A 57,671-nucleotide genomic window follows, 5' to 3' on the forward strand; every position below is an offset into this window, starting at 1 on the left:
CCCACCGCCGTACCGACTACTCCGTGCGCAGCCCGTCCGGTCGCATCAGCCGCAGCAGCGGCGGCAGGCTGAGCAGCGTCACCGCGAGGACGACGCCCGCGCCGGTGCCCGTCATCGACAGCACGCTCATCCAGTCCACGACGACCGGAGTGTCCGTCATCTTCAGCAGGACCACGCCCAGCGTCATCCCCACCACCGACGCCAGCAGCAGGCCCAGCGCGATCGGGATCGCCGTCTGCCACAGCACCGACAGGCTCAGCGTGCGGCGCCGGGTGCCGAAGGCGACCAGCGACGACAGCAGCTTCTTGCGGTCGCGCAGCTGCTCCAGTTGGGAGACCAGCAGGCTCGCGCCGATCAGTGCCATGACGGCGACGGCGCCGACGAACAGGCCGGTGCGGAGGGTGTCGTAGCGATCGGACGTCCGCGTGGAGGACCAGGCCATCGGCTGGGACAGCGGGTCCGCGGCCGCCGATGTGTTCCGCACCCGGTCGTACACGTCCGGCACGGAGGCGTCGAGCTTCAGGTACACCTGCCCCCGCAGTGCCGTCTGGGCGGCCGTGGGCAGCGCCTTCGGGGTGAGGAGGAAGCCGCCGCGCTCACGGCCCATCGGATCCATTCGCATCCCGGCCTGCTTCAGCCCCTGCGGCACGGTCCAAGCTGCTTCCTCCCGGCGCGGGCCGCCCTCGTACGACGGGTCGAGGAACACCGTACGGCCCGCGTCCTTCGCCAGCTTGCGGGTGTCCTCGTCGTACTCGGCGTTCGTGACGTAGAACGCGTCGCCGTCCCGGCACGAGGAGAGCTTGGCCACCTCACGCAGCGACGCGCAGTCGCCCACGGTCACCTCGGCACCCATGTTCGGCTCCTTGGGCCGCTCGCCCAGGTAGCCCTCGGCGTAGGCGTAGACCTGCCGGACGCCCTCGGTGTCCCGGAACTTCCCGGCCGCCGGGTCGAGTCGGGCGCCGCGGGACAGGGACACCTGAATCTGCGCCCGCTCCGTGTCGTACCCGGTGTTCTTCGTGTAGTCGTTCTCCACCCCGGCGAACAGCATCTGCAGCGCGATCGCCCCGGCGACCGCCACCGCCACGCCGTTGACCATGCGGGCCGCCGTGCCGCTGCTCAACTGGAGCCTGCGGACGGCCAGTTGCCAGGCCACGCCGCCCGAGCCGAGCCGGGCGACGACCGCCTCGACGACCCAGGGCAGCAGCGTGGTCACGCCGATGAGCAGCAGCAGTACACCGCCGATGACCAGGTACTCGTTGAAGGTGCCGCCGTCCCGGCCCTGCCCGATCATCGGCCAGAGCATCGCGAGACCGCCCAGCGGCAGCAGCAGCCGCCACCACAGCCGGCGGCGCGTGGGCTTCGCCGTACGCACCACACCGAGCGGCTCGATCACCACCCCGCGCATCGCGAACATCGTGACCAGTACGGCCGCCGCGGGGACCGCGATGCCGACCAGCAGGGCCAGCGCGGGGGAGGGGTTGAGGTAGCTCGGGAAGACGCTGACGTCGAACACCTCGACCGAGCCCGCGACCTCCCGACCGAGCAGGAAGAAGCCGGTGCCGAAGACCAGTCCGAGCACCGAGCCCGCCAGCGCCTCACCGGCCGCGATCCGCCGGGTCATCCGGCTGTCGGAGCCGACCAGGCGCAGCGCCGCCAGCCGCCGGTCGCGCCGCTCGCCGCCGAAGCGCACGGCCGCGGCGATGAAGACGGCGACCGGCATCAGCAGGACCACGAAGACGACGATGACCATGAGGATCAGCACGGGGTCGGTCCGTGTCTCGGTCGGTGTGGTGTCCCCGAACCGGTCGATACGGGCGACCCGGGCGCCGTCGATGTACGGCGCGAGGCCTCCGCCGCCCCGGAAGAAGGCGAGTTCGTGCGAGCCGATCAGCCCGGTCTCCTGGATGGTGCCGACGATCCGCTCCGGCAGCCGCTCACGCAGCAGCTTGGCGTCGTCCGACTCCAGCAGCCTCTTCAGCGCGGGGGAGACGACCATCTCGCCCACCGCCGGGAACTTCTCCAGCCCCGGCGGCAGCGGTGCCTTCGCCCCCTCGGGCTCCAGCTCCCGGCCGCGGATGTTCTTGTTCCGGAAGTCCGTGTCGACGTCCGCGACGACCAGGGTGCGGTCCGACTTCTTCTTCTCGGCGAAGCTGTAGTCGATGTCGGAGCGGGCGCTGTCCCGCTCGTGCCGCACCGACAGCATGTTCGGCACCGCCGTGGTCAGCAGCAGCAACGCCACCCCGAGCCCGACCCCGACGGCCGTCAGCAGGGCCCTGGTCCACCCCTCGCGTCCGCCGGCGACGGCGAACCGGACCCCCATGCCCAGATCCCGGGCCCACTGACCCATGCTCATACGACGCGCTCCATGTCCCGGGACTTGCCGTCCCGTACGACGATCTCGCGGTCGGAGTAGGCGGCCACGCGTGCCTCGTGCGTGACGAGGACGACGGCGGCGTTGGTGGAGCGCGCGGCGTCCGTCAGCAGATCCATCACGCGCTCGCCGTTGAGGGAGTCGAGCGCGCCGGTCGGCTCGTCGGCGAACAGCACGCGCGGGTTCGTCACCAGCGCGCGGGCGACGGCGACCCGCTGCCCCTGACCGCCGGAGACCTCGCCGGGCCGCTTCTTGCGCAGGTCGTCGACCTCAAGGCGTTCCATCCAGGTCAGGGCGGCCTTCTCGGCCTCCTTGCGGGAGGTGCCGTTCAGACGCAGCGGCAGCGCCACGTTCTCGACGCACGTCAACTCCGGCACGAGCTGCCCGAACTGGAACACGAACCCGAACTCGGAGCGGCGCAGCGCGCTGCGCTCGGCGTCGGGCATGGTGGCCAGCTCGCGCCCGTTGTAGGTGATGGAGCCCGAGTCCGGCGGCACGATGCCGGCGAGACAGTGCAGCAGCGTCGACTTGCCCGAACCGGAGGGGCCCATGACGGCGACGACCTCGCCGGGGTGGATAGAGAACTCGGCGCCGTCGAGGGCGACGGTCGGGCCGTAGGCCTTGCGCAGATCCTCGGCAGCGAGCAGGGAACCGGGTGGCGGAGTCACTTGGCGACCACCTCGGCCAGCTTGTCCAGACGCGCGGCGGTCAGCTCCAGCCAGCGCAGATCGGCCTCCAGGTGGAACAGGGCGTGGTCGCAGATGAGCTGGTCGGCCAGATCGCCCTTGCGCTTGCGGTCGGTGAGGATCCGCATCATGCGCAGATGCTCGGCACGCTGGGTGTCGAGGATGTCGGCGGCGTCGCGCCGGGTGAGCAGGGCGAGGACGACCTTGGTGTAGAGGGTCGACTGGAGGTACGGCTCCGGCTTCTCGGGCGTCGCGAGCCACCGCTGTACGTCGGTGATGCCGGCGTCGGTGATGGCGTACCGCTTGCGCTCGGGCCCGCCGCCGGGCTCGATCCCGTCGACCTCGACGAGGCCGTTCTTCAGCAGCCGGGACATCGTCGAGTAGACCTGGCCATAGTGCAGCGGCCGGTCGTGACCGAACTTCTCGTCGAAGGCCCGCTTCAGGTCGTAACCGTGGCGGGGGCCCGACTCCAGGAGCCCTAGAAGGGTGTGACCGATGGACATGGCGAGGACTCTACACGGGGTGTATACGCCCTATGTATACGCCTGGTGTGCAGATCATGGCCGAGGGTGCTCAGGCCCAGGTGGGGGCCCATTGTCACGGTTCTGCTACTGCGGCTCGGGGGGCTGTGCGGGCGGGCGGCCACGCCGTGGGATCGGCTTGGCCTCACCCGGCAGCCGGCCCGCCTCGGCGAGGGCGCGCCGCAGCAGGAACTCGATCTGGGCATTGGCCGAGCGCAGTTCGTCCCCGGCCCAGCGCGCGAGCGCCTCGTACACGGCCGGGTCGAGCCGCAGCAGCACCTGCTTGCGCTGCGGCCGACCTTGAGGGGCCGAGCCCCCGGAGGGAACCGTCACTGGTAGAGCGTCCCGGTGTTGAGGACCGGCTGCGGGGACCGGTCACCGCACAGCACCACCATCAGGTTCGACACCATCGACGCCTTCCGCTCCTCGTCCAGCTCCACGATGTCCCGCTCGGAGATCCGCGCGAGCGCCGCCTCGACCATGCCCACCGCCCCGTCGACGATCTGCCGCCTCGCCGCGACGACCGCCCCGGCCTGCTGCCGCTGGAGCATCGCGGAGGCGATCTCGGGAGCGTACGCGAGATGCGTGAAGCGGGACTCGATGATCTGCACCCCGGCCGCCTCCACGCGCGCGTGCAGCTCGAAGGCGAGCTTCTCGGTGATTTCCTCCGCGTTCCCGCGCAGCGACAGACCGGTCTCGTCATGGGCGTCGTACGGGTACTCGATGGCGATGTGCCGTACGGCCGCCTCGGTCTGAGTGGCCACGAACTCCAGGTAGTTGTCCACCTCGAAGGTCGCCTGCGCGGTGTCCTCGACCTTCCACACCACGACCGCGGCGAGCTCGATCGGGTTGCCGTAGGCGTCGTTGACCTTCAGTACGGCCGTCTCGTGATTGCGCACCCGGGTCGAGATCTTCGTACGGGACGTGAGCGGGTTCACCCAGCGCAGACCGTCCTGCCGGATCGTCCCGCGGTACCGCCCGAAGAGCTGGACGACCCGCGCCTCGCCCGGCGCGACCATGTTCAGCCCGCACATGGCGAGAACGGCGGCGATGATGACCAGGACGCCGGCGATCACCAGCGCGGCCTGGCCGCCCGCCGCGGGTGTGGCCGGGGCGCTGAGGATCAGCCCCAGTCCGACCACCAGCCCGGCCAGCGCGAGCAGCAGGGCGCGCCCGCCGCCGATGCTGTGCGCCGTGAACTCGCGGACCTGTGGGGTGGGCATCTCGGGTATGTCGGCGTTGGTGTGGGCGTCGGCGGGTGAGGGTGCGGTGTGGTCGGTCGGCATGGTGGTCCCCCGTTTCATGCGGCTCGCATCTAGCTTGGGTCTATCCAAGTGATATCACTTTACCCCGCCCGAGCAACCCTCTACACCTCTCAGCCGTCGGTTCCGGTGGGACAGGTGCTGATTGTCACGTCCGTAAAAGGCCGGATCGGCCGGCCTTTGTCACATCTTCCGGTGTTAGCTTTCTGAGCTGACCTGAGCGGCGAACCTGTGTGGCGGACGCGCACACGAGAACGAAGCGGAGCGGAACGGACCCATGGGACGAGCGGAAGAGAGACGAGCGCGGCAGCGCGGCGGCCGCCGCGCGGCACCACGGCGTTCGTCCGGGACGCCGTCGAACACCGAGGGCAGCCCTTCGACCACCGTGATCGGCGTACCGTCGGACGCAGTCGGAGGCCGTGCCGCGGCCCGGCGTGCGGCCAAGGGCAGGGGCGGTGACGGCAAGGGCCGAATACGCAGGCTGTTCACCTGGAAGAAGATCCTCGGCACGTTCCTCGGCGTCTGTCTGCTCGGCATCGGCGCCTTCATCGCGCTGTACCTCGCGGTGGACGTGCCCGACGACAACGCCGCCGCTCAGGCCGCCCAGCGCCAGAGCAATGTCTACAAGTACAGCGACGGCTCGACCCTGGCCCGCGACGGCACGGTCAACCGCGAGATCGTGGACCTGTCGAAGGTGCCGAAGAAGGTCCAGTACACCTTTGTCGCCGCCGAGAACAAGAGCTTCTACCACGACAACGGCATCGACCTGAAGGGCACGGCCCGCGGTGTGCTCAACACGCTGATGGGCAAGGGCGCGCAGGGTGGTTCGACCATCACCCAGCAGTACGTCAAGAACTACTACCTCAGCCAGGAGCAGACGGTCAGCCGCAAGCTCAAGGAGATGGTCATCTCCCTGAAGGTCGACCGCCAGATGTCCAAGGACGACATCCTCGCCGGCTACATCAACACCAGCTATTACGGCCGCGGCGCCTACGGCATCCAGGCCGCCTCCCAGGCCTACTACCGCAAGGACGCCGACAAGCTCAAGGTCTCGGAGGGCGCGTACCTCGCCGCGCTGCTCCAGGCGCCGAGCCAGTACGACTGGCAGGCGGCGTCCGACACCGGCAAGCGGCTGGTCACCAACCGCTGGAACTACGTCCTCGACAACATGGTCGAGGAGGGCTGGCTGACCAAGGCCGAGCGCCAGACCATGACCAAGCTCCCGGTGCCGAGGGAGCCCAGGCCCACCGCCGGCCGGGAGGGGCAGAAGGGCTATCTGATCGAGCTCGCCAACCGTCAGCTGGAGGACCAGCTGATGAAGGAGCAGGGCATCACCCGCTCCCAGGCCGAGGCCGCCGTCGTCGACCAGGGCTGGACCATCACCCTGAACATCGACAAGAAGAAGCAGGCCGCGCTGGAGAAGGCCGCCAAGGAACAGCTGACCAGCAAGCTCGACAAGAAGAAGCGCAAGGTCGACGGGAACGTCCAGGCGGGCGCGGTCTCCGTCGATCCGAAGACGGGCAAGGTCGTCGCCCTGTACGGCGGCGTGGACTACTTCAAGCACTACACGAGCAACGCGACCCGCACCGACTACCAGCCCGCGTCGACGTTCAAGCCGGTGATCCTGGCCGCCGCCCTTGAGGAGAGCGCCCAGACCCGCTCCGGCAAGCCGATCACCGCGAACACGATCTACGACGGCACCAGCAAGCGCCAGGTGCTGGACGCCGACGGCGACAAGGTCGGCTTCGCACCGGAGAACGAGGACGACCGCGACTACGGCGACGTCACCGTCCAGACGGCGATGAACAGGTCCGTCAACTCCGTCTTCGCGCAGATGGGCGTCGACGTCGGCATGAAGAACGTCATGGACGTCGCCGGCAAGCTCGGCATGGACACCGAGAATGAACAGGCCGTCCCGGCACAGACCCTGGGCACCATGGGCGCCAGCCCGCTGCAGATGGCCGGGGTGTACGCCACCCTCGACAACCACGGCAAGAAGGTCACGCCCAGCATCCTCAAGGCGGCCGAGCACAACAGCCGTACGGTCACCATCCCGAACCCGGTCGGCGAGCAGGTCATCAGCGAGCAGGCCGCGGACACGGTCACCTCGGTGCTGACGGGCGTCGTCAACGACGGTACGGCCCAGCAGTCCGTGGCGAACAACCCCAAGCGCGACGGCCAGAAGGTCGCCGGCAAGACGGGCACGTCCGACGACAACAAGTCGGCCTGGTTCACCGGCTACACGCCCGACCTGGTCACCTCGGTCGGCCTCTTCGGCGAGGACGCCAAGACCCACGCGCAGACCAAGATGTACGGCGCCGGGGGCTTTGACCGCGTCAACGGCGGCGGCTTCCCGGCGCAGATCTGGTCGGCGTACATGTTCGGAGTGACGGACACCGACGCCAAGTTCGACCTCGACACCGACCAGGGCGCCGCGGTCCAGCCGACCTGGACGCCGACCCCGAGTCAGGAGCCGACGACCGAGGAGCCGACGGAGGAGCCGACCACTCAGGAGCCGACGGAGGAGCCGACGACCCAGGAGCCGACCGAGGAGCCGACGACCGAGCCGCCGACGGAGGAGCCGACGACCGAGCCGGCCCCGACTGTCCCGACGGACGAGCCGACGGACCCGATCACCCTGGACCCGGGCAGACCCGACAACGACCAGTAGGACGCCGGTCAGCCCCGGTTCAGCTCGAACCAGACGACCTTGCCGGTGCTGAGCCGGGTGGCTCCCCAGCGCCGGGCGAGGCGGTTGACGAGGTACAGCCCGCGCCCGCCTTCGTCGGTGGCGCGGGCCTGGCGCAGACGGGGCAACTGGGGCACGTCGTCGCCGACCTCGCAGCGCAGTACGTCGGTGCGCAGCAGCCGCAGGGTGACGGGCCGGGAGGCGTACCGCACCGCGTTGGTGACGACCTCGCTGACCAGCAGCTCGACGGAATCGGTGAGTTCCTCCAACCCCCAGCGGGACAGCGCACGCCGCGCGAGGCGCCGGGCACGCCCCGGCGCCGCGTCCTCGGGCTCCAGGAACCAGTACGCCACATCGCTCGGCGCGATGCCGTCGAAGCGGGCGGCGAGCAGGGCGATGTCGTCGTCCCGGTCGCCGGGGCCGAGCATGTCGAGGACCTCGTCGCAGAGGGCTTCCAGCGGCGGCGGGTGATCGGGTCCGGTGAGCTGGGCGGTGGCGGCGAGTTTCTCGCGGAGCTGCTCTATGCCGGTCCAGACGTCACGCAGCCGGGACTCGACCAGGCCGTCGGTGTACAGGAGCAGCGTCGCTCCGGCCGGTGCGTCCAGCTCTACGGCCTCGAAGTCGACGCCGCCGACACCGATCGGCGCGCCGGCGGGGACGCGCAGCACCTCCGCCCGGCCGCCGAGGTGCAACAGGACCGGTGGCGGATGGCCGGCGTTGGCGATGGTGATGCGGTGCGAGACCGGGTCGTAGACGGCGTAGAGGCAGGTCGCCATGCGGTCGGTGCCGAGGCGCTGGGCCTGTTCGTCGAGGTGGTGCAGGACTTCCTGCGGGGGCAGATCGAGACCGGCGAGGGTCTGGGCCGTCGTCCGCAGCTGGCCCATGATGGCCGCGGAGGTCATGGAGTGCCCCATGACGTCACCCACCACCAGCGCGACGCGGCTGCCGGGCAGGGGGATGGCGTCGTACCAGTCGCCGCCGACGCGGGCCGTCTCGGCGGCGGGGAGGTAGCGGGAGGCCAGGCGCACGCCGGTGGGGCGAGGCAGGGTCTCCGGGAGCATCGTGCGCTGCAGCTCGTCGGCGATGTAGGCCTCGCGGCCGTACAGCACCGCCTTGTCGATGCCGAGTGCGCTGTGGGTGGCGAGTTGGGCGGCGACGAGGAGGTCGTCGGGTTCGAAGGCGAGGCGCTCCGGGCGGCGCAGGAAGACGGCGGCGCCGATGACGCGGCGGCGGCCCCGGAGTGGGGCGAGGATGGCTCGCTGGCCGTCGGGGATGATCGACTGGCCGTCGTCGCCGAGGAGTTCGGGCAGGGCGGCGCGGGCTGCGGGGGCGTCGGCGAAGACGGGGCGTACGCCGCGCAGGACCTCGGCGAGGGCGCCGCCGGGCCGTACCTCGCACAGTTCGGCGGTGACGGTGGCCAGCTCGGTCGGTTCCGGCTGCTGCTGGGCCGGCAGGAAGCCGCCCTCGGTGTCGCGCTCCTCCGGGATGCGGTCGGTGCGGCGCAGACGCAGCACGACCGGGCCGGTGGGGCGTTCGTCGCCGACCGGCAGCGGGTCGCGCAGATAGACCAGGATCGCGTCGGAGAAGGTCGGCACCGTCGCCCGGCACAGCCCCATCACGATCTCGTCCAGGTCGATGCCGCGGGCGATCCGCCGGGTCGCTGCGCCCACGAAGCGCAGCCGGTCACCGTCCCGCCGCATGGGTGTCGGCCGGCCGGGCTGCACGGTCCCTCCGGTGCGCCGCTCGGCGGAGCCCGGCGGCTGCTCGATGCCGGGCTGTGGCGGGATGGCCTCCGGGACGGGCCGCGGCCGGTGGGCGTCGGGCTCGGCGGCGACGGAGGGCTGCGAGTGCTCGGGGCCGTTGCCGGCGATGACTGGGGGCTCCTTGCTCGGGCCGGGCGGCGTGGTGGTGCCCGGCGTGGAGGGGGTGTCTCCGGCGCGTGCCTGCGCGGATTGCGCGGATAAGGCGCTGCCGCCGCCGGGGGTGTGGGGCGGCGTGGTGTGCGTCGTCGACGGTGTCGAGGCGCGCACGAGCGCCCCGCGGGCCTCCGCGGGGTCTGCACCCGTCTCCGGGCGTTCGAACGAGGTCGGCTGCTCCGTCACGCCTTTCGAATCCATCCGTCCGGGGCTGCGCGCCGCCCGCGCAGTTCGTCCCGCCGAAACTCCGATACCCGGAATACATGCCCCAGGAACGGAATTCCCGCGTGGCCAGAGGCAGTTCCTGTGCAGCCGGAGGACCTACTGCGGCCCCTGCCGGCGTTGCCCTGGTAACCCTCGCTCACGTCCTGCCGCCCCTCGGTGACGATCGGTCAAGCCCGGCGCGCACTCCGGTAGTTGCCCTGTGCGCCCTTGCGGAGGACGATCCTACGTTTGTTGCCCGGGGGCGCATCAAGGGTCTCATGAGGACATGTGCGCGGGCGTGCGATCCCAGTCCTCAGGCAAAGAAGGTACAGCCCAGGAGGGATCCGGGCGCCAGTTCTGCCACCCGTCGCCGAACGGCGGCCCCCAGACGCGGATCGTCTCCACCGCCGCACGCCCCGCCTCCCGCACCCGCGCGGCAACCCTCTCGTCCATCAGTCCGTCCCGCTGGGCCTGTGCGAACTCGTCCTCGTCCCGCCAGTGCCAACTGCGGTCCGGGTGCACGGAGATGTCCAGGAAATGGTCCTCGGAGTCGACCCCGCCCGCCCAACGGGCCAGCGGCTCCTCAAGGTTCACGTACCAGTTCTTGAACCGCCACCCCGGCTCCCAGAACAGCCACACCGACCACGGCTCACCGGGCCGCGCCAGCTTCAGCACACCCGTCCCGAACCACCGGTCGCGCTGGACGGAACGCGGCTTGGTGTACCGCGTCTCCAGGGGTTCCTGGTGCACCGACGTCCCGTCGGCGAGCACCGGCTTGACGCACTCGGTGCCCGGGGCGAGCCATACGGCGAGGATCTCGGCGTCGTCGCGCACGACGGTGACGGGACGCGCGATGTGGAAGCGACGGCCGGCGTTCTCCCGGTACCGCCACAGGATCTGTGTCCCGGGTGCCCAGAAACCCGTCGAGCCGCCCGCTTCCACTTCCGTCGACATCGCTCCACCGTCTGCCATGAACAGATTTTAGGTGCCACAGGCATACGACGCTGCGGCGCCCGTCACGGTTCACACGGCCGTGACGGGTGGTTACGGCCTTGTCATCCGCAGGACGTCGAGCGCCTCGTCCAGCTGCGCGGCCGTGAGGTCCCCACGCTCCACATAGCCGCCCTCCAGGACGACTTGGCGAATCGTCTTCCGCTCAGCGAGGGCCTTCTTGGCGACCTTGGCGGCCTCCTCGTACCCGATGTACTTGTTGAGCGGCGTGACCACGGACGGTGACGACTCGGCGTACTCAAGGGCGCGTTCGCGATGCGCGACGATGCCGTCGACGGTGCGGTCGGCGAGCAGCCGGGAGGCGTTGGCCAGCAACCGGATGGACTCCAGGACGTTCTTCGCGATCACCGGGAGCATCACGTTCAGCTCGAAGTTGCCGGCGGCTCCGGCGGTGGCCACGGTGGCGTCGTTGCCGACGACCTGCGCGGCGACCATGAGCACGGCCTCCGGGATGACGGGGTTGACCTTGCCGGGCATGATCGACGACCCGGGCTGGAGATCGGGGAGGGAGATCTCGGCGAGCCCGGTGCGCGGTCCGGAGGCCATCCACCGCAGGTCGTTCGAGATCTTGGTCAACCCCACCGCGATCGTCCTGAGCTGCCCACTGGTCTCGACGATGCCGTCCCGGGCGCCCTGCGCCTCGAAGTGGTCCCGTGCCTCGGTCAGCGGCAGCCCGGTGGCGTGGGCCACCTCCTCGATGACGGCGGCGGAGAAGCCGGGGGGTGTGTTGATGCCGGTGCCCACCGCCGTGCCGCCGAGGGGGAGTTCGGCGAGGCGGGGGAGGGAGGCGGTGAGCCGCTCGACGCCGTACCGCACCTGGGCGGCGTATCCGCCGAACTCCTGGCCCAGCGTCACGGGCGTGGCGTCCATGAGATGGGTCCGCCCGGACTTCACGACATCGGCGAACTCCTCGGCCTTGCGCTCCAGGGAGGCGGCGAGGTGCTCCAGCGCCGGGATCAGATCGCGGGTGACGGCTGCGGTGGCGGCGATGTGGATGGAGGACGGGAAGACGTCGTTGGACGACTGGGAGGCGTTGACGTGGTCGTTGGGGTGGATGTCCCGGCCCAGGCGGTCGGTCGCGAGCGTGGCGATGACCTCGTTGGTGTTCATGTTGGACGAGGTCCCGGAACCGGTCTGGAACACGTCGATCGGGAAGTGCTCGTCCCAACGCCCCTCCGCGACCTCACCGGCCGCCTCCTGGATCGCGTCGGCGATGTCCTTGTCGAGCACCCCCAGCCGCGCGTTCACCTTCGCTGCGGCGCTCTTGATCCGGGCCAGGGCCTCGATATGGGCACGTTCGATGCGCTGCCCGGAGACGGGGAAGTTCTCGACGGCACGCTGAGTCTGGGCCCGCCACTTGGCGTCCGCCGGGACGCGGACCTCGCCCATGGAGTCGTGCTCGATGCGGTAGTCGCTCATGGGAGGTACAGCGATCGGGAGGGCGGGGATGTTCCGGGGGTTGGGCTGGGTGGGGGGTGGGGGGACCGGGGAGGGTTTCTTCGCCCCCGCCGCCCCTACCCGTCCCATCCTGGGGCTCCGCCCCAGACCCCGCTCCTCAAACGCCGGAGGGGCTGAATTCCAGCGACCGCCGGAGGGACTGGACTTTCAGCTGACGACGGAGGGTGAGGTTTTTCAGCCCGTCCGGCGTTTGAGGACGAGGCCCGTTCAGGGCCGAAAGCGGGGGTCCGGGGGCGGCAGCCCCCGGGTACGGGACGGGTAGGGGCGGCGGGGGCGAAAAAACAAAACAATCCGCTCGCCCCGACCACAACCCCTACGCCACCCCCGGCCCCCGCACCGGAATCGACGTGAACGTCGGCGCAGGCGCCGGGTCCTGGAAGAAGTCGTTGCCCTTGTCGTCGACGACGATGAATGCCGGGAAGTCCTCGACCTCGATCTTCCAGACGGCCTCCATGCCGAGCTCCTCGTACTCGACGACCTCGACCTTCTTGATGCAGTCCTGGGCGAGCCGGGCGGCGGGCCCACCGATGGAGCCGAGGTAGAAGCCGCCGTGCGCGTCGCACGCGTCCGTGACCTGCTTGCTCCGGTTCCCCTTCGCGAGCATCACCTTCGACCCGCCCGCCGCCTGGAACTGCTCCACATAGGAGTCCATACGCCCGGCCGTGGTCGGCCCGAAGGACCCGGACGCGTACCCCTCGGGCGTCTTCGCGGGACCGGCGTAGTACACCGGGTGGTCCTTCAGGTACTGCGGCATCTCCTCACCCGCATCCAGCCGCTCCTTGATCTTGGCGTGCGCGATGTCACGGGCCACGACCAGCGGACCGGAGAGCGAAAGCCGGGTCTTGACCGGGTACTTGGTCAGCTCGGCGAGGATCGTGTCCATCGGCTGGTTGAGGTCGATCTTCACGACGTCGGACGACTCGTCGAGGTGCTCGTCCGTCGTCTCCGGCAGGAACCGCGCCGGGTCGGTCTCCAGCTGCTCCAGGAAGACACCCTCGGCAGTGATCTTCGCGACGGCCTGCCGGTCGGCGGAGCAGGACACGGCGATGGCGACCGGGCAGGACGCGCCGTGCCGGGGCAGCCGCACCACCCGTACGTCATGGCAGAAGTACTTGCCGCCGAACTGCGCCCCGATCCCGATCTTCTGCGTCAGCTCGAAGACCTTCTCCTCCAGGTCCTTGTCCCGGAAGCCGTGCCCGAGCGGCGAGCCCTCGGCCGGGATCTCGTCGAGGTAGTGCGCGGAGGCGTACTTCGCGGTCTTGAGGGCGTACTCGGCGCTCGTACCGCCGACGACGATCGCCAGGTGGTACGGCGGGCACGCGGCCGTACCCAGCGAACGGATCTTCTCCTCCAGGAACTTCATCATGGAGGCCTCGTTCAGGACGGCCTTGGTCTCCTGGTAGAGGAAGGACTTGTTGGCGGACCCGCCGCCCTTCGCCATGAACAGGAACTTGTACGCGCCGCCGTCCGTCGCGTAGAGCTCGATCTGCGCCGGCAGGTTGGACCCGGTGTTCTTCTCGTCCCACATGGTGAGCGGGGCCATCTGCGAGTACCGCAGGTTGAGGTTCAGGTACGCGTCGTAGATGCCGCGCGACAGGGCCGCCTCGTCGCCGCCCTCCGTCAGCACGTTCTGCCCGCGTTTGCCCATCACGATCGCCGTACCGGTGTCCTGGCACATCGGCAGGACACCCGCCGCCGCGATGTTCGCGTTCTTCAGCAGGTCGAGCGCCACGAACTTGTCGTTGCTCGACGCCTCGGGGTCGTCGATGATGCGGCGCAGCTGGGCGAGGTGGGCCGGGCGGAGGTAGTGCTGGATGTCGTGGATGGCCTCCTCGGCGAGCTTGCGCATCGCCTCGGGCTCCACCTTGAGGAACGTCCGCCCGTCGGCCTCGAAGGTGGAGACACCCTCGGAGGTCACCAGCCGGTACGGGGTGGTGTCCTCTCCCATGGGGAGCAGATCGGTGTACGCGAACTCAGGCATCTCAGCCCATTCCTCACTCGACAGACGGCACCGCCTCCATTGGCGGCCCCATCAGCGTAGAACCTGTCCAAGGCCGGAAGTTTGTGAGGTAAGGCTCAGTTCGTCATCCGAAGATCGTCACCCAGATCATCACCTCGCAGGGGTATCGCGATCTATCGTGTCTTCGGTACGCTGCTGCCGTGGACCTTCAGAAGCAGACCGCGCCCGCTGCCACCGCCGAGCCCCGCGCCACCGAGCTCCGTGCCTCCGACGCCGATCGCGACCGGATCGCCGACATCCTGCGCGACGCCCTGGCCGAGGGCCGCCTCACCGCCGACGAGCACGCCGAGCGGGTCGAGGGCGTGCTGGCGGCGAAGACGGTCGGCGAACTGGACGCGTTCATACGGGACCTGCCCGCCGCCCACCACGGCCACGCGCACCGCCCGGCCGCCCCCCGCCCCGCCCCGGGCGCGATCCCGGCCGAGCCCGACGACAATGTGGTGGCCGTCTTCAGCAGCGCCGTCCGCAAGGGCCGCTGGCGCGCGGGCCGCCGTATCCATGCGTACGCGATATTCGGCAGCGTGGAGATAGACCTCAGCGAGGCCCTCTTCGAGTATCAGCACGTCATGATCCGGGCGATCTCGGTCTTCGGCAATGTCGAGGTCCGCGTCCCGGAGAACGTCTCGCTGCGCGGCACCGGCGGCGGTGTGCTGGGCAACTTCGAGGTGGATCACTTCGACGCGGAGGATCCTCGGGCGCCGGTCGTCCATGTCGACGGCTGGGCCGTGCTCGGCAACATCGAGGGCAGGCCGAAGCGGGGCAAGCTCGTCGCGGACATCCTCGATCGTGTGCAGCGCAAGGTCGACAAGAGTTTGCGCAAGCATCTGGATCGTTGACGGTTGTGAATCGGACCGCCCGACTCCGGCTACGGGGCAGATGAACGGCCGCACAGCGGCGCGCAGGACCCCCCGAAATCCAGCGGTTCGGAACTGACTGCATAGGCGCGCGCACAGCGGGTAGACCTTGCTGCATCGTCTCTCGCTCGCGAAGCCGTCGTCAGGAGTAGACCGTGCTGCAACCGCCGCATTCGTCCCTGCAGGTCGCTGCCGTTCCGGCCCAGCGGGTGCCGACGCGAGACAGGGACCAAGACGCCCCGTGGCATACGGAGGCAGTGTGCCGCCGCGACGAGGCCGGCCTGTTCTTCGCCCCCTCCAAGGAACCCACCGCGGCCCGTCTCTCCCGTGAGGAGGCGGCCAAGCGGGTCTGCGCCCGCTGTCCCGTCATGGTCGAGTGCCGCGAGCACGCCCTCCTCCAGCCCGAACCGTACGGCGTCTGGGGCGGCCTCACGGCAGCGGAGCGCCGCGTGGTGCTGGCCAGGCGCCGTCGCCGCGACATGGAGCTGAACAAGGCGGCCCGGGCGACGAACCGGATAGCGCAGGCGGGCTGAGAAGCAGACATTGGACAGGGCGCCCCCTCCGCACCGGGGGCGCCCTGTCGGCTGCGTGTCTCGGCTTTCACCGAGGGGCGGGTGACCGCCCCGCTCTCACTTCGCCCTGTCGAAGTCGATCGCGCTGTACGCCCGCAGCTTGCTCAGCCGGTGCTCGGAATCGATCCTCCGCACCGTCCCCGACTTCGACCGCATGACGATCGAGTCGGTCGTGGCGTTCTCCGACCGGTAGCGCACCCCGCGCAGCAGCTCGCCGTCCGTGATGCCGGTCGCGACGAAGAACACGTTGTCCCCGGCGACCAGGTCGTCGGTCATCAGCACCCGGTCCAGGTCGTGCCCGGCGTCGAGCGCCCGCTGCCGCTCCTCGTCGTCCTTCGGCCAGAGCTTGCCCTGGATGGTGCCGCCGAGGCACTTCACGGCACAGGCCGAGATGATCCCCTCGGGCGTACCGCCGATGCCGAGCAGCATGTCGACGCCGGTGCCCTCGCGCAGCGCGTAGATCGACCCGGCGACATCGCCGTCGGAGATCAGCTTGATGCGCGCACCCGCGTCCCGGATCTCCTTGATGATGCCCTCGTGCCGGGGCCGGTCCAGGATGACGACGGTGACGTCCTCGGGCGTGGACCGCTTCGCCTTCGCGACCCGCCGGATGTTCACGGCCACGGGCGCGTCGATGTCGACGAAGTCGGCGGCCTCGGGGCCGGTGACCAGCTTGTCCATGTAGAACACGGCGGACGGGTCGAACATCGACCCGCGGTCGGCCGCGGCCAGCACGGCGATCGCGTTCGGCATGCCCTTCGCGGTGAGCGTGGTGCCGTCGATCGGGTCGACGGCGATGTCGCACTCCGGCCCGGTCCCGTCGCCGACGCGCTCCCCGTTGAAGAGCATCGGCGCCTCGTCCTTCTCGCCCTCACCGATGACGACGACGCCGTTCATCGACACGGTGGAGACGAGGGTCCGCATGGCGCGCACCGCGGCGCCGTCGGCGCCGTTCTTGTCGCCGCGCCCCACCCAGCGGCCGGCGGCCATCGCCGCCGCCTCGGTCACACGGACCAGCTCCAGGGCGAGGTTGCGGTCGGGGGCTTCACTGGGTACTTCGAGTTCGGACGGCAGATGATGATGATTCTCGGTCATCGAGGCGCACCTTTCTGATACGACGACGGCCGGATGAGGGTGACTGCCCTGACTCTATCCTCGGGCGCGCAGGATGAGCAGGGGGCCCCACGGATGAGCGGGCGGGGCACCTGCGACGATAGGGGGCGTGGCAGGTTCGAACGGTAAGCAGAAGTCGGTCCGCAACATGGTCCTCTCGCTCGGAGTGACCGTGCTCGCGGCGGGAGTCATCTACGTCTTCGTCCCGCATGAGGACGGCGACCCCGACCTCCCGCGGGTCGACTACCGCGTCGAACTGCTCACGGCCAGGCGTGCCGCGTCCTACCCGGTGGTCGCGCCCGAGGGACTGCCCGCGTCCTGGAAGCCGACGTCCGTCCGCTTCGACGGCGCCGACTTCGACGCCTGGCACCTCGGCTTCCACACCTCCGGCGGGGACTACGTGGAGGTCAAGCAGTCGGCCGAGAAGCCGGCCACGTTCCTGGAGGAGACCACCCAGGGCGGCGAGGCGACGGACGTCACCGAGAAGATCGGCGACCGGACCTGGACCCGGTACACGGGCGGCCGCTACGACGCGCTCGTGCACCAGGAGAAGGGCGCGACGACCGTGGTGGCGGGCACGGGTTCGTTCGAGCAGCTGACGCAGATGGCGAAGGCGCTCAAGGCGGGCTGACCCCCACGCGTACGGAGAAGGCCCCCGGCGATCGCCGGGGGCCTTTCGTGTGCGCGGTCGGGTCGGTTCAGACCGTGGTGACGACCTGGTCGAACTCCAGGCGCGGGGAGCGCGGGTACCAGGCGTCGGCGCCCGGCCTGCCGATGTTGACGACCATCAGCGGGGTGTGGTCGTCGTCCAGGAACTCCTTGCGGACGCCCTCGAAGTCGAAGCCGGTCATCGGGCCGGCGGCCAGCCCCGCGGCGCGGACGCCGACGATGAAGTACGCGGCCTGGAGGGCGGCGTTCATCCCGGCGGCGCTCTCACGGGCCGGGCGCTCGCTGAAGAAGACGTCCTTGGCCTGCGGGAACGCCGGGAACAGGGTCGGCAGCTCCTCGTGGAACTCGTTGTCCGCGGCGAGGATCGCGACCAGCGGGGCGCTCGCGGTCTTGGCCTGGTTGCCCTCGGACATGTGCCGCACCAGACGCTCCCGGGCCTCGGCGGAGCGGACCAGGGTGATGCGCAGCGGGGTCTGGTTGAAGGCGGTGGGGCCGTACTTGACCAGGTCGTAGATCGCCTGGACCTGCTCCTCGGTCACCGGCTCGTCGGTGAAGGAGTTCGCGGTGCGGGCCTCGCGGAACAGCAGGTCCTGGGCGGCGGGGTCAAGAACGAGAGACATGCGTGAACCTTCTCGGGTTGTGCGTGTGCGTCGTGGTGGGCGGTAAGCGGACCGGGGCCCGCTTACGATGACGACAGTACGCGAGACAAGTTCAAGGTTCAACAAAACGCAGGGCGTGGTGATCCGCTTCACAGCCTCATCAGGGAGGGCGAACCTCCAGGACCGCCCCTAGGACTCGTCCCCGGCACTCTCCCCCGCGGCCTCCGCCTCGGCCTCCTCGGCCAGCGCCGCGTCCAGCCGCGCCCGCGCCCCGTCCAGCCAGCGCCGGCACACCTTGGCCAGCTCCTCGCCCCGCTCCCAGAGCGCGAGGGACTCCTCCAGCGTCGTACCGCCCGCCTCCAGCCGCCGTACGACCTCGATCAGCTCGTCCCGGGCCTGCTCGTACCCGAGTGCCTCTTCCACCTTGCTGGTCATGCGCCCACCCTATGCATCCGCTTGTGCGTCGACTCGTACGGAGAACTCACCCTCGGCGACCCGCGCGCGCAGCACCTCGTCGGCACTCACCTCGCCCGGATCCCGGACCACATGCCCGTCGGCCCGCTGCAGCACCGCATACCCCCGCTTCAGGGTCGCCGCGGGGGAGAGGGCCACCACGCGCGCGTGCGTGTGCGTCAGCTCGGACTCGGCGCGGTCGAGGTGATGGCCCAGGCAGCGGCGGCCGCGGTCGAGCAGGGACGCCACATGATCGGCACGCTCGTCGATCATCCGGTGCGGATCCTCTATCGAGGGCCGCGCGAGGGCGTGCGCCAGCCCGCGCTCCTCCCGCTCGACGATCCCCTCCACACACCGCCGCGCCCGGTCGCGCAGCATCCGCACCCGCTCGTACTCCTCCCCGACGTCCGGTACGACCTTCTTCGCGGCGTCGGTCGGGGTGGAGGCGCGCAGGTCGGCGACATGGTCGAGGAGGGGGTTGTCGGGCTCGTGCCCGATGGCGGACACCACCGGCGTACGGCACGAGGCGACGGCCCGCACGAGCTGCTCGTCGGAGAAGGGCAGCAGATCCTCGACGCTGCCGCCGCCGCGGGCGACGATGATCACATCGACGTCGTCGATCTCATCGAGCTCCTTGACCGCCTGCACGACCTGCGGCACGGCGTGCACCCCCTGCACGGGGACGTTGCGCACCTCGAAGCGGACGGCCGGCCAGCGATGGCGGGCGTTCTCCAGGACGTCCCGCTCCGCGGCCGAGGCCCGTCCGCAGACCAGCCCGATGAGCTGAGGGAGGAAGGGGAGCGGCTTCTTCCGCTCCGGTGCGAAGAGCCCCTCGGCGGCGAGCGCCTTCTTCAGCATCTCCAGCCGGGCGAGCAGCTCACCGACGCCGACCGGCTTTATCTCCGTGGCGCGCAACGAGAGCTGACCGCGCGGGGCGTACCACTCGGGCTTCGCCAGCACGACGACCCGGGCGCCCTCGCTCACCACATCGGAGACGGCGTCGAACACCTGCCGATAGCAGGTCACGCTCACCGAGATGTCGTACGACGGATCCCGCAGCGTCAGAAACACCACGCCCGCGCCGGGCCGCCGCGACAACTGGGTGATCTGCCCCTCGACCCACACCGCCCCGAGCCGGTCGATCCACCCCCCGATGAGCCGTGACACCTCACCGACGGGCAGGGGGGACTCCGGGGTCGTGTTCACAGCCATGCGGCGAGCGTAACGGCCGCCACCGACAACGAGTGCGGGGACGGCCCGGGCCGCGTCGCCTCCGTCATCCGACGTACGCTCCACGGTCCCGCCCCGCCACCTCCCGCACCCCCCGGCCCCGCCCGCCCCACCGTCCCCCACCCTTCACAACCCGGTGCCGGTCTCCTCGTCAACCCGTCACCCACGCGATCTCCGGGCCCCCCAACGCACCCTTACGATGGGACGCATGACTGCTTCGCCTGGCCGCCGTGTCCTGCTCGCCGCCCCCCGTGGCTACTGCGCGGGTGTGGACCGCGCCGTGATCGCCGTCGAGAAAGCCCTGGAGCAGTACGGCGCTCCGGTGTACGTCCGGCACGAGATCGTCCACAACAAGTACGTCGTGCAGACCCTGGAGAAGAAGGGCGCCATCTTCGTCGAACGCACGGAGGAGGTGCCGCCGGGCAACATCGTGATGTTCTCGGCGCACGGCGTCGCCCCCGTCGTCCACGAGGAGGCCGCGCGCGGCCGGCTCGCCACCATCGACGCGACCTGCCCGTTGGTCACCAAGGTCCACAAGGAAGCCGTCCGCTTCGCGAACGAGGACTACGACATCCTCCTGATCGGGCACGAGGGCCATGAAGAGGTCATCGGTACGTCCGGTGAGGCCCCCGAGCACATCCAGCTCGTCGACGGCCCGGGCGATGTCGCCAAGGTCGAGGTCCGCGACGAGTCGAAGGTCGTCTGGCTCTCCCAGACCACGCTGAGCGTGGACGAGACGATGGAGACCGTGGACGCGCTGCAGGAGAAGTTCCCGCAGCTCATCTCCCCGCCCAGCGACGACATCTGCTACGCCACGCAGAACCGCCAGCTCGCCGTGAAGCAGATGGGCGCCGAGGCCGAGCTGGTCATCGTGGTCGGCTCGCGCAACTCCTCCAACTCCAAGCGGCTGGTCGAGGTCGCCAAGCTGGCGGGCTCGCGCGAGGCCTACCTCGTGGACTTCGCCAGCGAGATCGACGAGGCCTGGCTGGAGGGCGTGACCACGGTGGGCGTCACCTCGGGCGCCTCCGTGCCGGAGGTGCTGGTCGAGGAGGTCCTGGAGTGGCTCGCCGGGCGCGGTTACGGCGATGTCGAGCTGGTCAAGGCGGCCGAGGAGTCGATCACCTTCTCGCTGCCGAAGGAACTCCGCCGTGACCTGCGCGAGGAGGCGACGGCACTGATCGCCGAGCGGACCGGAACCGGAGACTCCGGCGACTCCGGGGAGTGACTGTCAGTCCTCCGTCGTAACGTAGGGCCATGCAGATCTTCGGCTTGGACATCGGTGGATCCGGGATCAAGGGTGCCCCGGTGGACCTCGACAGAGGCGATCTCGCTCAGGAGCGCTTCAAGGTGCTCACGCCGCACCCGGCCACACCCGACGGGGTGGCCGACGGTGTGAAGCAGGTCGTCGAGCACTACGGCTGGACGGGGCCCGTCGGTCTCACCTTCCCCGGCGTGGTCACCGGCGGATCCACCATCCGCACGGCGGCCAACGTCGACAAGAGCTGGATCGACACCGACGCGCGCACCCTGTTCAGCGACCGCCTCGGCGGCCACTCCGTGACGGTGGTCAACGACGCGGACGCGGCGGGCGTCGCCGAGATGCACTTCGGCGCGGGCCGTGACCGCAAGGGTGCTGTGATCCTCCTCACCTTCGGCACGGGTATCGGCAGCGCCCTGTTCATCGACGGCCGCCTGGTCCCCAACACCGAGCTGGGCCACCTCGAACTGCACGGCCATGACGCCGAGAAGCGCGCCTCCAGCAAGGCCAAGGAGGACGAGGAGCTGACCTGGGAGCACTGGGCGCACCGCGTCCACAAGTACCTCGCCCATGTCGAGATGCTGTTCTCCCCGGAGCTGTTCATCATCGGCGGCGGTGTGAGCCGCAAGGCCCACAAGTTCCTGCCCTACATCAAGGGCATCAAGGCGGAGATCATCCCGGCCCAGCTGCAGAACAACGCGGGGATCGTGGGCGCCGCGATGCACGCGGCGGAGTCGGACGGGTAGGGGCGGGCTGGGTGGCCGGGGCTGCCGGTCACGACGGTCGACGGCGGGCCGCCACCCGCCGGGCCACCAGCCGGACTCTCCGTACGATCACGACGACACCGGCGATCAGCGTCCCCCCGTACAGCCAGCCGGCCTCGGTGGCGAGGGCGGTCACCAGCCCCATCAGGTACCCGCCGACGCCCCCACCGTCGCCGACCAACGGCAGCAGCCCCAAGGCGAACGCGATCGGCACCACCACCGGCGCGGTCAGCAGATCGCCCTCCCGCACCCATACGGCGGTCAGCGCGCACACCGGGAGGAACAGCACGCCGTAGACGGTGAGCGACCCGAAGAGCAGCGAGTCGAGCCAGCCGAGCAGCAGCATCACGGCACCGCAGAACAGCCCGCTGCCCAGTCCCGTGAGCCGGGGCTCGGGAAACCGGCGTAGCGGCACCTGCGGCGCGGGGGCCGGACGCCGTACGGCCGCGGCGGCCTGCTCCGCACTCGGCCGCCGCTGGGAGACGGGCCGGTTGGAGCGGGCGGGCGGGGCGGAGGAGGGCCGCCGATACGACCGGGTCGCCCAGACGGACCGCCCCGAACGGCTCACACGGCCACCACCCCCACTGTTCTTGCTCCCGTACGTGTTCCCACGCCCCTCGCCCCGCTCCACACCATCCCCGTCCGGCGCGAATCCGCGCTCGCCCCGAGTGGACCCGCCCTCGCGCCGCCCCGTACCACCCCCACCCCGCACCGCCTGTGGCGGCAACGGAGGCGGTGTACCGCGCGGCGACTCATATCCGGCAGGTCGCGCCCTGTCTTGCTCCACTGGTCCAACCTAGGTCGGTTTATGTGGCGAATCGGCCCTCGGACACGCCTAGGGGCGGACCTTGGCCAGGTGTTCGACAGGGCGCCGGGGCCGGGCGCGGCACGCCGTAGACTGGTGGATCGGCCCGTGCATCTGAGTCGCGTCGTCCGACCGAAGACGGACCGGGCCCCAGCCAGCCCCAGAAGTCCTCTCCAGTCCTCTCACGTACGGGAAGTCGCAACGTGTCGCTCACGATCGGAATCGTCGGTCTGCCGAATGTCGGCAAGTCGACCCTGTTCAACGCCCTGACCAAGAACGACGTGCTGGCGGCCAACTACCCGTTCGCCACGATCGAGCCGAACGTCGGCGTGGTCGGCGTCCCCGACGCCCGGCTGACGAAACTGGCCGAGATCTTCGGTTCCCAGCGGATCCTCCCGGCGACCGTCGACTTCGTGGACATCGCGGGCATCGTGCGCGGCGCGTCCGAGGGCGAGGGCCTGGGCAACAAGTTCCTGGCGAACATCCGTGAGTCCGACGCGATCTGCCAGGTCATCCGTGCCTTCAAGGACGAGAACGTCGTGCACGTCGACGGCAAGGTCTCCCCGAAGGACGACATCGAGACGATCAACACCGAGCTGATCCTCGCCGACCTCCAGACCATCGAGAAGGTCCTGCCCCGCCTCCAGAAAGAGTCGCGGATCAAGAAGGACGTCGTCCCGAAGGTCGCGGCGGTCGAGGCGGCGAAGGAGATCCTGGAGAAGGGCGACACCCTCTTCTCCGCGGGCATCGCCCAGGGCTCCGGCAACGAGGAGCTCCTGCACGACCTGCACCTCCTCACCACCAAGCCGTTCCTCTACGTCTTCAACGTCGACGAGGACGAACTGGTCGACGACGACTTCAAGAACGAGCAGCGCGCCCTGGTCGCCCCCGCCGAGGCGATCTTCCTCAACGCCAAGCTGGAGGCGGACCTCGCCGAGCTCGACGAGGAGGACGCGATGGAGCTGCTGGAGTCGGTCGGCGCGGAGGAGCCCGGCCTGGCGACCCTCGCCCGCGTCGGCTTCAACACCCTCGGCCTGCAGACCTACCTCACGGCCGGCCCCAAGGAATCCCGAGCCTGGACCATCAAGAAGGGCGCCACGGCCCCCGAGGCCGCCGGCGTCATCCACACCGACTTCCAGAAGGGCTTCATCAAGGCCGAGGTGATCTCCTTCGCCGACCTGGTGGAGACCGGGTCGGTGGCGGAGGCGCGTGCCAAGGGGAAGGCGCGGATGGAGGGCAAGGACTATGTGATGCAGGACGGGGATGTGGTGGAGTTCCGGTTCAACGTGTAGTGGCTGGCGTACCACCACGTCGCTGATCTGGCTCTGGTAGACATGCAGGTCAGGAGGGGTTCGGTCCTTCGGGATCGGACCCCTTTGTCGATCGTGGGGTTCTCTACTAACATCGATGTTGCTAACAATGTTGTTAGTGTCATGAGTGGAGGTCGGCAGGCATGGTGGACTTCGTGGGCCGTCGGCAGGAGCTGGCGACGTTGGAGCGCGAGCTCCAGAAGGTGGCGGCTGGGGTTGGCGGGGAGCGTCCCGGACGGTGCGTGATGTTGCGCGGGCGGCGCCGGGTGGGCAAGTCGCGACTGGTCGAGCGGTTCGCGGAGTCTTCCGGAGCGCCGTTCTTGTTCTACGCGGCGACCGGCGCGTCCCCTGGGGATGATCTGGCGCGTCTGGCCCGGGACGCCCAGGCGTCGACGCTGCCGTTGGCGGGGCTGGTGGCCGCCGCGCGGCCGGAGAGCTGGAATGCCGCGTTCGATGTGCTGGCCGCGGCGCTGCCCGCCGACCGGGCAAGCGTGCTGGTCATCGACGAGGTGCCGTATCTGATGGATGCCGAGGGCGCTTTCGAGGGGATGCTGCAACGGGCCTGGGACCGGGTCCTGGAGACCAAGCCGGTGCTGCTGGTCCTCATCGGCTCCGATCTGTCGATGATGGAGGCTCTCAACAGCTACGGGCGCCCTTTTCATCAGCGAGGCCGGGAGATGGTCCTCGGGCCGCTGAACCCCGCCGAGGTCGGGAGGATGATCGGGCTGGAACCGGCGGAAGCCTTCGACGCCGCGCTGGTCACCGGGGGGCTGCCGCTGATCTGCGCGGAGTGGCCGCACGGGGCAGGGCTGTGGGACTTCCTCGGCGAGGCCCTGAACGACCCCGTCTCGGCCCTGCTGGTGTCGGCCGAGCGCTCGCTTGCCGCCGAATTCCCTCCGCAGGCTCAGGCGCGCAAGGTGCTGGCGGCCATCGGCAGTGGCGAGCGGACTTTCACCAACATCGCCCGTGCGGCCGGCGGGATCGGGGCCACGCCGCTGCAGCGCGCGCTGGAACTGCTCACGGACAAGCGGATCGTGGCTGCGGAGCTGCCCGTGTCGCTGCGTCCGTCGAAGGATCGCCGTTACCGGGTGGCGGATCCCTACCTGCGGTTCTGGCTGCATCTGCTCGGTCCGTCCATGGAGGAGATCGAACGAGGGCGGGGCGATCTGACGTTGGCGCGGATCCGGAAGAGCTGGACCAGTTGGCGAGGCCGGGCGATCGAGCCGCTCGTCCGCGAGGCGCTCGCCCGGATACTGCCCGACGAGCGGCTTCCCGCGGCCCCCGCGGTAGGGGGCTACTGGACCCGCACCAATGACGTCGAGATCGACATCGTCGGGGCGGACCGCGCCCCCCTCGCCAAGGAGCTGCTCTTCGTCGGCTCCGTCAAGTGGCTGGAGCGGTCCCCCTTCGACCGGCACGACCTGGCAGCCCTCCATCGACACCGGGCCGCTCTCACGGACGATCCTGTTCCAGTCGTGGCGGTCTCACGCAACGGAGTCGACTGTCCGGGGCTCGATGCCGCCTACGGCCCGGGCGATCTGTTGGCCGCTTGGCCGCTGTGAGACCACCACCGCGCTACTGGTCGAGGCGTTCCACCGGCTGGCACAGGACGGTTCTGAGTTTTCCCGGGGCTGTTCTGCGGGGGTGGTGGAGGCCTGATGGGCGTAGTTGGGCGCTGGGGCCCTCGTGGAGGGGCAGGTGTCGTAGCCGGGAGATCTGTCAGTCCCCGCTGGTAGAACTGCCGCGCGCATCACCCCTGAAGCGCTGCTGGCCGTGCGTGAACGGATGCCCGCTCTGCGGTCGTTGTTCCTCGGAGACATCACGGACGTGGAGTGCCATCTCTCCCGGATAGTTCCATGGGTGTTCTGAGCGACGCCGGTGCGAGTGCCCTCCTCGGCGGCCGCACCACCACTTCCTCAGCGAGCCCTGTCGGCACCGCATACGCCAGGCGCTCGAACCCGCGGGCGTTCAGGTGGACCTCGACCAGGAATGCGTGCTGGACGTCAACGGCTTCCGGGTGCCCGGCAGGCACTACGACCTTCGGGAGCCAGACATCTGTGCCGGGACGGACAGTTACTGAGCCCGCATCACATCTCGGCGGGCGGGGAGGTTCCGTAGCGTGCGGCGAACGTGGTGGCGCGGTCGTGCAGGGCGGTGCGCAACGACTGCGGGGTCAGCGCCTCCGCGTCCATCCCGAGCTGCCACAGCGCCCACTCGGCGTGCCGTGCGTCCTGGAACGTCACCTCCAGCCGAAGCCGGCCGTCCGCGTCGGGTTCCTCCGCGCGGACGGCCAGCGCGGTGTCCAGCAACTCCTCCCGCCGGGCCGGGTTCAGCCGTACCGACACGGTGAGGTGGTCGCCGCCGGACAGGAACCGCGCGGAACGCTCCCGCCAGATCCGGTCCAGATCGACCCGGTTCGGTCGTTGTGCCGGTTCCGGGAGCTCCTCGGCGGCCAGTACGCGCGACAGGCGGTAGGTGCGGTCAGTGCCGGCTCTCGTGGCCAGCAGATAGCTCCGGTCCCGTACGGTGACCAGGCCGATCGGGTCCACGGTGCGCCAACGCGGTTCCTGGTCCGTGGCGGCGTAGTGGATACGGAGCTTGTGTCCGGCGAGTACCGCGCGCCGGACCTCGATCATCGTGGTGCCGGGTACCGCCTCGGTGACCAGTCGGCGTGAGAGCAGATCGGTCTCCGGCTCGACGAGGAAACGCCGGGCCGCGTCACTCGCCGTGACCCGATGGCTCTCGGGCAGCGCGTCGACCACCTTGCGCATGGCCGAGGCGAGCGCCGAGCCGAGGCCGAAGACCTGCTCTCCCCGCCCCGATCCGGCGGTCAGCACGGCGAGGGCCTCGTCGTGATTCAGCCCCGTGAGCTCGGTCCGGAAACCGGGCAACAGCGCGAAACCACCATGCCGACCACGCTCGGCATGCACCGGGACACCGGCCGCGGACAGCGCCTCGATGTCGCGCAGCACGGTACGGGTGGAGACCTCCAGCTCGCGGGCCAGCGTGTCCGCGGTCAGCCGACCGCGCTGGCGCAGCAGCAACACGAGCGAGACCAAACGGTCGGCGCGCATGCGAAAAGCCTATCCAAATACATGACTGAGGATGTCGTGATTCATTGGCAAGCTCCTTCCCACGAGTTCACACGAGTTCACGCGAGTTCAGGCGAGTTCATACGACATCGGCACCGGCGGCCTCTGGCTGGCCGACGGGAAGGGAGCGGACGTGGCGATGGAACGAACGGCGGTCAACCCGGTGACATGGTCGGTCGAGATGGGGTTCAACCAGGGGGAGATCGTCTCCGGGCACACCCGCACCCTCTACTGCTCCGGCCAGACCGCGATGAGCAGCGACGGAAAACCACAGCACGACGGCGACATGGCGGCCCAACTCGCGCTGAGCATCGACAATCTGGAGGCCGTCCTCACCGAGGCCGACATGTCCCTCGCGAACCTCGTCCGCCTCAACGTCTACACCACCGACGTCGACCTGCTCTTCCAGCATTACGGCGAACTGGCGATGCGGCTGGGCACCGCCGGGGTCGCACCAACCACCACGATGCTCGGGGTGACACGGCTGGCGATACCGGGGCAGATGGTGGAACTCGAGGGCACCGCGGTCGCCTGACGCGCCGCGCTGGAGCGTCAGTTCGTCGGCTGCCCGCTCCACCGCAACGTCACATCCAAATGCGCCCCACCACTCGCGCTCGACAGCAGCGCCCCGAGTTTGGCGTCCAGGGTGACGCCGAAGGTGACCTCGATCTCGTCGGGGCGTTGAGGGGCGTCGCGGAACTGGGTGAGGACCTCGGAGGCGGCGGTGGTGACGGGGGTGAGGGCGTCGCGGAGGGTGGTGGCCGCGGTTTCCAGGCGGGTGCCGAGGCCTACGGCTCCGGTGCCGGTGCGGGTGGGTGGGGCGACGAGGACGACGGTTCCGTCGGAGAGGGTGAACTGGACTGCGTCCGGCATGGGGGTGGCTCCTGGTCAGGGTGAGCAGAGGGGAGTTGGGCGGGGTGGCGTCGTCTCGTGTTCTGTTTCCTGCTGGACCCTCTCCAGCGCGGCCAGCAGGCGGCCGAGGTTCTTGCCGTTGGCGTAGTCGAGGACCGCTCGGTAGAACGCGGCGGTGACGTCGGGGTCCATCGCGTCGGCGGCGCTGAAGCAGAGGGTGTGGCCGGAGCGGAGCATCGTCGCTATCCGGGCCTGGGCGGGGTTGTCGTAGTGGGTCACCTCGGTGTTGGCGGAGAGGGCGTATCCGGGTTTGTTCACCCAGGTCTGCTGGGCCTTCTCGCTAGCGAGGTAGGAGATGAGCAGGCTCGCGCCGGCGCTGTCGGAGAACCTTCCGATGAAGTCCGCCGAGACCTCCAGGGTCTTGGGGGAGGGGGTCGTGTAGGTGTAGGCCCCCTGCTCCACCTCGGTCTTTGGGAGGCCCATCGCGGACAGTGCGCCGTGGCCCAGTTCGCAGGTGCCGTCCGCCATGCCGTCGGCCGCTTCGTTGAACTTGCGGGCGGACGCCTCCTCGGGGTCGTTGCTCCCGATCAGGTCGCCCCAGGTCGTCCATGCGTGGGTGACCTGCGGGGATGTCCAGCGCAGCCGGCCCTCCACCCAGGCCTCGTAGGTGGCGGCGCCCTCCTCGGCGAGCAGGATGTCCGCGATCCAGTCGGCGCCGGGCCAGCCGGAGACCAGGCCCGACTCCAGGCCCAGGCACCAGCGTTCGGGGCGGGCTTGGAGTGCGGGCCAGGTCTGGGGAAGTGGCACGGTCACGGTGCGCGGGCGGTACCAGACGAGGCTCTTGACGTCCGCCTTGACGGGCACCGCGTAGACCTCGCCGCCGCGCATGCCCAGGCTGCGGAACGGGTCGGCGTAGGACCGGGTGTCGACGTCCAGGGGCTTGAGTTTGTGCAGCTGCTGGTACTTGGCGATCGCCCCGACGCTCGGCAGCACCGCCAGGTCGGGCGCCGCGTCCGCGGCCACGGCGGCGTCGAGCTGCTGGGTCAGGGCGCGGGTGATCTGCGGTTCGACGTCGATGCCGGGGTTGTCCGCCTCGAACGCCTCGATGACCGAGTAGAACGCCCTGAACTCGGTGTCCGACCACGGCACCATGATCGTCACCCGTTCCTTGCCGGGCGCCCCGCACCCGACGGCGGCCGCAAGGAGCAGCCCGAGGGCGAGGACGCAGCGCACCAGCGATGCCGTAAGCCCTCGCACCTTTACGAACCCCGGCCCCATCGCGATCGCCGGCCCCTTCACGGACGCGTGCCCCCTCATGAGCGCGGAAACCTGTACTCGGCGATCCGGGGCCGATACGCCATATACACCAGCGCGCCCGCGCCGACGAGCAGCGGCAGCGCGATCGCCATGACCCAACCCTCACCGGGCAGCACGGGGTGGTGGGGGAGTTCGCCGCGGGTGACCCGGCTGAGCAGGCATCCGGTGACGGCGACCGACGCGGTGGCCAGCAGCGCCAGGGCGAGGGCGGGGTGGGGGCGGCGGCGGAAGTGGCTGGCGATGACGTAGTCGGTCGCGGTCACCAGGAGCAGCATCACGATCACCGGTGCGAGGAGCAGGGGCCAGAGCAGATAGGGGTTCAGCCAGCGGGAGCGGAGCTGTTCGTCCAGGGCGATGGACTCGATCTCGGTCAGGTCCTCCAGCGACTCGATCAGACCGCCGGTGAAGCGGACGTCGTCGCGATCGGCCTCCGTCTCCGGCTGGTCGTTCAGTGCCTCGCGCGCCGCCACCACACCCCGCGCTCCGTCGCTCACCACCCGGTTCGCCAACTGCACGCACGTGGTCAACTGGCCCTGGACGAACTGGATGTGATGCAGACCCCGTTCCCCGGCCGCATTGCCCTCGGTCGCCGAGGTGAGCAGGGTGCCCACCCGGGTGGTGGCGTTGGCGAACTCGGCGCCGGGGCCGGTCAGGTCGAGCGCCTTCGTCGCGGACGCCTCGCCCAGTTCGGCGTACGCCAACTCGGCCTGGCGGTGGGCACTGTCGATGGCGGCGATGGCCTCGCGGGTGCGCTGGGCCGCCGCGATCTGCTCCCCGACGCGGTTCGCCACGACCAGATACAGCAACGCCGTCAGGGCCACCATGCTCAGCACACCGACGCGGAGCCAGCGCACCACGGCGACGGGGTGGGGCCGCCGCCGGTTACGTAACGCCCGCAGCGCGCCCCTCACAGCGCATCCACCGGCCCGCTCCCGACACCCGCGTCGCCGAACCGATGCCCGCACTCCTCGCAGAACCGTGCCGCGCCCGAGGCCGATACGGCCCCGCACCTCGGGCACACCCGGGGCGGTAACGCCGCCTCACCTGCGGGGAGTTCAGCGACGTCCACCGGCGGCGCCACCGTCTTCGTCGAGTCGACGCCGATCCGCTGGATCTCCGCCCGGGACGCGTCCCGCCGCACCCGCACCCTGCCGTCGGGGCCGGTGGACGCCAGCGCGCGCAGGAGCCGTAGGCGTGCGGTGTCGTGGAGGTCCTGGGCGAGGCCGATGGCGAGGCGCAGTTCGTGGTCGGCGCGTTCGAAGTCGCCGCGCAGCTGGGCGTCGGCGCAGGCGCGCATGGCCATGCCGAGTTCGCGTTCGTTCTCGACGCGGGTGAGGTCGGGTGAGCGCGGGATGCCGAACCCGGGGGTGGCGCGGCGGCGGACGACGAGGGCGGCCGTGTCGGAGCACGGGCCGCGGGTGCCGTCGGGGTGCTCGGCGTGCAGAGTGATGCGGGCGGCCCGCAGGTCCTCCTCGACGGTGAGGGTGTGCGGGTCGAAGTGGAGGGAGACCAGGTACTGGCGGGTCTGGGGCGGCCAGGAGCCCAACGGCACATGGGATTCCGCGTCCTGCCGCCGGTGTGCCGTCAGTTCGGCCTCGACCGGGCGGGTCTGGCGTACGAAGGCGAGCTGGAAGCGGTCGTTCAGGCGCAGGCCCAGATAGACGCGGGGCACGACGATGCGCTGGGCCTGCCGCATGAGGCGGGTGAAGTCCTCGGTGAGGTCGGACGCGGTGACGACCGCCTCCGCCGTGCCGTGCAGGGCCTCGGTGATGCGCAGCAACTCGGCGTAGTGCCAGTCCTCGCCCAGCCCCCGGGCGTCACAGATGAACCGGTCGGAGCACTCGGCGAGGATCTCACCGAGCTGCTCAGGGGTTTCGTGCTCGTCCTTGCCGTCCGTGTACAGGACGGCATGGCGGACCGTGCCGGGGGAGTCCGCCGAGGCGAAGAGGTGGCGGGCGCGGTTCAGCCACTCGCCGATCGCCGTGCCGCCCTCCGCGAGCTGACCGACGACCCGGAACTTGGCGTCCTCGCGGGTCGAGGCGTCGACCCGGGCCAGGCCACCGCCGGCCGGGAAGATCACATCGGCCCCGTGGTTGCCCGCGACGATCCCCAGGAGGGTGCCGTCGCGCAGGGTGTCGACGGCCGCGCACATCGCCCGCTTCGCCTCGTCCAGCTTGCGGCCCGCCATCGACAACGACCGGTCCATGATGAGGATCTCGGCGCCCGGCGCATCCGGTGCCGCGTCGGGCGTGGCGCGTGCGGTGACGGTGATCAGGGCGTCCGCGCGCCGCTGGTCGTGGGCCAGCTCCGCGGGCGCGTCCACTTCCAGGGCGAAGCTGAGCCCCAAGGGCGACCTGTCCCCCACCGTCACCACCTGATCGTGACCGTCCCGTTACTTGACGTACTCAGCAGCTTAGCTTCCCGGGTGTGCGTCCGAAACGGGAATGACCGGTTCTCCCAGGTTGCAAGGACCATCCCCACCGCACCGGGGGACGCAGCCGGTTGGCGAGGTCCACCAGGGCGACGTACTCCCGCTCGGTCGGCGCGTGCGGGCCGAGTTCGCGGATCGCGTCGGACAGACGCTCACGGTCCCGATGGTGCAGGAAATGCGCGTACTGGATCTCGGCGGACAAGGCCGCGGTCGCCGCCCCGTCCACGTCGAGGCCGTCCAGGCCCGCGCCGGCCCGCTCCAGGTCGTCGCCGTTCGGCACCGGTTGGGCGGGACCGTCGAGGATCATCACACTGAGCCGTACGGCCGCCACGCGCGCCTCCCGCTCATAGCGGAACTCCTGGGCCAGGCGTACGGCTGCGCCCACCGCCCTCGTGCGGTCGCCGGACAGCAGATGGACCCGGGCCAGGCCGAAGCCGGCCGCACCGAGCGCGGGGGTCGTGTCGAAGACGGCGCCGTAGTGCGAGCGGGCCGCGGCGAGGTCCCCGCGGAGCTCGGCGCACAGGCCGAGGGCGAGTTGCGGTATCAACTCGCCCGGGAGCGCCGTACGTACCGTGGTGAACGCCGTCGTCGCCGACCCGGCGTCGTCGCGGGCCAGCGCGATCAGACCGGAGTACCAGGCGTGCAGCCAGTGCCAGTCGGGCAGGCCCGCCGCCGCGAGGGTGCGCTCCGCCAGCATCGGGTCCCTGCGGCGCAGCGCGAGCCGGCTCTGCGCCAGGGCACGGCTGGTCTCGCCCGCCATGTCGGGGGCGTCCGGGTCGGACAGCGGCGTCGGCAGCGCGGCCGCGATGTCGCCGGGCTCGGGGGAGGAGAACGGCGCCGGCATCGTCAGCGTCGCGTCCTCGCCGGGCCGTGCCTCGACCCAGTGCGCGAGCGGGCGGGCCGCGCCGAGGCCGCCGTGCAGCGGTTCCGGCATCGAGCCGAACAGGGCGGACGGGCGGGCCACCTGACGCCGGGCCGGTGCCGCCGCCACGACCTGCCGGATGACACCGCTGAGCTGCTCCGCGAACTGCCGTGCCGACACGAACCGCCGCTCCGGCCGCTCGATGTCCGTGGCGCGGTCCAGGAGCAGCTGGAGCGAGTCGACGCCGGGCGCCGAACGGTCGGTCCAGCGGGCCCGGCACATCTCGCGCAGGGTCGTGCCGAGGCAGTACAGATCGAAGCCGGAGGTCGGACGCAGATGCTCCGGGTCGTCCTCCGGGGGCGCGTACATCCTGGTGTACGCCATGATCCGGCCGGTGTCCTTCTGGCTGCGCACCGCGCCGAAGTCGATGAGACGGACGCGGTCCTGGGCGCCGGCCGGACTCTGTTCCCGGAACCTGATGATGTTCAGCGGTTTGACGTCGCAGTGCAGCAGACCCCTGGTGTGCAGATAGTCGAGGGCCTGCAAGACCCGGACGCCATGCGCGAGGAGGGTCTCCAGCCGGTCGTCGTCACCCGCCGACAGCGGTATGCCGGGCACGTACTCCAGAACCAGATGCGGCCCCTCGTGCTCGTAGCCGAGGATGCGGACGATGGCGTCGTGCCGGAGCCCGACCAGGACGTCCCGCTCGTGCAGCGCGGTCCTGGCGACGGACCGGTTCAGGGCCTTCAGTACGACATGGGTGGCGAGGTTCCTGTCGAGGGCGAGGTAGGCCGCGCCGTACGCGCCCGAGCCGAGGACGCGTACGACGTCGTAACGGCCCGCGATGGTCAGCCCCTTGGGCTGGGCGAAGTCGAAGCGAGTGCCGCAGGCCGGGCAGAACCCTTTCGTCCGGCCCGGTTCGCCGTCATGGCCCCGGCCGACCGGCTGCCTGCAGGAGGGGTTGGGGCAGAAGCGGTGCTCCTCGGCGACGGGGTCGGCCGACCGGGGCGGTACGTCCGAGGCGTCCGGCCCGGGATCGGAGTCGACCAGTCCGAGCCCGTACCAGGGATCCGGCCGCACATGGGCAACCCCGACACCCTCACCCCGCCCCGCCTCCCGCTCCACCACGGCGGGCGGCGGCGCCTGCGCCAGCGGCCTGCGGTCGCACACCTCGCAGAATCCCTGCGCGTCGATCTCGCCGAGACCGCAGTCGGGACGATTGCACATCGGCATGGCGTCACCCTTCCTCGATACGGCGGTTGACCTCGCTGACATAGCGGTCGACCGCCTGGCGGGCCGTCGTGAGGTCGATCGGGATGGTGTGGAGGGTGCGGGTGGCGGGGGCGTGGAGGTCGGCGAGGCGGCGGTCCTCGTCGCCGAAGTAGCGGGCGGCGCGCACTCGGTGCAGTTCCAGGGTGGAGGAGAGGTCCTGGTGGGTGGTGATCAGGCGGCGCAGATCGCGGTCGTAGCGGGCGAGGGCGGCGCGGGCGGCCACGGCCCGGTCGTGGACGGCGGTGAGTTCCGGGTTGGGTTCGGTCGTGCGGGCGACGGTCAGCCGGACCCGTAGCCGGGGTGCGGCGCGTGGCGGCAGGCGGGGCGCGGCGAAGAACCGTACGCCCCACTCCTGTTCCAGCGCTGCTGCGGCGTCCTCCTCGGCGGCGAGCAGTACGACGACCCCCTGCGCCCGCGCGGCGCTCACCCCCGTGACGGTCACTCCACGGATCGGCTCCGGGTCAAGGGACACGTCGTGCGCGAGTCCCTCGGGCGGCGCGCCCTCGAAGCCGAGGACCAGCCGCAGGCCTCGCGACCGGGCCCGGTCGGCCAGCTCGCCCAGCAGGTCGCGTACCAGGGCATGGGGGTCCTCGGCGCGGTCGACGCCGCCGACCACCAGACAGGCGGGCGGCCTGCGCCGCAGCAACTGCCACGCCACCTCGGGGGCATCGCCGCCCGGCAGCCCGAACCGGCGTGCGAGATAGCCGGACACATCGGCGACGGACCTGCCGTGCGCGTCATAGGCGGCGTCGATGGCGCCCAGACCGAGGACCGTGTCGCCGGGCGCGCCGGTGAGTTCCGCGTCGGTGACGGTGGCCCGGGTCGCCGGGTCGGCCGTACGCACCAGACGCACCAGCCAGGAGTCGCCGACCGCCGTAGTGCCGCCGGTGCCGACGACGATCGTGCCGGGCCGGCCGCTGTCGAGGAGCCGGGTGAGTTCCTGCGTCAGGGCGAGCCGCAGCGGATCGCCGAGCACTTCGGCATCCCGCAACTCACCCCGGTCACGGCCCAGTTCATCCGTCGGATCGCCGTCCGCGCAGTCCAGCTCGCCGATCCGGGGCAGATACGTCAGCACCGTCTCGGTCGGCAGCATCCACGCCGCCTTGGCGTCGCCGTCGACGAAGTCGGCCACCACGATGCCGATGACCCGCCCGTCGAAGGCGCCGCCCAGCGCCATCACGCCCGCGCCCGAGTAGCCCCGCTCGATCCAGGGATCGCCCGTGCGCACCCGCTTCAGCAGCCCCCACTCACCCTGCCGCCCGCCCGAGCCCGCCAGCCGCGCGTCCGTCCCCATGCCGAAGGGCTCGGCGCGGGGAAAGCCGTACACCCGGACCGTGCCACCGGCGATGGGGGCCTTCCACAGCTTGGTCCGGGTGCCGCAGCCGGACGGCTCGTCGAGTTCGAGGAGCGCGACGTCTCCGCGCTGGGTGCCGTTCTCGTGCACCCAGGTGCCCGGCGCGACGCGAGCGGTGGCGCTCCACTCCGGGCGGCACGCCACGCTGCTGATCCGCACCCCACCCGTGGCGCCCTGGGCGTAACGGACGACATGCGCGCAGGTCAGCACATGACGGTCGTCGAGCAGTACACCGGCGCCACAAGGTGTGCCGTCCTCGTCGTCCACCCTCACACGCCACGGATCGTCACTGTGGTGATGCAGCGCCATATGCCCACGGTATGGCAACGGGCGCCACATCGACCCGAGTTGTCAAGCCAGGCTGACGCCGGTTCCCGCACTCATGTACGGACGTCGAGTTCGGCCAGCGCCGCCTCGCCCCGCACACTCACCCGCACGCACCGCACCGCGCTCCCGTCCGCCGGATGCCACCGCCGTCCGTCCGCCGACACCTCGACGCGATACGACGCCGGCCGCGTCCGCCAGTCCGGCCGCACTGAACCGACCCGCACCGCCCTGCCCAGGTCGACCGTGAGGGTGCCGCGCTCGGCGGCCGGGGACCAGACGGTGGCCGGGCTGCCGTCCACGGCCGCCTCCGGGTACAGCCCCGGCTCGGCGGAACTCGCCGTCGCCGCACGGCAACGGGCCAGGTCGGCAGTGGGGGCCAGGTCGGGGCGGCGGGTCTTGAGGGTGACCTCGCCGTCGGAGGGGAGGGTGAGGCGACCCTCGGGGGTGTCCAGGGGGATGGGGTCACCCGAGCGCAGCCTGACGGTGGTCGTCTCCGGGCCGATCTCGATGTCGTACGTCCGTCCCCGCCACCGCAGCCCCGACAGCCGTACCCCGTCGTCGAGTTGGGGCGGCAGCGTCGGGTCGAGGCGCAGGGTGTCCGGGCGCAGCCGCAGACCGGTCAGGCCGTGTGTGAAGACCTGGAGGAAGCCGCCCTTTCCGGTGAGGAAGTCCTGTGCCGGGGAGCCCGCGAGCGGGTCGGCGGCGCCCGCCTTCTCGCCGCGCGACTCCGAGAACAGCGCGAACGGGCCCCGCGCGAACGGCTGGTAGGCCCGCCGCAGGAAGGTGTACGCGGCACAGCCCGGCTCGCCGATCGCCGCCGCGTCGATGGCGTGCACGGAGTCGGTCATCGCCGGGCCGTCCGGATCGGTACGGGCGGTGTAGTAGTCGAGCGTGGCCGCCGCGGCGCCGTCCGGCATGGGCCACTCCAGCGGGTAGATCAGCAGCGCGGTGTCGGCCTGCTTGATCGGGGAGCCGTCGTAGCCGTCGTACTGGAGGAACACCTTGCGCCCCGCGTCGTACGGGATGCGCAGCCGCCCGGCGATAAGCCGCCAGTCCGCCGGAGCCGGCCTGCCCAGCACGCGGGCGGCGTCGGCGGCGGCGCGCAGGGCGGTCGCGGCGACGGCGTTGGTGTAGGCGCCGTCGGTGACGCCGTTGCTGTACTCGTCGGGACCGGCCACCTCGCTGATGGAGTAGGAGCCGTCGTCGTTCGCCGTCACCCGTGAAGTCCAGTACCGGGCGAGGCCGTTGAGCAGCGGCCAGCCACGGTCGCGCAGCCAGGCGCGGTCGCCGGTGGACAGGTAGTACTGCCAGGCCGCGAGGGCGATGTCGCCCTGGAGATGGTTCTGGGTCACGCAGTGCGGTGGCCGCCAGCTCTGGCACTCGCTCCACAGCCGCCCGTGACTCGCGCTGGTCCACGGGTAGAACAGGCCCTTCACCGCCGTCCTCGCCGCGTTGTCGGCGGCGGCCGCGCGGGTGCGGTGGCGGTACTCCAGGACCGGGCGGGCCAGTTCGGGATGGGTGGCCAGCAGCGACGGGAACATCCAGGTCTCCGCGTCCCAGAACACCATGCCCGCGTAGTTGTCGCTGGTCAGGCCGGTCGGGGCGATGCTGTCGCGGGCGCCGGGGCGGAGTGACGACAGCAGGCCGTACCGCGCGGAACGCACCCACAGTTGCAGGTCCGGGTGGCCCGGCACCTCGATGTCGGACCTCCACAGCCGACGCCAGGCGGCGCTGTGCGAGCGCAGCAGCGCCGTCCAGCCGCGGGCGGCGGCACGGTGCGCGGACCGGCGGGCGGTGGCGGCGGGGGCGCGGGAGGTGAGGGTGGTGTCGACGCCGACGTACTTGGTGGCCGTGTAGGTGCGTCCGGCGCGGACGGGGAGGGCGACGGCCCGGGCGGCGCTCAACTTCCTTCCCGTACGGGTGCTTTGCGGCCGTGCCCCGGGCGGTGCCTGGAGCGTGGAGGCGACCGCGCCGTCGACCCGGGTGCCGTACGTGCGGAAGGCGACGCCGATCGTGCGGGCGTCGGCCCGGGACCTGCCGGTGGGTGCGAGGCGGCGGGCACCGCGGCCGTCGATGCGGTCGGTGAGGGTGAGCCGGCCGGTCCAGTGCGGGGTGACGCGCAGGCGTACGGCGCCGGTGTGCGGGTCGTCGCGGGAGGTGAGGACGTCGTAGGCGAGGTCGGTGCGGCGGCCGTCGGGGGTGGTCCAGGTGAGGGTCGTGCGGATGTAGCCGCAGCGCAGGGAGAGGGTTTGGCGGTAGGCGGAGACACGGCTCTTCGCGCCGTAGGTCTCGCGTCCGGCCCTGATGTCGAGGCCGGTCCAGTTGGGCAGCGCGGCGAGCGCCTCGCGGCCTGCGGTGTTCTCCGGGCCGCGGGCGTAGAGGCCGGAGACGAACGTGGCGTCATAGCGCGGGGTGTAGAGGGGCCAGCCGGTCCTCTCGCCGGATGCGGCGTAGCCGGTGCCGGTGGGCGGGACGCGGGTGGCGAGGTAGCCGTTGCCGACGTAGGGGTGGTGGGCGTCCTTCGGGTCGATCCGGGTGGCGGTGGGGGACCAGCCGGGGGCCTCGCAGGGGGTGGCGTGCGCCGGGTGGGGGCGGGAGTGGGGGTGGATCGGCAGGAGCAGCGTGGCGGCGAGCAGGGAGGCGATGAGGTGGGGCTTCGTCACAGGTCGACGATGGGGGAGGGGGCGTGTGAGGGGGGTGGAAAATGCTGGGAATTACCACGAATGGGGCGATGGGGGCCAGTTGCTCTCCCCCTCCGCGTGCAGTTCCAAGCTCACGGCCAGGTGGATCTGTGCGTCCACCCAGGCCGCCGCGGCCGCGGTCGCACCGTCCCGACGGAGGGTCGTGCCGAGGGCGTCGACAAGACGGGCGGCGGTGTGCAGGCCGGTGCGGCGCAGGGCCGTCGCGCTGTCGGTGAGGTGGGTGCGGGCCGGGGGGTTCAGGTGGCGCAGGCCCTGGTGGGCGGCTTGGGCGAGGGCGGTCAGGGCGGAGGTGAGGGCCGTGGTGATCGGGTCCGAGAGGCGGGGCGGGGCTGTGCCGAGCGCGGTGTCACCGGCGCCGGGGGCGAGGTCGGGGACGGTCACGCCCTTGGACGTCAGTACGGCCAGCGGGTTCAGCACGATCCGGCCGTGGGCGCGGCCCAGCATGCCGCTGACGCCGTACACCTCCGGCTCGTCGAGCGCGGCGGCCAGCGCGTCCAGGCCGCCGGGGCACAGCGGGTTGTACTCGGCGCCGACGAGGACGTCATTGCCCGCCGTGTCCCGTACGACGGCCTCCAGGCGCTGCGTGGCCGGGTCGTAGCCGATCGACTCCACGGCGGCCACCTCCACCACCCGCACCGACTCCGCCTCGACCCGCGGCCTGATCAGCCGGGGCGGCCGTGCGCCCGCCGCCCGCAGATGCGCGGCCGTGTCCCGGACCAGCAGGCTGCCGGGCAGGTCCCGCCAGGCCGAGCCGAGCGGGGTGACGCTGGTGGCGGCGATACGGCCCCGGGAGATGGTGACGGTCCGGTCGGCGGCGCGTGCGGTGTGCTCACTGACGACGTTCGCCGTGGCGAGGTCGCGCAGCGGGGAGCCGAGCATTCGGCGGGCGGCGAGGTCGTGCCCGGTGGGGGACCGGTCCTCCGTCAGGTCCCAGCGTTTGCGCAGCACCAGCGCGAGTCCGGCCTCGGCGTGGGCGAAGTACGTCTCGGCCGTACGGTCGCCCGCAGTGCCCCCGATCCGGCAGCCGAGCGCCACCAGCCGCACCCGGCGCAACGGTGTCTCCGGCGCCTCCTTGGTGCCCAGCACCCCGACCGGATCCTGCCCCGCGGCCCGGTGCCGGGCGTGCAGCTCGGCCAGCAGCAGGGCGAACCGCTCCGCCTCGTACCGGGTGCCGCGCGCGGCGTACGCGTCGATCTGCTCCCGCAGCTCGGCCACCGCCCAGGCCGGCCAGTGCAACGAGGCCGCCGTCAGCGACTCCTGGGCTCGGACGAGGGACCCGGCGAACACCGGTCCCGCCTGCTGCACACCGTCCAGGAGCAGGTCGTCCGCGAGGGCGAGGGCGGTGCGCAGGGCGGCGTCGGCCCGCTCCGTGGTGGCGGCACGGCCGCCGACGCTCACCTCCGTGGCCTGCCCGTCCGCCGCCCGGAACGCCCACACCGCCAGCGTCACGACCTCGCCGCGCAGTGCGGTGGAGGCGTCGGTGAGGGCGTAGCCCAGCTCGTGCGGCACCGGGAAGCGGACCGTGCAGGTGGGCAGTTCGACCCGGGGTTCGGGGTCGTCGGGGGTGGGGCGGTGCAGCCGGGCGAGATACCCGCGCTCCTTGGTCCGGCGGGCCGCGAGCAGGGCGGCGCGGCCCAGTACGGCGGTCAGGGCGTCGTCGTCGAACTCGGCCGGGGACCAGTCGGTGAACGGCGTTGTGGTGCTGCCCGGGGTGTCTACGGCGGTGCGCGGGGCGTCCGTGGCGGCGCGGGAGTCGTCCTGTGCGGCGTCCGTCGCGATGCGCTGGTACGCGAGCACCAGCCCGATGCGGTGCCGGCACACGGACGTCGCCCCGCAGGCGCACTCCGACGCGTCCAGGCCGAGACCCGGCGGGAGCGCCGTGTCCGTGCCGTCCGGGAAGCGCCCGCGTACGGTGCCGTCGTCGGTGACGGTCACCTCGGGGCCGGAGCCCGCCGTCAGGTCCTTCTCGGCACGCTTGACCAGGCCACGGTTGGCCAGGGAGGCGAGCGTCTGGGGCGTCAGGGCCAGCAGGTCGGCGCGTACGGTCACTTTCCCCGCCCTCCCTGGCCCACCTTCTCGGCGACGAACTCGGCGAGCCGCCCCGGCGTCATCGCCCCCACCGGCGCGCCGACCTGGGCCAGCCTCCCGGCCAGCGCCCGGTCGTAGACCGGATCGGCGGCCTCGTCGAGGGCGGCCAGGCACAGCACGGTCGTGCCCTGCTCGACCAGCCCGCGCACGGTACGCACCAGGCGATACGGGTCGCCGCCCTCGTAGAAGTCGGAGATCAGGGCGACGATCGTGCGCCGCGGGTTCTCCACGAGTGAGGCGCCGTAGTCGACCGCCCGCGCGATGTCGGTGCCGCCGCCGAGCTGAACCCTCATCAACAGCTCGACCGGATCGGTCACTTCGGAGGTCAGGTCGACCACCTGGGTGTCGAAGGCGATCAGACGGGTCTTCAGCCCCGGCAGGCTCCACAGACAGGCCGCGGTGACGGCGGAGTGGATCACCGACCCGGCCATGGAGCCCGACTGGTCCACCAGCAGGATGAGCTGCCATTGTTCGAGGTGGCGGCGGGTGCGTGAGTGGAAGTGCGGGCGCTGGATGAGGATGCGGCGTTCCTCGGGCTGGTAGTGGGCCAGGTTGGCGCGGATGGTGGTGCGGAAGTCGAAGTCGCGGGCCAGCGGCAGATGGCTGGGGCGGCGCGAACGGGAGCCCGTGAAGGCACGGCGGACCTCCGGGCGCAGGCGCTCCATCAGCTGCCGTACGACGGTCTCGACGATCCGGCGGGCCGCGGCCAGCACCTGGGGGTTCATCAGATGCTTGGTGCGCAGGACCGCGCGCAGCAGGGTCTGGCTCGGCTCGACCCGCGCCAGGACGTCCGGGTCGGTGACGATCTCGTCGATGCCGTACTGCTCGACCGCGTCCCGCTCCAGCCGCTCCACCGTCTCCTTGGGGAACAGCCGGTGGATGTCGTCGAGCCAGTCCACGGCGGTGAGTTGGGAGGGACCGGTGCCGCCCTCGCGGGATTCGGAAGGCGCGCCGCGTCGGACTCCTCGGCGGCGCAGGTCCTCGTCCCTGCCGTAGAGCCAGTCGAGCGCGGCGTCGCGGGCGGCGGCGGAGCCGTGCAGCGGGCCGGTGCAGCGCTCGGCGGGGGAGCCGAGGATGAGGCGCCAGCGCTCCAGGGCGGGGTCGGGGGATGCGGAGGGTTTCTCGTCGGCCGTGCTCATCCCACCCTCCCCAGTCCGTGCCGGTCCAGCAGTCGGGCCACGTTCTCCTCCAGGGTTCGCGCGCGGGCGAGCAGCAGCGGGTCGGCGGTGGTGCGCAGCAGGGAACGGGCCGAGCCGTGCTTGCCGCGCCGCAGCAGCAGGCGTTCCGCGATGCGCTCGCGTTCGCGGGGCGGGAAGAAGGCGAAGGCCTGGCGGAGCGCGGGCAGGCCGGTGATGAAGTCGCCCTCGGTCATGGCGGAGACGATGCCGTCCAGTACGTCGATCAGCGGCTCCCCGTCGGCCGTCGCACCGGCGGTGACCTCCTCGCGGGCCAGGGCGAACAGTCCGGCCAGCCAGTCCCCGAGGCTGTCGGCGGCGGTGGACGCGAGCGCCTGCACTGCCGTCGCCGGGTCGTCGGGGACGCCGAGCGCCCAGCGCAGGCCGAAGGCGGCACCGCGCAGATCGGCCGGGGCGCGACGGTCCCGGCCGATACGGGCGGCGGCCTCGGCCGCGGCCTCCCGGGTGACCGACAGCAGCTCCGGGGCGTGCAGCAGCGCGTCCCGCGCGGCGGCCAGTGCGCGCAGCCGTGCCAGGTCCACGCCGGGGCCGCCGTGCAGGCCCTCGGCCAGCCAGAACACCCGGTCGGCGGCGCCCGCGACGACACTGCCCAGTAGCCGGCCGCGGGCCACGCCGAACACCCGGTCGTGCCGCCACAGCCCCAGCGCCGCCGTCAACACCTCGCCGACCGGCCCGAGTTCCGGGACCTGGCCGACCTGTGCCGCGAGCGCCTCCAGCAACTCGTCGCACAGCGGCCCGACCCCGCACAGCACCGCGTCGAACAGCAGCCCCGCCAGCGGCGCCGCCTCTGTCCCCGCCGAGCGCGCCCGCTCACCGAGCGCCACCGACGCCGCCTCGTCCAGCCGCGCCCCGTACGCCCCCGCCTCGATGAGCGCCGCCTCCCGCCCGCCCGCCGGGTGCGGTTCCCAGCGCTCGGCGAACACCGGGTCGGCGCCGTCGGCCGGACCGGAGAGCCGCGTGAAGCCGGGGATGCCCAGCACCCGCAGCCGATGCAGCACCTGGCTGCGCGCCAGCCCGTCCGGGTCGGTGAGATCGACGGTGAAGGGGCGGTCCCGGTCGGCCAGCCCCAGCCGGGCCAGCTGTTCGGCCACGTCGTGCACCAGCGGGGGCAGGGGTGTGTCGGGGTGCAGCCGGCCCTCGGTCCCGCCGGTGCAGGCGGCGACCATCTCCACGACGACGGGATGGGACCCGGCGCCGAGCGTGCCCCGCCCGGTCCAGGGCAGCGGCTGATCCAGATCGTCGCTGATCAACGCGCCTGCGAGACCGTCCAGGACGTCGACGCGCGTCTCGTACGCGTGCCCGCGCATCAACGCCAGCCCCTGCGCCAGGCCGCGCGCCGCGATCAGGGGGGCCGTGGACGCCGGGATCCCACGGGTGCGCAGCCGCTCGGCGACGGTACGCAGCAGGCCCTGGGCGGCGGCCTGCGGGCCTTCCTCCCACAGCTGTTGGTAGTAGCCGGGCGAGGGCATGCCGGACTGGTATCCGGCGAAGGCGTCCAACTGGCGGAAGGAGTACGGCACGAGGAAGCTGCCGCCGATCGCGCCGGGGGGCGGGGCGGGGATCTCCGGCCACTCCTCGGACCCGTCGGACCAGTCGTCCCGCTGCCGCGACAGCGCCCGCAGCGCCGGCTGGTGGAAGCCGCCGGTCACCACCAGGACGGGGCGCTCCCCGGCGTGGGCCAGGGCGGCGCGCACCCAGGACGCCATGTACTCCTCGCGCGCACGGTCGCCGGAGTCGGCCTCGGCGTCCCCGCGGACCAGCTCGAAGTAGGCGTCGAGACGGGCCTGAAGGTCGTCGCCGCCGGGTTCGGTGGTCTCGGATTCGGTGATCTCGAACAGCCCGTCCCACAGCGCGTCCACCGAGTCCACCGCGAAGTGCGCGCAGAGCCGCTCCGTCGCCTCCGCGTACCGCGCCTCGGCGTCGGCGTAGCGGTTGGTCCGCCGGTCGGCCCGCTCCGCGAACGCCGGATGCCACGACGGCAGGTCGATGAAGCGGACCTCGGCCCCCGAGGCACGGCCCTCCCGCAGCGCGACCCACTCCGGGGAGTAGTCGCACAGCGGGGTCCAGGAGGTCGCGACGCGTGTCTCGTCCCGGTAGTGGCTGAACACGGCGACCGGCAGCTCATGCCCCAGCAGCAGCTCGTCCAGCCGGTCGTTCATGTCCGCCGGGCCCTCCACCAGGACGTAGGCGGGCCGCAGTTCCTCGATCGCCCCGCCGACCAGCCGGGCACACGCGGGCGAGTGGTGGCGTACGCCGAGGAAGACGGCGGAGTCGGCACGGGACGACGCCACCGTCCCCCCGGCCCCCGCCCCCTCGGCCCTCGATGTCCCCCGCATCAGTCCGCCAGCAGATGCCGGGCGTCGTGCAGGGCCTGCCACTGTCCGCCCTTGCGCCGGGGCACGTCCTGCTCCAGGAACCGCCGCAGCCGGGCGAGGTCCTCCGGGCTGTCCTTCGCCGCCGTGCCCGCCAGGCTCGCCACCACGTCGGCCGCGCTGCCCGCCTCGCCGCGCAGGAACCAGCCCCGCACGCCCACCGCGTGGGCGACGGACACGGCCTCGGCGGTGCTCATCACCGTCGACATCCGCTCGCCCCGCTCGGCCGTGCCGCGCAGCTCACGGAAGGTGCCGACCAGGACTTCGAGGACGTCTCGACGCGGCGCCGCCTCCACCCCCGACTGCCGCAGCAACGCCGTCGCCTCGGCCTCGACCAGCGCCAGCTCGGTGTCGCAGTCGGGGATGGGGAAGACCGTCTCGAAGTTGAAGCGGCGCTTGAGCGCGGCGCTCATCTCGTTGACGCCCCGGTCGCGGGTGTTGGCGGTGGCGATGACGTTGAAGCCCTGGCGGGCGAAGACCAGGCCCTGCGGTCCGTCCAGTTCGGGGATGGTGATGACCCGGTCGGACAGCAGGGACAGCAGACAGTCCTGCACCTCCAGCGGACAGCGGGTGATCTCCTCGAACCGTACGATCCGGCCCTCGGCCATGCCGTTCAGCATGGGCGCGGGGACGAGGGAGCGGGGCGAGGGACCCTCGGACACCAGCAGGGCGTAGTTCCAGGAGTACTTGATCTGGTCCTCGGTGGTGGCCGCGCCGCCCTGCACGGTGAGCGCGGAGCTGCCGCTGACGGCCGCCGCGATCAACTCGGAGAGCAGCGATTTCGCCGTGCCAGGCTCTCCCACGAGCATCAGGCCCCGGTTGGTGGCCAGGGTGACCAGAGCCCGCTCCACCAGCGAGACGTTGCCGACGAACTTACGGCTGATCCCGGCCTGTTCGTCGCCCACGACGAAGCGGCGGGCGGCACGCAGGCTGAGCTGCCAGCCCGGCGGACGCGGGTCGGCGTCGGCGGCGCGCAGGGCGGCGAGTTCCCCGGCGTAGCGGACCTCGGCGGGCGGGCGCTGCAACTGCTCCTCGGTGACGGTCACTTCGCGGTCACCTCGGTCAGGTCGGCCAGGATCTCGGAGGCGATCACCGGGTCGATCCCGGCGAAGCGCAGCGGATAGTTCCGCCTCGGGTAGTGGTCGCCGGGGCTGTCGTCGAGCCAGACGGCCCGGAAGGTCTGGTCGCCGAGCTCGTCGACCATGCCGACGGCGATGCCCGGGTCGAGCTCGATGACGAGGTACTTGCCGCCGTCGATCCGCCGGGAGAACCAGCGCTCCACGCCCGCGTCCTGCGGAGTGCCCCGCTCCCAGCCGCGCTTGGTGAGCCCGAGCAGCTTGCCGACCGGCACGGTCTCGTCCTCGAACCGGGCCAGCCGATGGCTCGCGGCCTCCTCCTCGGTCAGGGCGTGCACGGCCCGGCCGAGCTGCGGGAAGGGCTGGAGGATCTCGTAGTCGGCGAACAGCTCCGACCAGGCGCCGAGGTCGCCGTCCAGACGCAGCGGATGCGCCAGCCGGACGGTGGCGTCCTCGGGCAGCGCCAGCTCGTCGTCCTCGACGTCGGCGAACGTACGGTCCTCCGCCACCCGGAACGCCGTCACCGCACCGTCCGCCTCGCTGAGCCAGACCAGCCGGCGCACCAGGTGCCACAGCAGGGGATGCGCCACGAACAGCTCCTGGAACTCGGCGGCCGTCCAGGAACGCCCGTTCACCATCGCCGCCTCCAGCCGCCGCACCTGGTCGGTGGCGACGGTGCGGACGTCCTTCTTCAGCGCGGCGAACCGCTTGCGCTCGGCCGGTGCCAGCTCCGGGTCGTCCTTGGCGGCGGGCGCGGGCAGCGCCTTGCGGGGCTTGCCGTCGGCGTCACGGACGTACGGGCGGAGCTGCTCGTCGAAGCCGACGGTGAACTTCCGGGTGCCGTAGTCGATGACGGTGCTGCCGTCGGCGTCGAGGCCGAAGTCGGGGACGAGCCGGTCGCCCAACTGCTCGGCGGTGAGCCCCAGGCCCTCGGCGACCTCGGCGATCTTCTCCTGCGCGCGGACCTTCAGGGCCTTGAACGGCACGCGCTGGGCGATGCCGTGCAGATGCAGCAGCGCCACGTCGCTGCCGATCGTCGCGAGGACGTTCAGGCCCTCCACGGCACGGTGGTGAGCCCCCTCGCCGGGCCAGGCGCGCAGCACGGGAGTGAGGCGGCGCACGGTGTCGTCGTCGCCGAGCCAGCCGAGCGCGTGCAGGGCCCAACTCTCCTTCGGGGGCATCCCGGCGAGCCGCCACTGCTCGAACAGGCCCCAGGCGAACGCGGCCAGGGAGTCGGCGGTGCAGTGCTCGGTCAGTACGTCGAGGCCGGGGTAGACCTCGCCGGGCTTGGACAGCGCCAGCAGGGTGATGGCGTGCCGGGCCGCCTCAAGAGGCAGCGCATCGCCCTCCTTCAGCAGGATCTGCGGCAGCAGCACGGCCTCCGCCCACGCACCCACGACCGGCATCCGGGCCGGCAGGGCGCTCTCCAGCGGGTCGGCGGACAGCAGCTCCCCGACGATGTCCACGGCCTCCTGCCCGGCCCCGGCGACGGCCGCCAGCACCGCCTCGCCGCCGTGCGCGTCCGCGACCAGCCGCAGCGCCTTCTCGGCGCCCCGCCGCACGACTCCGGTCCTGCCCACCGCGTGCGGGACGAGCACCGGAACGGCGGCCACACCATGCCTCGACACCCACGCGCGTGCCGTCGCGTCGGCCGACTTCAGCCGGGCCAGCCAGTCGCACACCAGCCCCGCCACCTCGACGTCCGGATACGGCAGGAGCAGCGTCCCCAGGGTGGCGGGATGCCGGGCGGCGGCGTGCAGCAGCAACGGCAGGGCGTGCACCTCGTGCTTGGCCGCGACGGGCTTGAGTGTGGCCTCGCCGTCCCAGTAGTCCTCCGGGGCGCAGGTGGCCAGCAGCGGTCGTACGACGTCCTCAGGGCCGTCGACGAACAGCAGGGCGTCGCGGACGTCCCGCAACTGGCCGCCCTGCTGGAGGAGTTCGATCTCCTTGCCCCAGGTGTACTCGTCGCGCCACTTGGCGTACCAGGACTGGACACCGGCCCACTGCTCCCGCTCACCCGGCAACCAGGCGACCCGCGGCTCGGGCGCCACCGGCGTCACAGCCGCCACGCGCGCCTTGCGGGCCGTGCGCTTCCTCGTCCACGGCGGGCTGACCAGCAGCGCGGGCAGCGCCGTCACCGGGGCCTCGGTGACCCGGTCGGGGCGGGTCAGCTGCGCTTCGACGAGGGCCGCGATGTCCGCGGGGAGGCCGGGCAGCGCGGTGGCCGTCAGCTCCTGGTGCGCCTGGACATGCGTGGCGAGCAACTGCTGTGCCATGGAGGCGTACTTGGCGGAGCCGAGCGCCGCCTTGCCGAGGAGGCGCAGGGCACGGACCGGGTAACGCCGGATCGCCTCCAGCAGACTCGGGCGGACATGCTTGTCCTCGACACGGGCGAGCAGGATCCCGAAGGCGTCGTCCGTGGGCAGCTCGACGAGCGCACCGGCGATGCTCTTGGTCCGATCGGAGCCGTACGCCTCCTCCAACGCCCGCTCCAGCAGCGGTGCGAACGCCGCGCCGGTGCCCTCGGCGAGGGTGGCGATGAGAGCCATCGACCAGCTGCCCCAGTTCAGGTGCAGTTTGTCGCCGAAGTGCGCGAGCTGGTCGGGGGAGTGGAGCGAGCACAGCAGCATCGCCTGGAGGACCGGGTCGTCGGTGACCTCGCCGGTGCAGCACTCGTCGACCCAGTCCCGCTCGCCGGGCATCAGATAGGAGACGACGATGCGGTGCCGCTCGGTGTCCCGGCACCGGTCGAGGACGGTGACAGCCTCGCGGTACGACTCCTCGTCGGCGACGGTGAGCAACGCCCGCATCCGGTCGGCGAACTGGGGGCGTGCCCAGCGGGCGTCAACCAGGCCGACGGGGTGCCGGAAGCAGAGCCTCGGTTCCTGCCGCTGGCCGCCGTATTGCAGCCAGTAGCCCTCGATGTCGAAGTACTCCATGACCGCCCGCGCCGCGAACGCCAGGCCGTGGGTCTTCACCCAGGCGTCCACGAAGACCCCTTCGGGCAGCTGGTAGTGCATGGTCACCGTGGCAAGGGCGGCGGCTCCGAGCGGGCTGGGGCTGCCGTTCAGATGCGCGCGGGTGGCCTCGACGATCTGCGGATCGCTCTTCGGCGCGGACAGCATCTGCTCGACCCAGTCCGCCTCCTCCTTCAACCGGCCCGCCACCAGCTCCTCGGCGTCCGCACGCGGCCCGCTGACGCTTCGACGGATCCCGCCCCGGCGGGGGTAGGCCAACCGCCGCCAGGCGGCCGGGACTTCGAAGGCGTCCTCGTCGGGGAGTTCGACGGCGTCCGCGTCGGACACGACGGACTCGGCTGACGCGCCCCCCACCACCTCTACCTCCACCTCGGCCTCGCCCGCGACCTCCCGATACCCCTTGCGTTCCTTCTCCGCGATCACCTTCGCCAGGTGGGCCTCGGCGGCCTCGGCCGAGGCCAGCTCCTTCACCTGGGTCCGCCCCTCCGCCCCGACCCGTCCGTAGCGCACGGTGACGGCGGTCCCCTCGGCCTCCGCCTCCCAGAACTTGGCCGACCCGTCCCCGACAAACTCCCAGCGCCGCACAGCCCCACCCCTCGCCCGGCCCCCCGGCCAGTCATCGCTCGATCAACTTGGCCGCAACAGTAGAGCCACCCACTGACAACGCCCCCACCGCCGCCCGCTCCACCGTCACTGTCAGTGGCGGATGCCATGATCGGGGCACGGGCAAAACAGAGGGGGAGAAGTGATGGAACCGATCGAGTCGCGCCATGAACCCGAGGCGTGTCTGCGGCTGTTCGAGGAGCTGGTGGCGCGGACCGAGGAAGACGGCTGGGCGGATCTCACCCGCGGACTCGACGCGCTGGAGCACTGCACCGGCCCGCGGCCAGACGTGTCCGCCCCCGCCGCCGCCCTCGTCGAACTGTCGCTGGCCAGAGACACCGTGCGCCAGCCGTACGCGCTGCTCGGGGTCGCGCGGCTCGCGGGCGAGAAGTCGCTGCGCGCGGTCGTGGAGCGCCTCACCCGGGACGTCGGACCCATCGTCGCCGACGAGTTCGCCGTCATCGCCGCGCTCGCCCCCGCCGAACAGGCCCTGCTGTCCCGCATCGACCGGCAGCACCGGTTCAGTGAGCCGCTGCCTGCGGACATCTGGCAGAGGTCTGCCGACAGCCCCGCGTACGTCGCCTTCGCCCGCCGTGCCCTGGAAGCCGCGGCCGACCGCACCGACGCGATCCGGGCTGACGAGATCCCGTACCGGGCGGACAAGGCGTTCACCGACCGGGAGGTCATCTCGCTCGGGCAGGCGGCCCGCGTGGCGCTGCTGCGTGACGAGCCGTGGCTGCCCGCGCTGTTCGACCGACTGCTGCCCGGCGTCACCCTCGCCCCGACGCCGGCCAGAACGGTGCCGTCACAGGCCCTGCTGTACGAAATCGCGCGCGCCGCCCTGGATTTCCCCACCCCCGAGCTGGTGACCGCACTGCGCACCGTCCGCAAGACGGTCCGGCACGCCGGGGTGCCCAAGCAGCTCGACAAGATGCTCAAGAAGATCGACGCGGCCCTGGCCGAACGCACCGACGTGGCGCTACGGCTGCCGAGGCTGGACTTCGGCGACGACGGCGTCCTGCGCCGCACGGCCGGCGACTACACGGCCGTCGTCACGGTCACCGACACCGCCACCCTGACCTGGGAGAAGGACGGCCGCCCCCTGCGCAGCACCCCGGCGCCGGTCCGCCGTGACCACCCGGCCCTCCTCAAGGAGCTGCGCGAGCTGGTGAAGCGGGTGGATGCCCAACTGGTCACGCTGGCCCGCGCGTTGGAGGGCGGGTTCACCGTCGACACGGCCCATCCGTACGCCTGGTGGCGCGCCGAGCTCGTCGAGCACCCGCTCGCGCGGACGGTCGTACGCAGGCTGATCTGGGAGGTCGAGGTCGAGCCCGGTCGGTGGCAGGCCGTGCTGCCCGAGGCCGGGGAGTTCCCCGATGCGCCGGACGACGACGCCTCCGTACGGCTCTGGCATCCGATCCGCTCCACGCCGGACGAGGTGCGGGCCTGGCGGGACCTGCTCGTGGAGCGGAGCATCCGGCAGCCGTTCAAGCAGGCGTTCCGCGAGATCTACCTCCTCACCCCGGCCGAGGAGGAGACCCGCGTCTACTCCAACCGCTTCGCCGCGCATCTCGTCCACTACCGCCGCCTGTTCGCGTTGTTCCGCGCGCGTGGCTGGCGCAGCCGTCTGCTGGGCCCCTGGGACGACGGGGACGGCGATGGGGCCGAGCGCCGCCTGGGGGCGGGGGAGTGGCAGGTGGTGTTCTTCCACACCTGGTACGACTGGGCCGACGGCGACGAGCTGGCCTCCACCGACCAGGTCCGCTTCCTGCGCCGTAGCGAGGGCACCTGGCGTGAGGCGCCGCTCGCCGATGTACCCCCGCTGGTGTTCAGCGAGGCCATGCGCGACGTGGACCTGTTCGTCGGGGTGACCTCCATCGCCGCGGACCCCGACTGGACGGACGCCGGTCCCGAGCGCAGCTACTGGGAAAGGGCCCGGTTCGCCGAGCTGACCGAGAGCGCCGAGGCCCGCGTGGATGTCCTGGAGCGGATCCTGCCCCGGCTGAAGATCGCCGACCGCTGCACGCTCGACGGCCGCTTCCTGGTCGTACGGGGCGAGTTGCGCACCTACCGGATCCATCTCGGTTCGGCCAACATCCTGATGGAGCCCGACGACAGCTACCTGTGCATCGTCCGGACGGACCGCAAGGGCAGCGGCAAGGTGTTCCTGCCGTTCGAGGACGACCGGCTCTCACTGATCCTCAGCAAGGCGTTCCTGCTGGCCGCCGACACCGAGATCACCGACGAGTCGATCCTCGCCCAGATCAGGAGAGGCCTCTGACGGGCGGATGGGCGGGCGGATGGGCGGACGGGCAGGCCGCGAACCGGCCAGGTCCGGGGTCCGTCCCAGGGTGGGAGGATGCGGGGACGCGATGAGAGGGGCGGAAGGGGGGCGCGATGGGCCGGAGCGAGCGGGAGGCGGTGGCCAGGGGCAAGCGGTTGTACGAGGCGGCGCAGGCGGTGGTCGACGATCACACGCGGGCCGTCGAGGCCGTACGCACCGCACTGGAACCGATCCACGACGACCTGGCCCGGCACGAACTGGACGCCATCCCGGTGACCCGCCTCAAGGACCTCACTGAAGGAAGGCTGCGCCTCGGTGAGGTGGAGAAGGGCGGCTTCCGTACGGTCGGACAGGTCCTGGACGCCGGACCGTACCGACTGCGCCAACTGCCCGGGGTCGGACAGCAGACGGCCGACCAGACCGTGGCCGCCGCCCGGCGGATCGCCGACGCCGTACGCGAGACCGTCGCCGTGCACATCGACGTGGACCAGCCCGAGCCCCGCACCACCGCCCTGGTCGTCGCGCTCAACGTCCTGGTGGAGGCGGGCCCCGAGGCACGCCGGGCCGTGGACGCGGCAAGCACCCTGACGAAGCGCCTGGGCCCACAGCTGACCGAGGCGGCGCCGACGTCCGGCAGGCTGCGGATGCTGCTCGCGCGGAGGGACAGGAGGGAACGGGCCCTGACCGCCCTGGCCGAGGTCCGCACCCTCACCGACCAGGCCGAGCAGGACGGACTGCACCGACTCCTCGCCCAGGCCTCGGTCGACCTCCTCCGCCGCCCGGACTCCGACGTGGCCGCCCTCGTCGACTTCGAGCTGCGCTCCGCCGAGTACTACGGCCTGCTCGCCGAGCTCTCGGGCCGCGCACCAGACCCGGCGGCGGCCGAGGGATTCCTCCCCGACGAGGTGGCCGAACGGGTCCGCACCCAGCCCCTCGACGACACCCACCGCCGCGTCTCCCTCCGCGGCTACCAGGCCTTCGGCACCCGTTTCGCGCTCGCCCAGCGCCGGGTGATCCTCGGCGACGAGATGGGCCTCGGCAAGACGATCCAGGCGATCGCCGCGCTCGCCCATCTGTCCGCCGGGGGCGAGACCCACTTCCTGGTGGTCTGCCCGGCCAGCGTGCTCATCAACTGGACCCGGGAGATCGAGAAGCGCAGCGCGTTGCGCGTGACACCGCTGCACGGCCCCGACCGGCAGGAGGGGTTCGCCGACTGGAAGGGCCGGGGCGGCGTAGGCGTCACCACCTTCGACGCGCTACGGGGCTTCCCGACCCCCGATGGTGATGTCGACCTGGGCATGCTCGTCATCGACGAGGCGCACTTCGTGAAGAACCCGCAGACCCGCCGCGCCATGGCCGTCTCGGAGTGGGCGGAGCACTGCGAGCGCGTGCTGTTCCTGACCGGTACGCCGATGGAGAACCGGGTCGAGGAGTTCCGCAGCCTGGTGCGCATACTCCGGCCCGAACTGGCCGGCACCGTCGACGACCACGACGGCGTGGCGGGCTCCAAGGCCTTCCGCAAGGCGGTCGCCCCGGTCTACCTCCGCCGCAACCAGCAGGACGTCCTCACCGAACTTCCCGCGCTCCAGCACACCGACGAGTGGGAGGAGCCCAGCCCGCAGGACGAGGAGGCCTACCGCGAGGCCGTGGCAGCGGGCAACTTCATGGCCATGCGCCGGGCGGCATACGCCCGTCCCCAGCAGTCGGCGAAGCTGGACCGGCTGCGCGAGATCGCCACGGAGGCCGCCGAGAACGGACTCAAGGTCGTCGTCTTCTCCGCCTTCCGCGACGTACTGCGCGTGGTGAGCGAGGCGCTGGCGGACCGCGGTCCCGTCTTCGGCCCGATCTCCGGCAGCGTGCCGCCCGCCCGCCGACAGCGACTCGTGGACGACTTCGCCGCCGCCCCCGCCCACGCGGTGCTGCTCGCGCAGATCGAGGCGGGAGGGGTGGGCCTCAACATGCAGGCCGCGTCCGTCGTCATCCTCTGCGAGCCCCAGCTCAAGCCCACCGTCGAACACCAGGCGGTCGCCCGCGCCCACCGCATGGGCCAGGTCCGCACGGTCCAGGTGCACCGCCTGCTCTGCACGGGTGGTGTGGACGACCGACTGGTACGGCTCCTGGAGAACAAGTCCCGCCTGTTCGACGCCTACGCCCGCCGCAGCGCGGTCGCCGAGTCGACGCCGGACGCGGTGGACATCTCGGACCTCAGCCTGGCCCGCCTGATCGTGGAGGAAGAGCAGGCACGGTTGGGCACGGCGGCGGCGCGGGGGCCTGCGGCGCTGGAGCCGACGGAGTGAGGTGGGGCCGGGGCCGTCACGCCCGCCCCGTCGCCCGGCGGCACGCCTCCGCGTAGGCCCGTACGAGAAGGCGCCGTCCGTCCTCCCGCCGCCACGCGAGGGCATACCGGCTGGGCGACACCCCTCGCACCGGACGTGTCACCACCCCACCCAGGCTGATCAGCGGAGCGTTCCCCGTGGCCACCAGGCAGATGCCGAGACCCGCGACCAGCGCCTCGTACGTCTCCTCCGTGCTCGCGATCTCGGCCCCGATGCGCGGTGGGCGCCCGCCGCGTTCCTCCAGGGCGAGCCAGTAGTCACGCAGCGGCCCCGCGGCGGCGGGAAGGGCGAGGAACGGCTCGTCGAGGAGGTCCGTGAAGTCGACTTCGGTACGGGCTGCCAGCGGATGGGTCTCCGGCAGGGCGACCAGGCGGGGCTCCTCCGCGACCACCGTCCAGCCGTAGCGCTCGGCGTCCGGCAGCGGCAGCCAGACGAAGGCCACGTCGGCGTCACCGTCCGCGAGGCCCGCCGTGGGATCCTCCCAGCTCACCTGGCGCAGCCGCAGCACCGTGTCCGGATGCGCGGCCGTGAAGCGGGAACGGATCGCCGGCAGCAGCCCACCACGCCCCGGACTGGTGCTCATCCCCACCACCAGCGTGCCGCGCACCGCAGCCCGCGCCGCCTCCAGCGCCGCCGCCCCCTCCGACCAGGCGTCCAGCACCCGCCGTGCGTGCGGCAGCAGCGCCCCGCCCGCCTCGGTGAGCGCCACGCCCTGCGGATCCCGCCGGAACAGCTCCACACCGAGCTGCCGCTCCAGCGCCCGTACCTGCTTGCTGAGCGCGGGCTGGGAGACGTACAGCCGTTCGGCGGCACGAGTGAAGTGCAGTTCCTCGGCCACGGCCACGAAATAGCGCAGGTCCCGTACATGAACGTCCATCGCCATAACCATCGGTTATCAGGATGGGTCTTGGGCGGGCAACCCGGCGCGGCGGCATGCTGGAGACATGACCAAGGTATGGCTGATCACAGGGGCGAGCAGCGGTTTCGGGCGGGCCATCGCGGAGGCGGTGCTCGCCGAGGGTGATGTGGTGGTGGGTGCGGTACGGCGTCCCGAGGCGCTGGACGACCTCGTGGCCGCACACCCCGACCAGACGGAGGCGCTACGTCTGGACGTGGCCGAGACGGGTGCCGCCGAGGCCGCCGTACGGGACGTCATCGCCCGGCACGGACGCGTCGACGTCCTCGTCAACAACGCGGGGCGCACCCACGTGGGCGCGTTCGAGGAGACCACCGAGCGGGAGCTGCGCGAACTGTTCGAGGTGCATGTCTTCGGGCCCGTCGCCCTCACCCGCGCGGTGCTGCCGCACATGCGCGAGCGCAAGTCCGGGGCGATCGTGCAGATGAGCAGCATGGGCGGGCAGATGTCCTTCGCGGGCTTCTCGGCGTACAGCGGAACCAAGTTCGCATTGGAGGGCCTCTCCGAGGGGCTCGCGGACGAGGCCGCCGAGTTCGGCATCAAGGTGCTGATCGTGGAGCCCGGGTCCTTCCGTACGTCGCTGTTCGAGACGGGGCGGAAGGGGGACAGCGCGGACAGCGGGCTGTACGCCAAGGTGAGCGAGACGCGTGGTGCCGTCTCGGGCGGCGACGGCAAGCAGCCCGGCGACCCGGCGAAGGCGGCGGCGCTGATTCTGGCCGCGCTGAAGTCCGAGAAGACCCCGCTGAGGCTGCCGTTGGGCGACGACGGGGTCGATGCGGTGCTCGGTCACCTGGAGCAGGTGCGGGGGGATGTCGCCGGGTGGGAGGAGCGGGCGCGGGCGACGGCCTTTACCTCGCGGCAGTGAACGCCGCCCAGGCGGAGGGGGTTACCTGGAGAGTGGGGCCGTCTACCGGGGTGCTCTTGGAGTCGCGGATGTGGATGGTGCGGGAGGTGAGGGCGACCTCGACGCACTGGCCGCCCTCGCTGCCGCTGTAGCTCGACTTGAACCACTTAAGTGCGGTGCTCATTTATCTCCTACAAGACGATCCAGCAGGCTCTTGGACTCCTGGGGAGACAGGGCCTGTGACCGCAGCATCGCATACTTGCGCGCCAGGATGGACACCTCATCCGGGTCAGAAACCCACTGGCTGCCGCGCTGGCCTTCGGTGTAGGCCAGTTGCTGGTGATCGGGTGTCTCCAGGAGGGTGAATGGGCCGTCCACACCAGCGTGCGCGGACGTGCGTGTCGGTAGGAACTGCAAGGACAAGCCTGGGAGTTCAGCGCATTCACGCAGCCGACGTAGCTGGTCGCGACGTACCCTGTCGCCGCCGATCTCAAGATGCAGCACCGGCTCCCACACGATGAAGCTCATCGTCGGCGGGCACTTGCGCTGCAAGATCTCCTGCCGCTCCACGCGGGCGGTGACCTTGGTCGCGATCTCGTCCTCGTCATACGCCGGTACCCGCTCCCGCATCACCGCGCGGGTGTACGGCTCGGTCTGGAGCAGGCCGGGGACGACGAGGGCGTCGTACCAGGACAGCGCGATGGCCTCGCGCTCGTGCACCATGTACTGCTCGGCGTACAGCGGGAACTGATCGATCTCCGGGAAGTTCTCGACCCCGGCCGCCAACGTCCCCTTCGTGTCCAGAATCCGGTCCACCGCCTCCGCCATGTCCAGCAGCAACGTTCGCCGTCCCTGTTCGATCGACGCGATGGTCTCCTCGTCCACGAGGACCTCGGCGGCGAGCGCGCGCTGTGTGAGCCCCGCTGCCTTCCGCGCTGTCTGCATCTGCGCGCCCAGCATCCGCATGGACGAGACGTTCTTCTTCCGCGGCTTCTTGGAGTTCATGCCCGGCTAACTCCCCACACGTGCTCACGCCGACCCGGTGCGGACCCGTACAAATCCGGTGTACGGGCTCGCTCACTGATCAACGCTAGTGACTGTGCGCAACATTCGCCCTGTGAACGCAACAAACGAACTCCCCCTCCAACGCGACCAGTTCTACGCCCGCCACCGCCGCTCCATCCCCGCCGCCCGCAACCTCACAGCCTGGGCCCTCACCTACTGGGGCCTCCCCGACTGGCCCCGAACCGACGATCTCCTCCTCTGCGTGAGCGAGTTGGCCACCAACGCCCTCCTCCACGGCGTCCCACCCGGCCGCGGCTTCCTCCTCCGCGTCCGCTACGACGGCGACGTCATCCGCGTCGAGGTCCACGACAGCGGCGCCGGCGTCCCCCGTACCCCCGACGAACCCGACGAGGGCGGTCGCGGTCTGCTGCTGGTCGGCGCCCTGGCCGACAAGTGGGGCGTGGGGGAGCGCAGTCCCGGCAAAGTCGTGTGGGCGGAGTTCGCCGTGCACGACCCTTGTGGAATTCCTGTGGAACCCTCAATCTTTCCGCTGGCGCACAGTATTGGCCAGGAAATTGACAGGTTCATGTTCAACTAACGCACGCGCACCACCAATCGAGGAGGACCCCTCAGATGACAGTGATGCGTAACTCCCGGCGAAGACTCGTCGTCCTCGGCGCCACCCTCGCCGTCGCGCTCATCCCCGCGCTCCCCGCCACCGCAACGGCCGCACCCCAGGGTCACATCCAGTACGAGGGCGCGGCTGGCGCCGTCGCCGACAGCTACATCGTGACCCTCAAGGCCGACCACGCCCGTTCGGGCTCCAAGGCGGGGCGTGACCTCGTCGAGCGATACGGCGCCGACGTCGAGCGGACGTACAGGAAGGCCCTGAACGGCTACGCGATCGACGCCTCCGCCGCCGAGGCCAAGAGGCTCGCCGCCGACCCGGCCGTAGCCTCCGTCGTCCAGAACCGCACCTTCACCATCAGCGGCACCCAGACGAACCCGCCCTCCTGGGGCCTGGACCGCATCGACCAGAAGAACCTCCCGCTCAACAGCTCGTACACCTACCCGGATTCGGCCGGGCAGGGCGTGACCGCGTACGTCATCGACACCGGCGTCCGCATCACCCACAGCGACTTCGGCGGCCGTGCCTCCTACGGCTACGACGCCATCGACAACGACAACACCGCCCAGGACGGCAACGGCCACGGCACCCACGTCGCCGGCACGGTCGCGGGCAACGCCTACGGTGTCGCCAAGAAGGCCAAGGTCGTCGGCGTCCGCGTGCTGAACAACTCCGGTTCCGGTACGACCGCCCAGGTCGTCGCCGGTATCGACTGGGTCGCCCAGAACGCGGTCAAGCCCGCCGTCGCCAACATGTCCCTCGGCGGCGGCGCCGACACCGCCCTCGACACGGCCGTACGCAACGCCATCGCCTCCGGCGTCACCTTCGCCGTAGCGGCCGGGAACGAGTCGACCAACGCCTCCACCAGGTCGCCCGCCCGCGTCACCGAGGCCATCACGGTCGGCGCGACGACGTCGACCGACGCGAAGGCCAGCTACTCCAACTACGGCTCGGTGCTCGACCTCTTCGCACCTGGCTCATCCATCACCTCGGCCTGGAACTCCGGCGACTCCGCGACCAACACCATCTCCGGTACGTCGATGGCGACCCCGCATGTCGCGGGCGCGGCGGCGCTCTACCTCGCCGACCACCCGACCTCCACCCCGGCCCAGGTCTCCTCGGCCCTGACATCCGCCGCCACGACCGGCGTCGTCACCAGCCCGGGCTCCGGCTCACCCAACCGGCTTCTGTACGTCGGCGGCGGTACGACCACTCCGCCCGGCCCGCGCTTCGACAACACCGGTGACTACGCCATCGCCGACAACTCCACGGTCGAGTCCCCGGTGACGGTCTCCGGCGTCTCCGGCAACGCGCCCTCGGCCCTGGCCGTCGAGGTCCACATCGTCCACACATACATCGGCGACCTCCAGG

The 57,671-nt window shown here is 71.4% G+C and carries 44 protein-coding genes (1 of these 44 cut by a window edge); 14 read left to right on the top strand and 30 right to left on the bottom strand.

Translation table 11 applies throughout. The features are described 5' to 3' along the window. Positions 1 to 16: 16 nt before the first annotated feature. The 5 genes from IE325_RS09565 to IE325_RS09585 all read right to left on the bottom strand — a co-directional run bounded on the left by IE325_RS09565 (position 17) and on the right by IE325_RS09585 (position 4,864). On the bottom strand, positions 17 to 2,353 hold the full coding sequence (locus tag IE325_RS09565) for an ABC transporter permease (protein ID WP_190069351.1): 2,337 nt from the start codon (positions 2,351 to 2,353) through the stop codon (positions 17 to 19). Next, the gene (locus IE325_RS09570) at positions 2,350 to 3,039 is read right to left on the bottom strand and encodes an ABC transporter ATP-binding protein (RefSeq protein ID WP_190069352.1); all 690 of its coding nucleotides are present in this window, start codon (positions 3,037 to 3,039) and stop codon (positions 2,350 to 2,352) included. The genes IE325_RS09565 and IE325_RS09570 overlap by 4 nt, the downstream gene beginning before the upstream one ends. After that, positions 3,036 to 3,560 (bottom strand): PadR family transcriptional regulator, encoded by a 525-nt coding sequence (locus IE325_RS09575; RefSeq protein WP_062150424.1) that lies wholly within the window; start codon positions 3,558 to 3,560, stop codon positions 3,036 to 3,038. The genes IE325_RS09570 and IE325_RS09575 overlap by 4 nt, the downstream gene beginning before the upstream one ends. A 105-nt stretch (positions 3,561 to 3,665) precedes the next feature. After that, positions 3,666 to 3,911, bottom strand: coding sequence for a type II toxin-antitoxin system antitoxin (locus IE325_RS09580; protein ID WP_190069353.1), 246 nt, complete (start codon positions 3,909 to 3,911; stop codon positions 3,666 to 3,668). Continuing rightward, positions 3,908 to 4,864 (bottom strand): SPFH domain-containing protein, encoded by a 957-nt coding sequence (locus tag IE325_RS09585; protein WP_190069354.1) that lies wholly within the window; start codon positions 4,862 to 4,864, stop codon positions 3,908 to 3,910. Before IE325_RS09585 ends, IE325_RS09580 begins: the two co-directional genes overlap by 4 nt. Before the next feature lie 253 nt (positions 4,865 to 5,117). On the opposite strand from IE325_RS09585, the gene IE325_RS09590 reads away from it, so the two are divergent. Further along, on the top strand, positions 5,118 to 7,511 hold the full coding sequence (locus tag IE325_RS09590) for a transglycosylase domain-containing protein (protein WP_190069355.1): 2,394 nt from the start codon (positions 5,118 to 5,120) through the stop codon (positions 7,509 to 7,511). Between the two features lie 8 nt (positions 7,512 to 7,519). Here IE325_RS09590 and IE325_RS09595 read toward each other — a convergent pair whose 3' ends face one another. The 4 genes from IE325_RS09595 to IE325_RS09610 form a co-directional block, all read right to left on the bottom strand. Next, the gene (locus IE325_RS09595; RefSeq protein ID WP_190069356.1) at positions 7,520 to 9,646 is read right to left on the bottom strand and encodes an ATP-binding SpoIIE family protein phosphatase; all 2,127 of its coding nucleotides are present in this window, start codon (positions 9,644 to 9,646) and stop codon (positions 7,520 to 7,522) included. A 279-nt stretch (positions 9,647 to 9,925) separates the two neighbouring features. Continuing rightward, entirely contained in the window at positions 9,926 to 10,621 is a 696-nt protein-coding gene (fomD, locus tag IE325_RS09600; protein ID WP_190069357.1) for a cytidylyl-2-hydroxypropylphosphonate hydrolase, read from the bottom strand. Between the two features lie 72 nt (positions 10,622 to 10,693). Beyond that, positions 10,694 to 12,079, bottom strand: coding sequence for a class II fumarate hydratase (locus IE325_RS09605; RefSeq protein WP_190069358.1), 1,386 nt, complete (start codon positions 12,077 to 12,079; stop codon positions 10,694 to 10,696). A 352-nt stretch (positions 12,080 to 12,431) separates the two neighbouring features. After that, the gene (locus tag IE325_RS09610; RefSeq protein WP_190069359.1) at positions 12,432 to 14,099 is read right to left on the bottom strand and encodes a fumarate hydratase; all 1,668 of its coding nucleotides are present in this window, start codon (positions 14,097 to 14,099) and stop codon (positions 12,432 to 12,434) included. Between the two features lie 179 nt (positions 14,100 to 14,278). Here IE325_RS09610 and IE325_RS09615 point away from each other — a divergent pair, with 179 nt between their 5' ends. Together IE325_RS09615 and IE325_RS09620 are read left to right on the top strand one after the other, a co-directional pair. After that, positions 14,279 to 14,974 (top strand): DUF1707 SHOCT-like domain-containing protein, encoded by a 696-nt coding sequence (locus IE325_RS09615; RefSeq protein ID WP_190069360.1) that lies wholly within the window; start codon positions 14,279 to 14,281, stop codon positions 14,972 to 14,974. Positions 14,975 to 15,147: 173 nt separating this feature from the next. Continuing rightward, entirely contained in the window at positions 15,148 to 15,525 is a 378-nt protein-coding gene (locus IE325_RS09620) for a WhiB family transcriptional regulator (protein ID WP_190069361.1), read from the top strand. A gap of 96 nt (positions 15,526 to 15,621) precedes the next feature. Here IE325_RS09620 and glpX read toward each other — a convergent pair whose 3' ends face one another. After that, entirely contained in the window at positions 15,622 to 16,659 is a 1,038-nt protein-coding gene (glpX, locus tag IE325_RS09625; RefSeq protein ID WP_190069362.1) for a class II fructose-bisphosphatase, read from the bottom strand. Positions 16,660 to 16,786: 127 nt separating this feature from the next. Between glpX and IE325_RS09630 the strand changes: the two genes are divergently transcribed. Then, on the top strand, positions 16,787 to 17,308 hold the full coding sequence (locus IE325_RS09630; RefSeq protein ID WP_190069363.1) for a DUF4245 domain-containing protein: 522 nt from the start codon (positions 16,787 to 16,789) through the stop codon (positions 17,306 to 17,308). 67 nt (positions 17,309 to 17,375) lie between these two features. Here IE325_RS09630 and IE325_RS09635 read toward each other — a convergent pair whose 3' ends face one another. The 3 genes from IE325_RS09635 to xseA form a co-directional block, all read right to left on the bottom strand. Next, positions 17,376 to 17,966 (bottom strand): malonic semialdehyde reductase, encoded by a 591-nt coding sequence (locus IE325_RS09635; protein WP_190069364.1) that lies wholly within the window; start codon positions 17,964 to 17,966, stop codon positions 17,376 to 17,378. Between the two features lie 168 nt (positions 17,967 to 18,134). Further along, positions 18,135 to 18,380, bottom strand: coding sequence for an exodeoxyribonuclease VII small subunit (locus tag IE325_RS09640; RefSeq protein WP_190069365.1), 246 nt, complete (start codon positions 18,378 to 18,380; stop codon positions 18,135 to 18,137). Between the two features lie 9 nt (positions 18,381 to 18,389). After that, positions 18,390 to 19,610 (bottom strand): exodeoxyribonuclease VII large subunit, encoded by a 1,221-nt coding sequence (xseA, locus tag IE325_RS09645; RefSeq protein ID WP_190069366.1) that lies wholly within the window; start codon positions 19,608 to 19,610, stop codon positions 18,390 to 18,392. Between the two features lie 226 nt (positions 19,611 to 19,836). On the opposite strand from xseA, the gene IE325_RS09650 reads away from it, so the two are divergent. Continuing rightward, positions 19,837 to 20,853, top strand: coding sequence for a 4-hydroxy-3-methylbut-2-enyl diphosphate reductase (locus tag IE325_RS09650; protein ID WP_190069367.1), 1,017 nt, complete (start codon positions 19,837 to 19,839; stop codon positions 20,851 to 20,853). 29 nt (positions 20,854 to 20,882) lie between these two features. Continuing rightward, positions 20,883 to 21,632, top strand: a complete 750-nt coding sequence (ppgK, locus tag IE325_RS09655; protein WP_190069368.1) for a polyphosphate--glucose phosphotransferase — start codon at positions 20,883 to 20,885, stop codon at positions 21,630 to 21,632. Positions 21,633 to 21,660: 28 nt separating this feature from the next. On the opposite strand, the gene IE325_RS09660 is transcribed toward ppgK, so the two are convergent. Next, positions 21,661 to 22,218, bottom strand: a complete 558-nt coding sequence (locus IE325_RS09660; RefSeq protein WP_229911736.1) for a DUF6542 domain-containing protein — start codon at positions 22,216 to 22,218, stop codon at positions 21,661 to 21,663. Positions 22,219 to 22,658: 440 nt separating this feature from the next. Between IE325_RS09660 and ychF the strand changes: the two genes are divergently transcribed. Continuing rightward, a complete protein-coding gene (gene ychF, locus IE325_RS09665) occupies positions 22,659 to 23,747 on the top strand; it encodes a redox-regulated ATPase YchF (protein WP_190069370.1) in 1,089 nt (362 codons plus the stop codon). Between the two features lie 161 nt (positions 23,748 to 23,908). Continuing rightward, positions 23,909 to 25,327 (top strand): ATP-binding protein, encoded by a 1,419-nt coding sequence (locus IE325_RS09670; RefSeq protein WP_190069371.1) that lies wholly within the window; start codon positions 23,909 to 23,911, stop codon positions 25,325 to 25,327. A 525-nt stretch (positions 25,328 to 25,852) separates the two neighbouring features. Here IE325_RS09670 and IE325_RS09675 read toward each other — a convergent pair. Then, complete coding sequence (locus IE325_RS09675; protein ID WP_190069372.1) at positions 25,853 to 26,839, bottom strand: helix-turn-helix transcriptional regulator; 987 nt, start codon at positions 26,837 to 26,839, stop codon at positions 25,853 to 25,855. 157 nt (positions 26,840 to 26,996) lie between these two features. On the opposite strand from IE325_RS09675, the gene IE325_RS09680 reads away from it, so the two are divergent. Then, positions 26,997 to 27,392 (top strand): RidA family protein, encoded by a 396-nt coding sequence (locus tag IE325_RS09680; RefSeq protein WP_190069793.1) that lies wholly within the window; start codon positions 26,997 to 26,999, stop codon positions 27,390 to 27,392. Positions 27,393 to 27,409: 17 nt separating this feature from the next. Here the strand turns inward: IE325_RS09680 and IE325_RS09685 are convergent, their stop codons facing one another. From IE325_RS09685 to IE325_RS09740, 12 genes are all read right to left on the bottom strand, one after another. Next, positions 27,410 to 27,730: a CU044_2847 family protein gene (locus tag IE325_RS09685; RefSeq protein WP_190069373.1), complete on the bottom strand. Its 321-nt coding sequence runs from the start codon at positions 27,728 to 27,730 to the stop codon at positions 27,410 to 27,412. Positions 27,731 to 27,745: 15 nt separating this feature from the next. Then, positions 27,746 to 29,026, bottom strand: coding sequence for an extracellular solute-binding protein (locus IE325_RS09690; RefSeq protein ID WP_190069374.1), 1,281 nt, complete (start codon positions 29,024 to 29,026; stop codon positions 27,746 to 27,748). After that, entirely contained in the window at positions 29,023 to 29,883 is an 861-nt protein-coding gene (locus IE325_RS09695; RefSeq protein WP_190069375.1) for a hypothetical protein, read from the bottom strand. The genes IE325_RS09690 and IE325_RS09695 overlap by 4 nt, the downstream gene beginning before the upstream one ends. A gap of 50 nt (positions 29,884 to 29,933) precedes the next feature. Beyond that, the gene (locus IE325_RS09700) at positions 29,934 to 31,391 is read right to left on the bottom strand and encodes a vWA domain-containing protein (protein ID WP_190069376.1); all 1,458 of its coding nucleotides are present in this window, start codon (positions 31,389 to 31,391) and stop codon (positions 29,934 to 29,936) included. 40 nt (positions 31,392 to 31,431) lie between these two features. Continuing rightward, positions 31,432 to 33,552 (bottom strand): tetratricopeptide repeat protein, encoded by a 2,121-nt coding sequence (locus tag IE325_RS09705; protein WP_190069377.1) that lies wholly within the window; start codon positions 33,550 to 33,552, stop codon positions 31,432 to 31,434. Between the two features lie 4 nt (positions 33,553 to 33,556). Further along, the gene (locus tag IE325_RS09710) at positions 33,557 to 35,254 is read right to left on the bottom strand and encodes a S1 family peptidase (protein WP_190069378.1); all 1,698 of its coding nucleotides are present in this window, start codon (positions 35,252 to 35,254) and stop codon (positions 33,557 to 33,559) included. A 71-nt stretch (positions 35,255 to 35,325) separates the two neighbouring features. Further along, positions 35,326 to 37,935, bottom strand: coding sequence for a glycosyl hydrolase family 65 domain-containing protein (locus IE325_RS09715; protein WP_190069379.1), 2,610 nt, complete (start codon positions 37,933 to 37,935; stop codon positions 35,326 to 35,328). Between the two features lie 51 nt (positions 37,936 to 37,986). After that, positions 37,987 to 40,023, bottom strand: a complete 2,037-nt coding sequence (locus IE325_RS09720; RefSeq protein ID WP_190069380.1) for a YehQ family protein — start codon at positions 40,021 to 40,023, stop codon at positions 37,987 to 37,989. Continuing rightward, complete coding sequence (locus tag IE325_RS09725; RefSeq protein WP_190069381.1) at positions 40,020 to 41,201, bottom strand: VWA domain-containing protein; 1,182 nt, start codon at positions 41,199 to 41,201, stop codon at positions 40,020 to 40,022. The genes IE325_RS09720 and IE325_RS09725 overlap by 4 nt, the downstream gene beginning before the upstream one ends. Further along, the gene (locus IE325_RS09730) at positions 41,198 to 43,549 is read right to left on the bottom strand and encodes a DUF5682 family protein (protein ID WP_190069382.1); all 2,352 of its coding nucleotides are present in this window, start codon (positions 43,547 to 43,549) and stop codon (positions 41,198 to 41,200) included. Before IE325_RS09730 ends, IE325_RS09725 begins: the two co-directional genes overlap by 4 nt. Positions 43,550 to 43,593: 44 nt before the next feature. Further along, positions 43,594 to 44,676 carry an ATP-binding protein gene (locus IE325_RS09735; RefSeq protein ID WP_190069383.1) on the bottom strand — a complete coding sequence of 361 codons (1,083 nt, stop codon included), beginning with the start codon at positions 44,674 to 44,676 and terminating at the stop codon, positions 43,594 to 43,596. Continuing rightward, positions 44,673 to 48,269 (bottom strand): DUF4132 domain-containing protein, encoded by a 3,597-nt coding sequence (locus IE325_RS09740; RefSeq protein WP_190069384.1) that lies wholly within the window; start codon positions 48,267 to 48,269, stop codon positions 44,673 to 44,675. Before IE325_RS09740 ends, IE325_RS09735 begins: the two co-directional genes overlap by 4 nt. 163 nt (positions 48,270 to 48,432) lie before the next feature. On the opposite strand from IE325_RS09740, the gene IE325_RS09745 reads away from it, so the two are divergent. After that, complete coding sequence (locus tag IE325_RS09745) at positions 48,433 to 50,568, top strand: DUF4132 domain-containing protein (protein ID WP_190069385.1); 2,136 nt, start codon at positions 48,433 to 48,435, stop codon at positions 50,566 to 50,568. Positions 50,569 to 50,684: 116 nt separating this feature from the next. Continuing rightward, positions 50,685 to 52,868 carry a DEAD/DEAH box helicase gene (locus tag IE325_RS09750; protein ID WP_190069386.1) on the top strand — a complete coding sequence of 728 codons (2,184 nt, stop codon included), beginning with the start codon at positions 50,685 to 50,687 and terminating at the stop codon, positions 52,866 to 52,868. Positions 52,869 to 52,884: 16 nt separating this feature from the next. On the opposite strand, the gene IE325_RS09755 is transcribed toward IE325_RS09750, so the two are convergent. Next, entirely contained in the window at positions 52,885 to 53,790 is a 906-nt protein-coding gene (locus tag IE325_RS09755; protein WP_229911737.1) for a LysR family transcriptional regulator, read from the bottom strand. A 61-nt stretch (positions 53,791 to 53,851) separates the two neighbouring features. On the opposite strand from IE325_RS09755, the gene IE325_RS09760 reads away from it, so the two are divergent. Then, the gene (locus tag IE325_RS09760; protein WP_190069388.1) at positions 53,852 to 54,688 is read left to right on the top strand and encodes an oxidoreductase; all 837 of its coding nucleotides are present in this window, start codon (positions 53,852 to 53,854) and stop codon (positions 54,686 to 54,688) included. Here the strand turns inward: IE325_RS09760 and IE325_RS09765 are convergent. Further along, the gene (locus IE325_RS09765) at positions 54,672 to 54,851 is read right to left on the bottom strand and encodes a DUF397 domain-containing protein (RefSeq protein WP_190069389.1); all 180 of its coding nucleotides are present in this window, start codon (positions 54,849 to 54,851) and stop codon (positions 54,672 to 54,674) included. The genes IE325_RS09760 and IE325_RS09765 overlap by 17 nt on opposite strands. Then, entirely contained in the window at positions 54,848 to 55,633 is a 786-nt protein-coding gene (locus IE325_RS09770; RefSeq protein WP_373315135.1) for a helix-turn-helix domain-containing protein, read from the bottom strand. Before IE325_RS09770 ends, IE325_RS09765 begins: the two co-directional genes overlap by 4 nt. A 151-nt stretch (positions 55,634 to 55,784) precedes the next feature. On the opposite strand from IE325_RS09770, the gene IE325_RS09775 reads away from it, so the two are divergent. Both IE325_RS09775 and IE325_RS09780 read left to right on the top strand, forming a co-directional pair. Then, entirely contained in the window at positions 55,785 to 56,270 is a 486-nt protein-coding gene (locus IE325_RS09775; RefSeq protein ID WP_190069391.1) for an ATP-binding protein, read from the top strand. Between the two features lie 35 nt (positions 56,271 to 56,305). Beyond that, positions 56,306 to 57,671, top strand: partial view of a S8 family peptidase gene (locus IE325_RS09780; RefSeq protein WP_190069392.1) — the 5' portion only. The gene runs 194 nt beyond the window's last position; 1,366 of the gene's 1,560 nt are visible here — the first part of the coding sequence; the start codon lies at positions 56,306 to 56,308; its stop codon lies beyond the right edge, outside the window.

The sequence above is a fragment of the Streptomyces lanatus genome (genome assembly GCF_014655715.1).
Lineage (GTDB): Bacteria > Actinomycetota > Actinomycetes > Streptomycetales > Streptomycetaceae > Streptomyces > Streptomyces lanatus.

Coding starts and splice junctions, on each gene's coding strand:
- IE325_RS09675 (WP_190069372.1), bottom strand. CDS start 26,839: ATGCGCGCCGACCGTTTGGTCTCGCTCGTGTTGCTGCTGCGCCAGCGC.
- IE325_RS09635 (WP_190069364.1), bottom strand. CDS start 17,966: ATGTCTCTCGTTCTTGACCCCGCCGCCCAGGACCTGCTGTTCCGCGAG.
- fomD (WP_190069357.1), bottom strand. CDS start 10,621: ATGGCAGACGGTGGAGCGATGTCGACGGAAGTGGAAGCGGGCGGCTCG.
- IE325_RS09605 (WP_190069358.1), bottom strand. CDS start 12,079: ATGAGCGACTACCGCATCGAGCACGACTCCATGGGCGAGGTCCGCGTC.
- IE325_RS09610 (WP_190069359.1), bottom strand. CDS start 14,099: ATGCCTGAGTTCGCGTACACCGATCTGCTCCCCATGGGAGAGGACACC.
- IE325_RS09585 (WP_190069354.1), bottom strand. CDS start 4,864: ATGCCGACCGACCACACCGCACCCTCACCCGCCGACGCCCACACCAAC.
- IE325_RS09760 (WP_190069388.1), top strand. CDS start 53,852: ATGACCAAGGTATGGCTGATCACAGGGGCGAGCAGCGGTTTCGGGCGG.
- IE325_RS09670 (WP_190069371.1), top strand. CDS start 23,909: ATGGTGGACTTCGTGGGCCGTCGGCAGGAGCTGGCGACGTTGGAGCGC.
- xseA (WP_190069366.1), bottom strand. CDS start 19,610: ATGGCTGTGAACACGACCCCGGAGTCCCCCCTGCCCGTCGGTGAGGTG.
- IE325_RS09750 (WP_190069386.1), top strand. CDS start 50,685: ATGGGCCGGAGCGAGCGGGAGGCGGTGGCCAGGGGCAAGCGGTTGTAC.
- IE325_RS09770 (WP_373315135.1), bottom strand. CDS start 55,633: ATGCGGATGCTGGGCGCGCAGATGCAGACAGCGCGGAAGGCAGCGGGG.
- IE325_RS09725 (WP_190069381.1), bottom strand. CDS start 41,201: ATGAGCACGGCCGACGAGAAACCCTCCGCATCCCCCGACCCCGCCCTG.
- IE325_RS09680 (WP_190069793.1), top strand. CDS start 26,997: ATGGAACGAACGGCGGTCAACCCGGTGACATGGTCGGTCGAGATGGGG.
- IE325_RS09705 (WP_190069377.1), bottom strand. CDS start 33,552: ATGCCGATGTGCAATCGTCCCGACTGCGGTCTCGGCGAGATCGACGCG.
- IE325_RS09765 (WP_190069389.1), bottom strand. CDS start 54,851: ATGAGCACCGCACTTAAGTGGTTCAAGTCGAGCTACAGCGGCAGCGAG.
- IE325_RS09640 (WP_190069365.1), bottom strand. CDS start 18,380: ATGACCAGCAAGGTGGAAGAGGCACTCGGGTACGAGCAGGCCCGGGAC.
- IE325_RS09690 (WP_190069374.1), bottom strand. CDS start 29,026: ATGAGGGGGCACGCGTCCGTGAAGGGGCCGGCGATCGCGATGGGGCCG.
- glpX (WP_190069362.1), bottom strand. CDS start 16,659: ATGACCGAGAATCATCATCATCTGCCGTCCGAACTCGAAGTACCCAGT.
- IE325_RS09685 (WP_190069373.1), bottom strand. CDS start 27,730: ATGCCGGACGCAGTCCAGTTCACCCTCTCCGACGGAACCGTCGTCCTC.
- IE325_RS09650 (WP_190069367.1), top strand. CDS start 19,837: ATGACTGCTTCGCCTGGCCGCCGTGTCCTGCTCGCCGCCCCCCGTGGC.
- IE325_RS09565 (WP_190069351.1), bottom strand. CDS start 2,353: ATGAGCATGGGTCAGTGGGCCCGGGATCTGGGCATGGGGGTCCGGTTC.
- IE325_RS09755 (WP_229911737.1), bottom strand. CDS start 53,790: ATGGCGATGGACGTTCATGTACGGGACCTGCGCTATTTCGTGGCCGTG.
- IE325_RS09595 (WP_190069356.1), bottom strand. CDS start 9,646: ATGGATTCGAAAGGCGTGACGGAGCAGCCGACCTCGTTCGAACGCCCG.
- IE325_RS09710 (WP_190069378.1), bottom strand. CDS start 35,254: ATGGCGCTGCATCACCACAGTGACGATCCGTGGCGTGTGAGGGTGGAC.
- IE325_RS09575 (WP_062150424.1), bottom strand. CDS start 3,560: ATGTCCATCGGTCACACCCTTCTAGGGCTCCTGGAGTCGGGCCCCCGC.
- ppgK (WP_190069368.1), top strand. CDS start 20,883: ATGCAGATCTTCGGCTTGGACATCGGTGGATCCGGGATCAAGGGTGCC.
- IE325_RS09590 (WP_190069355.1), top strand. CDS start 5,118: ATGGGACGAGCGGAAGAGAGACGAGCGCGGCAGCGCGGCGGCCGCCGC.
- IE325_RS09745 (WP_190069385.1), top strand. CDS start 48,433: ATGGAACCGATCGAGTCGCGCCATGAACCCGAGGCGTGTCTGCGGCTG.